The 57011-nt window shown below is 71.9% G+C and carries 49 protein-coding genes, 1 tRNA gene and 2 pseudogenes (1 of these 52 only partly in view); 36 read left to right on the top strand and 16 right to left on the bottom strand.

Going from position 1 to position 57011, the window contains the following annotated elements; all coding sequences use genetic code 11:
* The 4 genes and pseudogenes from ACZ67Q_RS28575 to ACZ67Q_RS28560 form a co-directional block, all read left to right on the top strand.
* A protein-coding gene (locus ACZ67Q_RS28575) for a type II secretion system F family protein (RefSeq protein ID WP_471187780.1) crosses the window boundary here: on the top strand, positions 1–778 show its 3' portion. It extends 14 nt beyond the left edge of the window; the window shows 778 of its 792 coding nt (coding positions 15–792); its start codon lies beyond the left edge, outside the window; the stop codon is at positions 776–778.
* Positions 779–851: 73 nt separating this feature from the next.
* On the top strand, positions 852–1064 hold the full coding sequence (locus ACZ67Q_RS28570) for a DUF4244 domain-containing protein (protein ID WP_471187777.1): 213 nt from the start codon (positions 852–854) through the stop codon (positions 1062–1064).
* The gene (locus ACZ67Q_RS28565) at positions 1051–1428 is read left to right on the top strand and encodes a TadE family type IV pilus minor pilin (protein ID WP_471187774.1); all 378 of its coding nucleotides are present in this window, start codon (positions 1051–1053) and stop codon (positions 1426–1428) included. The genes ACZ67Q_RS28570 and ACZ67Q_RS28565 overlap by 14 nt, the downstream gene beginning before the upstream one ends.
* Positions 1425–1715: pseudogene (locus ACZ67Q_RS28560) on the top strand (Rv3654c family TadE-like protein); the annotation flags it as partial. The gene ACZ67Q_RS28565 and the pseudogene ACZ67Q_RS28560, both read left to right, overlap by 4 nt.
* 40 nt (positions 1716–1755) lie before the next feature.
* Here the strand turns inward: ACZ67Q_RS28560 and ACZ67Q_RS28555 are convergent.
* Positions 1756–4509: a DEAD/DEAH box helicase gene (locus ACZ67Q_RS28555; RefSeq protein ID WP_471187772.1), complete on the bottom strand. Its 2754-nt coding sequence runs from the start codon at positions 4507–4509 to the stop codon at positions 1756–1758.
* An 82-nt stretch (positions 4510–4591) separates the two neighbouring features.
* Between ACZ67Q_RS28555 and bldG the strand changes: the two genes are divergently transcribed.
* From bldG to ACZ67Q_RS28490, 13 genes are all read left to right on the top strand, one after another.
* A complete protein-coding gene (bldG, locus tag ACZ67Q_RS28550; RefSeq protein WP_009189842.1) occupies positions 4592–4933 on the top strand; it encodes an anti-sigma factor antagonist BldG in 342 nt (113 codons plus the stop codon).
* Positions 4934–5038: 105 nt separating this feature from the next.
* Complete coding sequence (locus ACZ67Q_RS28545) at positions 5039–5476, top strand: ATP-binding protein (protein ID WP_471187769.1); 438 nt, start codon at positions 5039–5041, stop codon at positions 5474–5476.
* A gap of 317 nt (positions 5477–5793) precedes the next feature.
* Positions 5794–8202 (top strand): sodium-translocating pyrophosphatase, encoded by a 2409-nt coding sequence (locus ACZ67Q_RS28540; RefSeq protein WP_471187766.1) that lies wholly within the window; start codon positions 5794–5796, stop codon positions 8200–8202.
* A 239-nt stretch (positions 8203–8441) separates the two neighbouring features.
* Positions 8442–9041, top strand: coding sequence for a small secreted protein (locus ACZ67Q_RS28535; RefSeq protein WP_361633940.1), 600 nt, complete (start codon positions 8442–8444; stop codon positions 9039–9041).
* A 323-nt stretch (positions 9042–9364) separates the two neighbouring features.
* Positions 9365–10885, top strand: a complete 1521-nt coding sequence (locus tag ACZ67Q_RS28530; RefSeq protein WP_471187764.1) for a DUF7059 domain-containing protein — start codon at positions 9365–9367, stop codon at positions 10883–10885.
* A gap of 1103 nt (positions 10886–11988) precedes the next feature.
* Positions 11989–12186 carry a hypothetical protein gene (locus ACZ67Q_RS28525; RefSeq protein WP_361633911.1) on the top strand — a complete coding sequence of 66 codons (198 nt, stop codon included), beginning with the start codon at positions 11989–11991 and terminating at the stop codon, positions 12184–12186.
* A 300-nt stretch (positions 12187–12486) separates the two neighbouring features.
* The gene (gene topA, locus ACZ67Q_RS28520; RefSeq protein WP_471187761.1) at positions 12487–15321 is read left to right on the top strand and encodes a type I DNA topoisomerase; all 2835 of its coding nucleotides are present in this window, start codon (positions 12487–12489) and stop codon (positions 15319–15321) included.
* Positions 15322–15476: 155 nt separating this feature from the next.
* Positions 15477–18680: a dTMP kinase gene (gene tmk / locus ACZ67Q_RS28515; protein WP_471187758.1), complete on the top strand. Its 3204-nt coding sequence runs from the start codon at positions 15477–15479 to the stop codon at positions 18678–18680.
* Between the two features lie 236 nt (positions 18681–18916).
* Positions 18917–20122: a DNA polymerase III subunit delta' gene (locus ACZ67Q_RS28510; protein WP_471187755.1), complete on the top strand. Its 1206-nt coding sequence runs from the start codon at positions 18917–18919 to the stop codon at positions 20120–20122.
* Between the two features lie 269 nt (positions 20123–20391).
* Positions 20392–21981, top strand: coding sequence for an alpha/beta hydrolase (locus tag ACZ67Q_RS28505; protein WP_471187752.1), 1590 nt, complete (start codon positions 20392–20394; stop codon positions 21979–21981).
* Between the two features lie 107 nt (positions 21982–22088).
* Positions 22089–22165 (top strand) — tRNA-Thr (locus ACZ67Q_RS28500).
* A 91-nt stretch (positions 22166–22256) separates the two neighbouring features.
* Complete coding sequence (locus ACZ67Q_RS28495; protein WP_471187749.1) at positions 22257–22991, top strand: hypothetical protein; 735 nt, start codon at positions 22257–22259, stop codon at positions 22989–22991.
* Positions 22992–23184: 193 nt separating this feature from the next.
* Positions 23185–24078, top strand: a complete 894-nt coding sequence (locus ACZ67Q_RS28490) for a glycosyltransferase family 2 protein (RefSeq protein ID WP_471187746.1) — start codon at positions 23185–23187, stop codon at positions 24076–24078.
* Between the two features lie 234 nt (positions 24079–24312).
* On the opposite strand, the gene ACZ67Q_RS28485 is transcribed toward ACZ67Q_RS28490, so the two are convergent.
* Positions 24313–25992, bottom strand: a complete 1680-nt coding sequence (locus ACZ67Q_RS28485; protein ID WP_471187744.1) for a bifunctional 3'-5' exonuclease/DNA polymerase — start codon at positions 25990–25992, stop codon at positions 24313–24315.
* 104 nt (positions 25993–26096) lie between these two features.
* Positions 26097–26825, bottom strand: a complete 729-nt coding sequence (locus ACZ67Q_RS28480; RefSeq protein WP_471187741.1) for a Clp protease N-terminal domain-containing protein — start codon at positions 26823–26825, stop codon at positions 26097–26099.
* A gap of 120 nt (positions 26826–26945) precedes the next feature.
* Here ACZ67Q_RS28480 and ACZ67Q_RS28475 point away from each other — a divergent pair, with 120 nt between their 5' ends.
* A complete protein-coding gene (locus tag ACZ67Q_RS28475; protein ID WP_471187738.1) occupies positions 26946–28037 on the top strand; it encodes a DUF2786 domain-containing protein in 1092 nt (363 codons plus the stop codon).
* Positions 28038–28308: 271 nt separating this feature from the next.
* Here ACZ67Q_RS28475 and ACZ67Q_RS28470 read toward each other — a convergent pair whose 3' ends face one another.
* Entirely contained in the window at positions 28309–28845 is a 537-nt protein-coding gene (locus tag ACZ67Q_RS28470; RefSeq protein WP_471187735.1) for a DUF4232 domain-containing protein, read from the bottom strand.
* A gap of 62 nt (positions 28846–28907) precedes the next feature.
* Positions 28908–29384, bottom strand: coding sequence for a hypothetical protein (locus ACZ67Q_RS28465; protein WP_471187732.1), 477 nt, complete (start codon positions 29382–29384; stop codon positions 28908–28910).
* 287 nt (positions 29385–29671) lie between these two features.
* On the opposite strand from ACZ67Q_RS28465, the gene ACZ67Q_RS28460 reads away from it, so the two are divergent.
* The 4 genes from ACZ67Q_RS28460 to ACZ67Q_RS28445 all read left to right on the top strand — a co-directional run bounded on the left by ACZ67Q_RS28460 (position 29672) and on the right by ACZ67Q_RS28445 (position 31279).
* The gene (locus ACZ67Q_RS28460) at positions 29672–30046 is read left to right on the top strand and encodes a VOC family protein (protein ID WP_471187729.1); all 375 of its coding nucleotides are present in this window, start codon (positions 29672–29674) and stop codon (positions 30044–30046) included.
* A 7-nt stretch (positions 30047–30053) separates the two neighbouring features.
* Positions 30054–30407, top strand: a complete 354-nt coding sequence (locus tag ACZ67Q_RS28455) for an ArsR/SmtB family transcription factor (RefSeq protein WP_471187726.1) — start codon at positions 30054–30056, stop codon at positions 30405–30407.
* Entirely contained in the window at positions 30404–30862 is a 459-nt protein-coding gene (locus ACZ67Q_RS28450) for an SRPBCC family protein (RefSeq protein WP_471187723.1), read from the top strand. Before ACZ67Q_RS28455 ends, ACZ67Q_RS28450 begins: the two co-directional genes overlap by 4 nt.
* A gap of 147 nt (positions 30863–31009) precedes the next feature.
* On the top strand, positions 31010–31279 hold the full coding sequence (locus ACZ67Q_RS28445) for a DUF397 domain-containing protein (protein WP_471187720.1): 270 nt from the start codon (positions 31010–31012) through the stop codon (positions 31277–31279).
* A gap of 79 nt (positions 31280–31358) precedes the next feature.
* Here the strand turns inward: ACZ67Q_RS28445 and ACZ67Q_RS28440 are convergent, their stop codons facing one another.
* A complete protein-coding gene (locus ACZ67Q_RS28440; protein ID WP_471187717.1) occupies positions 31359–31850 on the bottom strand; it encodes an ATP-binding protein in 492 nt (163 codons plus the stop codon).
* A 344-nt stretch (positions 31851–32194) separates the two neighbouring features.
* Here ACZ67Q_RS28440 and ACZ67Q_RS28435 point away from each other — a divergent pair, with 344 nt between their 5' ends.
* The 4 genes from ACZ67Q_RS28435 (at position 32195) to ACZ67Q_RS28420 (ending at position 35949) form a co-directional block, all read left to right on the top strand.
* Entirely contained in the window at positions 32195–33019 is an 825-nt protein-coding gene (locus ACZ67Q_RS28435) for a helix-turn-helix domain-containing protein (RefSeq protein WP_471188095.1), read from the top strand.
* Positions 33020–33106: 87 nt separating this feature from the next.
* Entirely contained in the window at positions 33107–34567 is a 1461-nt protein-coding gene (locus ACZ67Q_RS28430; protein ID WP_471187715.1) for an aldehyde dehydrogenase family protein, read from the top strand.
* A gap of 117 nt (positions 34568–34684) precedes the next feature.
* Complete coding sequence (locus ACZ67Q_RS28425; protein WP_471187712.1) at positions 34685–35248, top strand: DinB family protein; 564 nt, start codon at positions 34685–34687, stop codon at positions 35246–35248.
* Positions 35249–35307: 59 nt separating this feature from the next.
* Positions 35308–35949 (top strand): PadR family transcriptional regulator, encoded by a 642-nt coding sequence (locus tag ACZ67Q_RS28420; protein WP_471187709.1) that lies wholly within the window; start codon positions 35308–35310, stop codon positions 35947–35949.
* 13 nt (positions 35950–35962) lie between these two features.
* Here the strand turns inward: ACZ67Q_RS28420 and ACZ67Q_RS28415 are convergent.
* Positions 35963–36436, bottom strand: a pseudogene (locus ACZ67Q_RS28415) (pyridoxal-dependent decarboxylase); the annotation flags it as partial.
* A 189-nt stretch (positions 36437–36625) separates the two neighbouring features.
* Between ACZ67Q_RS28415 and ACZ67Q_RS28410 the strand changes: the two are divergent.
* On the top strand, positions 36626–37387 hold the full coding sequence (locus ACZ67Q_RS28410; protein WP_471187706.1) for a MerR family transcriptional regulator: 762 nt from the start codon (positions 36626–36628) through the stop codon (positions 37385–37387).
* Between the two features lie 64 nt (positions 37388–37451).
* On the opposite strand, the gene ACZ67Q_RS28405 is transcribed toward ACZ67Q_RS28410, so the two are convergent.
* Positions 37452–37817: a YbjQ family protein gene (locus ACZ67Q_RS28405; RefSeq protein ID WP_469816189.1), complete on the bottom strand. Its 366-nt coding sequence runs from the start codon at positions 37815–37817 to the stop codon at positions 37452–37454.
* A gap of 140 nt (positions 37818–37957) precedes the next feature.
* Here ACZ67Q_RS28405 and ACZ67Q_RS28400 point away from each other — a divergent pair, with 140 nt between their 5' ends.
* Complete coding sequence (locus ACZ67Q_RS28400) at positions 37958–38899, top strand: DedA family protein (protein ID WP_471187703.1); 942 nt, start codon at positions 37958–37960, stop codon at positions 38897–38899.
* Between the two features lie 6 nt (positions 38900–38905).
* On the opposite strand, the gene ACZ67Q_RS28395 is transcribed toward ACZ67Q_RS28400, so the two are convergent.
* Positions 38906–40567 (bottom strand): threonine/serine exporter family protein, encoded by a 1662-nt coding sequence (locus tag ACZ67Q_RS28395; protein ID WP_471187700.1) that lies wholly within the window; start codon positions 40565–40567, stop codon positions 38906–38908.
* Between the two features lie 116 nt (positions 40568–40683).
* Entirely contained in the window at positions 40684–41175 is a 492-nt protein-coding gene (locus ACZ67Q_RS28390) for an inorganic diphosphatase (RefSeq protein WP_366840627.1), read from the bottom strand.
* 79 nt (positions 41176–41254) lie between these two features.
* Here ACZ67Q_RS28390 and dacB point away from each other — a divergent pair, with 79 nt between their 5' ends.
* The 6 genes from dacB to folE all read left to right on the top strand — a co-directional run bounded on the left by dacB (position 41255) and on the right by folE (position 48948).
* Positions 41255–42823 (top strand): D-alanyl-D-alanine carboxypeptidase/D-alanyl-D-alanine endopeptidase, encoded by a 1569-nt coding sequence (gene dacB / locus ACZ67Q_RS28385; RefSeq protein WP_471187697.1) that lies wholly within the window; start codon positions 41255–41257, stop codon positions 42821–42823.
* 172 nt (positions 42824–42995) lie between these two features.
* Positions 42996–44129, top strand: coding sequence for a zinc-dependent metalloprotease (locus tag ACZ67Q_RS28380; protein WP_471187694.1), 1134 nt, complete (start codon positions 42996–42998; stop codon positions 44127–44129).
* Positions 44130–44320: 191 nt separating this feature from the next.
* Entirely contained in the window at positions 44321–45361 is a 1041-nt protein-coding gene (tilS, locus tag ACZ67Q_RS28375) for a tRNA lysidine(34) synthetase TilS (protein WP_471187691.1), read from the top strand.
* 65 nt (positions 45362–45426) lie between these two features.
* Positions 45427–45987, top strand: coding sequence for a hypoxanthine phosphoribosyltransferase (gene hpt, locus ACZ67Q_RS28370; protein WP_030342680.1), 561 nt, complete (start codon positions 45427–45429; stop codon positions 45985–45987).
* A 183-nt stretch (positions 45988–46170) separates the two neighbouring features.
* Positions 46171–48210 (top strand): ATP-dependent zinc metalloprotease FtsH, encoded by a 2040-nt coding sequence (gene ftsH / locus ACZ67Q_RS28365; protein ID WP_471188092.1) that lies wholly within the window; start codon positions 46171–46173, stop codon positions 48208–48210.
* Between the two features lie 132 nt (positions 48211–48342).
* Positions 48343–48948 carry a GTP cyclohydrolase I FolE gene (gene folE / locus ACZ67Q_RS28360; RefSeq protein ID WP_471187689.1) on the top strand — a complete coding sequence of 202 codons (606 nt, stop codon included), beginning with the start codon at positions 48343–48345 and terminating at the stop codon, positions 48946–48948.
* Between the two features lie 40 nt (positions 48949–48988).
* Here the strand turns inward: folE and ACZ67Q_RS28355 are convergent, their stop codons facing one another.
* From ACZ67Q_RS28355 to ACZ67Q_RS28330, 6 genes are all read right to left on the bottom strand, one after another.
* Entirely contained in the window at positions 48989–49477 is a 489-nt protein-coding gene (locus ACZ67Q_RS28355; RefSeq protein ID WP_471187686.1) for a DUF3180 domain-containing protein, read from the bottom strand.
* 86 nt (positions 49478–49563) lie between these two features.
* A complete protein-coding gene (gene folK / locus ACZ67Q_RS28350; protein ID WP_471187683.1) occupies positions 49564–50175 on the bottom strand; it encodes a 2-amino-4-hydroxy-6-hydroxymethyldihydropteridine diphosphokinase in 612 nt (203 codons plus the stop codon).
* The gene (gene folB / locus ACZ67Q_RS28345; protein ID WP_471187680.1) at positions 50172–50531 is read right to left on the bottom strand and encodes a dihydroneopterin aldolase; all 360 of its coding nucleotides are present in this window, start codon (positions 50529–50531) and stop codon (positions 50172–50174) included. The genes folK and folB overlap by 4 nt, the downstream gene beginning before the upstream one ends.
* A gap of 259 nt (positions 50532–50790) precedes the next feature.
* Entirely contained in the window at positions 50791–51294 is a 504-nt protein-coding gene (locus ACZ67Q_RS28340; protein ID WP_471187677.1) for a nuclear transport factor 2 family protein, read from the bottom strand.
* Complete coding sequence (folP, locus tag ACZ67Q_RS28335; protein ID WP_471187674.1) at positions 51291–52253, bottom strand: dihydropteroate synthase; 963 nt, start codon at positions 52251–52253, stop codon at positions 51291–51293. The genes ACZ67Q_RS28340 and folP overlap by 4 nt, the downstream gene beginning before the upstream one ends.
* 176 nt (positions 52254–52429) lie before the next feature.
* Positions 52430–54241, bottom strand: coding sequence for a phosphatidylglycerol lysyltransferase domain-containing protein (locus ACZ67Q_RS28330; protein ID WP_471187671.1), 1812 nt, complete (start codon positions 54239–54241; stop codon positions 52430–52432).
* Positions 54242–54475: 234 nt separating this feature from the next.
* Between ACZ67Q_RS28330 and ACZ67Q_RS28325 the strand changes: the two genes are divergently transcribed.
* Positions 54476–55603 carry an alpha/beta hydrolase gene (locus tag ACZ67Q_RS28325; RefSeq protein ID WP_471187668.1) on the top strand — a complete coding sequence of 376 codons (1128 nt, stop codon included), beginning with the start codon at positions 54476–54478 and terminating at the stop codon, positions 55601–55603.
* Between the two features lie 123 nt (positions 55604–55726).
* Positions 55727–56725 (top strand): hypothetical protein, encoded by a 999-nt coding sequence (locus ACZ67Q_RS28320; protein WP_471187665.1) that lies wholly within the window; start codon positions 55727–55729, stop codon positions 56723–56725.
* The last annotated feature ends 286 nt before the right edge of the window (positions 56726–57011 follow it).

Raw genomic sequence — 57011 nt, 5'->3', positions numbered from 1 at the left:
TGTCCACAGGCTGGGGGCGGTGGTGGCGCTGATGCTGAGCCTGGTGTGGGCGGCGCGGTGGCTGGAGCGAGTGCGGCGCGAGCGTCAGGTGCGCAGGCGCCTGACCGGGTTGCCGGCCCGTGAGGCGGTGGCAGCGGGCCGCCGGAGACGGCCGGGCCGTGGGTGGGGGCGCCTGTTGCCCTTGGTGGCCGTGGCAGGCGCGGGATGGGCCGTCGTCGGCGGGATCGCCGGAGCCGTCGTCGGCGTGGCCGCCGCGGCCGGGCTGGGGTACTGGCGCCACCGGCAGTCGAGGGACGTTCCCGGAGCAGGTCCCACAGCGACGGAACTACGGGAAGCCGAGCGCCAACTTCCCCTCGCCTCCGACCTCCTGGCCGCCTGCATCGCCGCGGGCGCCGGCCCGGTGGACGCGGCACACGCCGTCGGTGAAGCGCTGGGCGGTCCGCTCGGACAGGCGCTGGCGCGGGGGGCGGCGGAAGTGCGGCTCGGCGGCGAACCAGCCGACGCCTGGCGGAGGTTGGCCGCGCTGCCTGGTGCCGCGGCGCTGGCACGGCTGCTGGAACGGGCCGACGTGAGCGGGCTGCCGGCGGCGGAGCCCGTCGCACGGCTTGCCGCGGACGCCCGCGCCGACTGGACGCGCACGGCGGCGGAACGGGCCAGACGGGCGGCGGTGATGGTGACCGCACCGGTGGGGCTCTGCTTCCTGCCCGCGTTCATCGTGATCGGCGTCCTGCCCGTGGTGATCGGACTGGCGGGCGGCCTGCTGAAAGGGGGTGGGTGAGGGCGGAGCGGACCGTGTGAACGGGCGGCGCAGGACAGATCGAGGAACGGAACGGAACCTTACGGGGGTTGAGATGTACAAGGCAGTGAAGGCACGGCTGCGGGGACTGTTGCGCAGGGCACGCGCGGTGGGGCGGAGGGATGCCGGAATGGTCACCTCCGAGTACGCGGTCGGCGTGGTCGCGGCGGTCGCGTTCGCCACCGTCCTCTACAAGCTGGCGACGAGCGAGGCGGTCTCCGCGCAGCTCCAGGCCCTGATGAATCGAGCGCTCGGTGCGGCGGTGTGAGCGGCGCGGGGAGCCGTGGGGGGACGGCGGGTTCGTCACGGCGGAGACGGCTGTGGCCCTGCCGGTGCTCGTCCTTTTCGCCACGGCCCTGGTGTGGGGGCTGCTCGTGGTCGCGGCGCAGGTCCAGTGCGTGGACGCGGCGCGGACCGGAGCGCGAGCGGCTGCCCGCGAGGACCCGGTCGAGGAGGTGATCCGGGTGGCGCGGGACACCGCTCCGCGTGGCGCCCGGGTCACCGTCGGCCGCGAGGGCGACCAGGTCCGGGTGGTCGTCTCGGCCAGGCCCGCCCTGCTGCACGGGCTGTCCTTCGAACTGCGCGAGGAGGCCGTGGCATTGGCGGAGGAGACGGTGGGGGGAGAACGGTGACCCGGCAGGGGAGGGGGCGGTGCGCTTTTGGCCGGGACCGCGGCTCGGCGACCGTGTGGAGCGTCGGTGTGATCGCCGTGCTGTGTGTCGTGTTCGTGGCCGTGCTGGCGCTCGGGCACGCCGTCGTGGCCCGGCACCGCGCGGCCGGCGGCGCGGACCTCGCCGCGCTCGCGGCAGCGGACCACTCGGCCGAGGGCGCCACCGCGGCCTGCGCCCTGGCGGCCGGCGTCGCGCGGGCGCAGGGCGTACGGCTGGTGCGGTGCGCGATCGTCGGCGGGACCTCGGACGTGACGGCGGAGTCGGGCCGGGCACCGTTCGCCGCGGAGGTCAGGGCGAGAGCGGGCCCTGCGGGGCGGACACCGACGGACCCTCTGCCGAGCCCGGCGGAACTCCCTCGCCCTGGTTCTCCGCCGGGTGTTCCCTCAGGCTCTCCTCCGGCGACTCGCCTGGCCCGTCCTCAGGCATCCCCGGCGTCTCCTCCGGCGTCCGGGCCGGCGTCTCTTCCGGCGTCCCGACCGGCATCTCCTCCGGTGTCCCGCCCGGCTTCCCCTCCCGGTTCTCCGCCGGCGTCCCGCCCGGCCGCTCGTGCGGCGTCCCGCCCGGCATCTCGTGCGGCTTCTCGTCCGGCTTCTCCTGCGGTGCTCCGCGCAGCAGCACCGTGAGCAGACGTATGGCGCCCCGTTTGTGCAGCGGATCGTTGCCGTTGCCGCACTTGGGGGACTGGATGCAGGACGGGCAGCCGGCCTCGCACTCGCACGAGGCGATGGCCTCGCGGGTGGCGGCGAGCCAGGCGCGGGCGGTGTGGAAGGCGCGTTCCGCGAAGCCGGCGCCGCCGGGGTGGCCGTCGTAGACGAAGACCGTAGGCAGGAGCGTGTCGGGGTGCAGCGGTACCGAGACACCGCCGATGTCCCAGCGGTCGCAGGTGGCGAACAGCGGCAGCATGCCGATGGAGGCGTGTTCGGCGGCGTGCAGGGAGCCGCCGAGGATCTCCGGGGTGATCCGGGCGGCGTCCAGCTGGTCCTCGGTGACCGTCCACCACACCGCGCGCGTGCGCAGTGTCCGCGGGGGCAGGTCGAGTTTCGTCTCGCCGAGCACCTCGCCGGTCATGAGCCGGCGGCGCAGAAAGGAGACCACTTGGTTGGTGACTTCCACCGAGCCGTAGCACAGGCGGCCCTCGCCCCACGGGATCTCGATGTCCGTCTCCAGGACGGAGATCGCGGTGGTGTCGCGGGCGACGGTCGAATACGGCGGGCTGGCCTGTTCGACCAGGGCGACCGCGTCCTCCAGGTCCAGGGAGCGCACGAGGTAGGTGCGGCCCTGGTGCAGGTGGACGGCGCCCTCGTGGACGGTGCCGTGCGCGGCGGCGGCGTCGACCGTGCCGAGGAGGCGGCCCGTACCGGTCTCGACGACCTGGACGGGGCGGCCGCCCGCCCCGCGGATGTCGGTGAGGTCGGCGGCCCGTTCGCGGCGCGTCCAGTGCCAGGCCTTCGTCCGGCGGCGCAGCAGCTTGGCGGCCTCCAGCTGGGGGAGCACGTCGGCGCAGGCCGGGCCGAACAGTTTCAGGTCATCCTCGACCAGCGGCAGTTCCGCCGCGGCGGCGCACAGGTGCGGGGCGAGCACGTACGGGTTGTCGGGGTCGAGGACCGTGGATTCCACCGGTTGGTCGAACAGGGCCTCGGGATGGTGGACGAGGAAGGTGTCCAGTGGGTCGTCGCGGGCGATCAGCACCGCGAGGGCGCCCTGGCCGGAGCGGCCCGCCCGGCCGGCCTGCTGCCACAGGGAGGCGCGGGTGCCGGGATAGCCGGCGATGAGGACGGCGTCCAGGCCGGAGACGTCCACGCCCAGCTCGAGGGCGGTCGTCGCGGCGAGTCCGAGCAGTTCGCCGGAGTGCAGGGCGCGTTCCAGGGCGCGGCGTTCCTCGGGGAGGTAGCCGCCGCGGTAGGCGGCGACACGCCGGGCGAGCGAGCGGTCCACTTCGGCGAGCCGTTCCTGAGTGATCACCGAGATCAGTTCGGCGCCACGCCGGGAGCGGACGAAGGCCACCGTGCGGATCCCCTGCACGGCGAGGTCGGTGAGCAGATCGGCCGTCTCGGCGGTGGCGGTACGCCGAACGGGTGCACCTTTCTCGCCCTGCATCTCGGTGAGCGGGGGCTCCCAGAGGGCGAACACCAGTTCACCGCGCGGGGAGGCGTCGTCGGCCACCTCGACGACCGGCAGCCCCGTCAGCCGCTGGGCGGCCACGGCGGGCTCGGCGGCGGTCGCGGAGGCCATCAGGAACACCGGGGACGACCCGTAGCGGGCACACAGCCGGCGCAGTCGGCGCAGTACCTGGGCCACGTGCGAGCCGAAGACACCGCGGTAGGTGTGGCACTCGTCGATGACGACGTACCGCAGGGATTTCAGGAAGGAGGCCCAGCGCGCGTGGGAGGGCAGGATCCCGCGGTGCAGCATGTCGGGATTGGTCAGCACGTAGTTGCCGTACTGGCGGATCCACTCGCGTTCCTCGAACGGCGTGTCGCCGTCGTAGACCGCAGGTCGGACGGCGTGTCCGAGCGGCTGTGAAAGTTCCTTCACGGACCGGCACTGGTCCGCCGCAAGCGCCTTGGTCGGGGACAGGTACAGGGCGGTGGCGCCGCGGCCGTTCGGGGCCTCGGAGCCGTCCAGCAGGGCGGAGAGGACCGGGACCAGATAGGCGAGGGACTTGCCGGAGGCCGTGCCGGTGGCGACCACCACCGAGTCACCGTCCAGCGCGTGCTCGGCCGCCTCGGCCTGGTGGGCCCACGGATGCTCGATCCCGCAGGCCCGCACGGCCGAGATCACCTCCGCGCGGATCCGGTCCGGCCAGACGGCATGGCGGCCCGCGCGCGGGGGCAAGTGCTCCGTATGAGTGATGCGCGACGCCCGGCTCGGGCCCGAGGCGAGCCTGCCCAGGACAGCACCCGGCTCCGGGCGGGACACGGGTTCCGGGGCGGGTCGATCGGATCGGTGATTCTTGGCCATCGGCACCGAGTGTGTCACTGGCGTGACGGACAATGGAGTCAAGGCGTCGTGCACGCCTGCCGGTAAGTGATTGAATGCCATCGCGGCTGGCGAACTGTCCTTGGGGCTGCAAGCCGAGGTGTCCCGAGGGACGACCGCTCGATAGCAAGGTGCTGGAGGATCCGTGGACCTGTCCCTGTCGACCCGTACCGTCGGCGATCGTACGGTCGTCGAGGTCGGTGGCGAAATCGACGTATATACCGCGCCCAAGCTGCGCGAACAGCTGGTCGAGCTGGTGAACGACGGGAATTTCCACCTCGTCGTCGACATGGAGGGCGTGGACTTCCTCGACTCCACCGGGCTAGGCGTGCTGGTGGGCGGACTCAAGCGGGTGCGCGCCCATGAGGGCTCGCTGCGCTTGGTGTGCAACCAGGAGCGCATTCTGAAGATCTTCCGTATCACCGGTCTGACCAAGGTGTTCCCGATCCACACCTCGGTCGACGAAGCGGTGGCGGCCACCGACTGAGTCCGTCGCCCCGGCACGCCCGGGACGGCCGAGTTGAACAACAGGGGGACCGGGCCCGTGCGGCCCGGCCCCTCGACAGCACGCCCGTAGTCGCGAGGGGGATGCATGGCCACCGTTGAACTCCGCTTCAGCGCGCTGCCCGAGCACGTCAGGACCGCCCGACTGGTGGCGGCAGCGGTGGCGCGCAGGGCCGGGGTGGACGAGGCCGTCCTCGACGAGGTCAGGCTCGCGGTCGGCGAGGCCTGCTCGCGTGCTGTCGGACTGCACCAGAGCGGTGGCATCAGTGCCCCCGTGAAGGTGCTGCTGATCGAGGAGGAGAAACAGTTCTCCATCGAGGTCGGCGACGAGGCGCGGCACGCCACCCCCGGCGGGGGAGCGGCCGACGCCGAGGGCGGTGCCGCCGACGCGGACGTCGAGGAGGACGAGATGGGCCTTGCGGTCATCTCCGGCCTCGTCGATGACGTGGAGGTCACCGCCGGGGAGCACGGCGGGCAGATCCGGATGACGTGGCCGGCCACACCGCCGGCCACAGCGCTCACCTGACCGCTTCGCGACCACCCGCGACACCGAAGGGCCCCCTCGTGGGGCCCTTCGTCATGTGCGGATGTCAGTGGCCGCCCCTACAGTGGTTCACGCAGCGCATCGCCTCCGACGTGGGGCGTAAGGGGCGATTGCATTTCGTGAAGCAATTCACGATCTAGGTGTCACCGGAGAGGTGTCGGAAAAACCGCCCCGGGAATGCTTTCAGGGCATTACCCAAAGGGACGGCGAATTCCGTTTCCCGCGCCCTGTTTACATCGGGAGCGGGTACCTACAATCCGTCCACATCGTGAGCTCAGCCCAAGCGTCAAGGAGGACGAATGGCGGAGCTTTCCATCTCACATCGATTGGGCCACCCCTCGACTCTCGCAGCCGCGGTACTGACCGACGACAACCGCATCCTGGTCGTGGTCATCGGCGTCGTCGCCCTGGCCGCACTGGTGGTCGCGGGCGTGCTGCTGCGCCAGGTGCTCGCGGCGGGCGAGGGCACCGACAGCATGAAGGAGATCGCGGCCGCCGTCCAGGAAGGCGCGAACGCCTATCTGGCCCGGCAGCTGCGCACGCTCGGCGTATTCGCCGTCGTCGTGTTCTTCCTGCTCATGCTGTTGCCCGCGGACGACTGGAATCAGCGGGCCGGACGGTCGATCTTCTTCCTGATCGGCGCGGCCTTCTCGGCAGCCACCGGCTATATCGGCATGTGGCTCGCCGTGCGCAGCAATGTGCGGGTCGCCGCGGCGGCCCGGGAGGCGACTCCGGCACCCGGTGAGCCGGAAAAAGATCTCACCGCTGTTTCACACAAAGCGATGAAGATCGCTTTCCGTACGGGTGGCGTCGTCGGCATGTTCACGGTGGGGCTCGGCCTGCTGGGCGCGTCCTGCGTGGTGCTGGTGTACGCGGCGAACGCGCCGAAGGTGCTGGAGGGCTTCGGCCTGGGCGCGGCGCTGATCGCGATGTTCATGAGGGTGGGCGGCGGCATCTTCACCAAGGCCGCCGACGTCGGCGCCGACCTGGTCGGCAAGGTCGAGAAGGGCATTCCGGAGGACGATCCGCGCAATGCCGCGACCATTGCCGACAACGTGGGCGACAACGTCGGCGACTGCGCCGGCATGGCCGCCGACCTGTTCGAGTCCTACGCGGTCACCCTGGTGGCCGCGCTGATCCTCGGCAAGGCGGCCTTCGGCGACGCCGGTCTCGTCTTCCCGCTGCTCGTTCCCGCCATCGGCGTGCTCACGGCAATGATCGGCATCTTCGCCGTCGCGCCGCGCCGTGCCGACCGCAGCGGCATGAGCGCGATCAACCGCGGTTTCTTCATCTCCGCGGTGATCTCGCTGGCGCTGGTCGCGGTCGCCGTCTTCGTCTATCTCCCGGCGAAGTACTCCGACCTCGACGGGGTCACCGATCTGGCGATCCGCGGAAAGGACGGCGACCCGCGCGTCCTCGCGCTGGTCGCGGTGGCGATCGGGATCCTGCTGGCCGCCGTGATCCAGCAGCTGACCGGCTACTTCACCGAGACCACCCGCCGTCCGGTGAGGGACATCGGCAAGTCGTCCCTCACCGGCCCTGCCACGGTCGTCCTCGCCGGTATCTCGGTGGGGCTCGAATCGGCCGTGTACACGGCCTTGTTGATCGGCCTGAGCGTGTACGGGGCGTTCCTGCTCGGCGGTACGTCGATCATGCTCGCGCTGTTCGCGGTCGCGCTGGCCGGCACCGGCCTGCTCACCACGGTCGGCGTGATCGTGGCGATGGACACCTTCGGGCCGGTCTCCGACAACGCCCAGGGCATCGCCGAGATGTCCGGGGACGTCGAGGGCGCCGGTGCGCAGGTGCTCACCAACCTCGACGCGGTCGGCAACACCACCAAGGCGATCACCAAGGGCATCGCGATCGCCACGGCCGTGCTCGCGGCGTCGGCGCTGTTCGGGTCGTATCGCGACGCGATCACCTCCAACGTCCGCGACGTGGGCGAGAAACTGACCGGCGTCGGCGCGCCGCTGACCTTGTCGATGGACATCTCCCAGCCCAACAACCTCGTCGGCCTCATGGCGGGCGCGGCGGTCGTCTTCCTCTTCTCGGGGCTGGCGATCAACGCGGTGTCGCGGTCGGCGGGTTCGGTGGTCTTCGAGGTGCGCCGGCAGTTCCGTGAGAAGCCCGGGATCATGGACTTCACGGAGAAACCGGAGTACGGCAAGGTCGTCGACATCTGCACCAAGGACGCCCTGCGGGAGCTGGCCACGCCCGGACTGCTCGCGGTGATGGCGCCGATCTTCATCGGGTTCACGCTCGGTGTCGGCGCACTCGGCGCGTATCTGGCGGGCGCGATCGGCGCGGGCACGCTGATGGCGGTGTTCCTCGCCAACTCCGGCGGAGCCTGGGACAACGCCAAGAAGCTCGTCGAGGACGGCCACCACGGCGGCAAGGGCAGCGAGGCGCACGCGGCGACGGTCATCGGCGACACCGTCGGAGACCCGTTCAAGGACACCGCCGGTCCCGCCATCAACCCGCTGCTGAAGGTCATGAACCTGGTGTCGCTGCTCATCGCCCCCGCCGTGATCAAGTTCTCCTACGGCGCGGACAAGAGCATCGGCGTGCGCGTGACGGTCGCGGTGCTCGCGTTCCTGGTGATCCTCGTGGCGGTCTACATCTCCAAGCGGCGCGGTATCGCCGTGGGAGACGAGGACGACGACGCCGAGCCGACGCCCAAGTCGGCTGATCCGGCGGTGGTTTCGTAGTCCGGGAGCGGTTCTGATCGGCTGGTGATCCGGGGAGGTTTCCCTCAAGGAGCGGGCGGGCTGCGCGTGTTGGCGCGGTGTCCGCCCGCTCCGCTGTGTGCGGCGCGGGTGCGGTGGGTGCGTGAACCGGGTTCGTGAGCCTTCTCTCGCTTGGTGCGAATGGCTTCAAAAGGGGTCCAAGCGGGCATCCGGAGTGCGGGCGGCGCGTGGGTGCCGTGTATGTTCCGGGGCCGAGAGCCATGGAAGGGACCAATCCGGTGAACAAGAAGCTCGCGGCCGCACTGTCCGGCGGTGCGGTACTGGTACTGGCGGTGTCCGGGTGCAGCAGCAGCGACAACGGCAACGAGAAGCTGGACGCCTGGGCCAAGCAGGTCTGTGACGCCGTTCAGCCGCAGGCGAAGAAGATCGAGGCCGCGAACGCCGCGATCCAGAAGGAGACCTCGGACAACAGCGCGCCCAAGGACGTCCAGGCGACCGACGCGCGGGCCTTCCAGGACATGTCCGACGCGTACAAGGCGATCGGGGCCGCGGTACAGCGCGCCGGCGCGCCGAACGTGGACGGTGGCGAGAAGAAGCAGCGCGACGCGGTGACGGAGCTGAACGCGCTGTCCGCGAAGTACGCGGCGCTGAAGAAGCAGGTCGACGCGCTGAACACCTCGGACCAGGGGAAGTTCGCCGACGGGCTGAAGGGGATCGCCACCGAGCTGGACAAGCTCAGCAAGAGCGGGAGCGATGCGCTGAAGAACCTGGAGGAGGGGGACGTCGGGAAGGCGATGAGCAAGCAGGAGAGCTGCAAGGCGGCGTCTGCGCCTGCGGCGCCTTCGGCGGCCAAGAGCTGACGGTGGGATGACGGCGGGGGCGGGATGCCTGCGGCGGCCTGTGCGGGGTGCGTTGTGCCTGGTCGCGCGGTTCCCCGCGCCTCGTGAATGCCTGCGTCGGCCCGCGCGGGTGCGTGCTGGGCTGGTGTAGCGCCTTCGGTACGTGGTGAGTCGGGCCCCGGCGGGCGGGCATCCCCCGCCGGGGCCCGTTCTCGCCCGGCGGGCGGGCACCCCCGCCGAGGCCCGTTCGCCCGGCGGGCGGACACCCCCGCCGGGGCCCTTCTCGCCATGGGCGGCTCCCGGCCGTCGGGGCGCGGGCCGCGGGCGCGGGACACAATGGGGGCGTGAGTAATGCCACCCTCTTCCCCTTGCCCTCCGTCGATCGCGATGTCGCCGGGCGGTTGCGCGATGCGCTGCTCGGGGCTTCGTTCACTGCTGACGGGCTGCTCGACCTGCTCGGAGCGCCCGCCTATGCGGCGCTGGCCCGCAGCGAGACCGTGCCCGCACTGCGGGCGACCCGTGGTGACACGCCGCTGGAGACGCTCGTCAGGCTGTTCCTGCTGCAGCAGCCGGTGCCGCGCGCGCGGGTCGCCGGTGTGCTGCCGGTGGACCCGTGCCTGCAGAGCGGGTGGCTCGTCGCGGTGGGTGATGGAGACGAGGTCGCCGCCGCGGTGGATGTGCGGCCGTACGGCGGGGCCGATGGCGAGGACTGGTTCATCGTCTCCGACCTGGGGTGCGCGGTCGGCGGAGCCGGTGGCATCGGGAGCCGGAACGAAGAGGTCGTGCTGGGGGTCGGCGGGGCCTCCACGACGTTGGCCGGGATCACGGTGCGTACGCCGGTCGGCGCCGCGCTGGACCTCGGTACCGGGTCGGGCATCCAGGCGTTGCACGCCGCGCAGCACGCCACGCGCGTGACCGCGACCGACCTCAATCCGCGGGCGCTGCACATCGCCGCGCTCACGCTGGCCCTGTCCGGGGCGCCCGAGGCGGATCTGCGGCAGGGGTCGTTGTTCGAGCCGCTGCGGGACGACGAGACCTTCGATCTGATCGTGTCCAACCCGCCGTTCGTGATCTCGCCAGGTGCGCGGCTGACCTACCGGGACGGAGGGATGGGCGGGGACGATCTGTGCCGCTCGCTCGTTCAGGGGGCAGGGGAACGGCTGAACGTGGGCGGGTTCGCGCAGTTCCTCGCCAACTGGCAGCACGTCGAGGGGGAGGACTGGCAGGACAGACTCAGGTCGTGGGTGCCCCGCGGCTGCGACGCGTGGATCGTGCAGCGCGAGGTGCAGGACGTCACGCAGTACGCCGAGCTGTGGCTGAGGGACGCGGGTGACCACCGTGCGGACCCGGCCGAGTACCAGGCGCGGTACGACGCCTGGCTGGAGGAGTTCGAGGCGCGCAAGGTGAAGGCCGTGGGCTTCGGCTGGATCACCCTGCGCCGTACGGACTCCGACGAGCCCTCGATCACCGTCGAGGAGTGGCCGCACCCGGTCGAGCAGCCACTGGGCGACACCATCCGGGCGCACTTCCGGCGGTTGGACCACCTGCGTGAGCACGACGACGCGGCGCTGCTCGAGGCGAGCTACCGGCTCGTCGCCGAGGTGGTCCAGGAGCAGGTCGGGCTGCCCGGTGCCGAGGATCCGGAGCACGTCGTGCTGCGGCAGAACCGCGGCATGCGCCGGGCCACCAAGGTCGACACGGTCGGCGCGGGCTTCGCCGGCGTCTGCGACGGCACGCTGAGCGCGGGCCGCATCCTGGACGCGATCGCCCAGCTGATGGGCGAGGACCCGGTACTGCTGCGCGACCGCACGCCCGCGCAGATCCGGCTGCTGGTGGAACAGGGGTTCCTCGAGCCCGCCGAGTGAGGGGCTCGCCGGGCGCGGCCGCCCGACGGCCTGGCCGTCCGGAGGGCCCGGCGTCCGGAGGGCCCGGCGTCCGGCGGGTTCGGTGCCGGCCGAGGGTGCCTGCCGCTTGGGCGGGTCTGCCGGGTGGCGGTCCGTCGGGTGCGGTGCCGGCCGTGTGAGGGTGCCTGCCGCTTGGGCGGGTCTGCCGGGTGGCGGTCCGCCGGGTGCGGTGCCGGCCGTGTGAGGGTGCCCGCCGCTTGGGCGGGTCTGCCGGGTGGCGGTCCGCCGGGTGCGGTGCCGGCCGTATGAGGGTGCCCGCCGCTTGGGCGGGTCTGCCGGGTGGCCGTCCGTCGGGTGCGGTGCCGGCCGTATGAGGGTGCTCCCGGCTTGGGCGCGCCCGCCGGGTGTGGAGCCTGGCGTGTCGGAGTGCCTGCCGCTTGCGTGGGTCCTCCGGGTGGCGGTCAGCTGCGTGCGGTTCCAGCCGTGAGGATGCCTGCCGCATGGAGCCGTCCGCCGAGTGCAGCCGGCCGCCCGCCGCAAGGACGCGCCTCCCGTGCGCGGCCGCTGACCGCGTGGACGTCCGCCGGGCGCCTCGGCCACCCGCCGCCTGGCTCGCCCGGCCACCCGCCGCCCGGCCCGCCCCGCCGCGTGGCTCGCCCGGCCGCCCGCCGCCCGGCCGCCCGCCGCAAGGACGCGCCTCGCATGTGCGGCCGCTGACCGCGTGGACGTCCGCCGGGCGCCTCGGCCACCCGCCGCCCGGCTCGCCCGGCCGCCCGCCGCAAGGACGCGCCTCCCGTGCGCGGCCGCTCACCGCGCGGGCGTTCGCCGGGCGCCTCGGCCACCCGCCGTCCCACCCGCCCCCGCCGTCCCACCCGCCCCCGCGGGCCGCCCGCCCCCCGTACGGCCCGAGGGCGGGGCCGCCCGCCTCCGCCATCCCTGCCGTCGCCCCGGAAATTCTCGGCGCCTGAAAAAACGGCGGAAAAATTGTCCCGGCGATCCCGCCGGGCCTGCTCCGGGGTGATCGGCGGCGTGCCGTTCACCGGGGGTTCGCCTGCCCGCTGCCCGCGCGTGTCACTCTCCCGGCACCGGGCACTCGCGGACGGGAGAACAGGGGCACGCCAGCCATGGAGAGCGGACCGGCGATCTTCGCAGGAGCGGTGTTCGCCCTGTTCGGAGGCGCACTGATGGTGTGGACCGCCGTCCGGGCCCGGCACGGGGAGCCGGTCGTCCACGGTGTGAGGCCGGTCGCATCGGCGGCCCTCGCGGCGCTCGCGGCGATGGCCGCGCTGGGTGCCGGACTGTGGTGCTTCACCCAGGTCTGAGGCCGCACTGCGGGCTCGACCACGGGTAATGGGAACGTCACGCTCCGGACAGGACCGAAACGACGGGTGGGCACTCCGGGCGGCAGGATCGGCGTTTCTCGGGTTACCGTTCGAGTGGCCGTTGCGGGCTTTTCCCGTTTGACACGGGGGCGGGATGTACCGTCACACTCCGCAGCGTCACCAGCAAGCGCGCCGCCGGGACCGGCGGTAGAGCCACGGCGAGCGCGCCACGAAGTGAAGACCCGACCCCGGGAAACAAGGCCTGGGGAGGCCCAGCCTCGACCGGAGAGAAGAGCGAAGTTGTCCCCGACCAGCGAGACCGCACAGGGCGGCCGCCGACTCGTCATCGTCGAGTCGCCTGCCAAGGCGAAGACGATCAAGGGCTACCTCGGCCCCGGCTACGTCGTCGAAGCGAGCGTCGGGCACATCCGCGACCTTCCCAACGGCGCCGCGGAGGTGCCCGAGAAGTACACCGGCGAGGTCCGCCGCCTCGGCGTGGACGTCGAGCACGACTTCCAGCCGATCTATGTCGTCAACGCCGACAAGAAGGCCCAGGTCAAGAAGCTCAAGGACCTGCTGAAGGACTCCGACGAGCTGTACCTCGCCACCGATGAGGACCGGGAGGGCGAGGCGATCGCCTGGCACCTCCAGGAGGTGCTCAAGCCCAAGGTCCCGGTCAAGCGGATGGTCTTCCACGAGATCACCAAGTCCGCGATCCAGGCCGCCGTCGCCAACCCGCGCGAGCTGAACCAGAAGCTGGTCGACGCCCAGGAGACCCGCCGCATCCTCGACCGCCTCTACGGCTACGAGGTCTCCCCGGTGCTGTGGAAGAAGGTCATGCCGCGGCTGTCCGCCGGGCGTGTCCAGTCCGTCGCGACCCGTCTCGTCGTCGAGCGGGAACGCGAGCGCATCGCGTTTCGTTCTGCGGAGTACTGGGACCTGACGGGCACCTTCGCGACCGGCCGAGCGGGGGACTCCTCCGACCCGTCGTCGCTGGTCGCCCGCCTGCAGACCGTCGACGGCCGGCGGGTCGCGCAGGGCCGTGACTTCGACTCCCTCGGACAGCTCAAGAGCGCGAACACCCTCCACCTCGACGAGGCGAACGCCCGCGCCCTGGCCGCCGCCCTGGAGAACACGCGGTTCTCCGTGCGGTCCGTCGAGTCCAAGCCGTACCGCCGCTCGCCGTACGCCCCGTTCCGTACGACGACGCTGCAGCAGGAGGCCAGCCGCAAGCTCGGCTTCGGCGCGAAGGCGACGATGCAGATCGCGCAGAAGCTGTACGAGAACGGCTACATCACCTACATGCGTACGGACTCCACGACGCTGAGCGACACCGCGATCGCGGCCGCCCGCGCCCAGGTCACGCAGCTGTACGGCGCCGACTACCTGCCGCCCCAGCCGCGTACCTACGCCGCCAAGGTGAAGAACGCGCAGGAGGCGCACGAGGCGATCCGTCCCTCGGGTGACCGCTTCCGCACGCCCGCGGAGACCGGCCTGACCGGCGACCAGTTCAGGCTGTACGAGCTGATCTGGAAGCGGACCGTCGCCTCCCAGATGAAGGACGCGACGGGTAACTCCGTCACCGTGAAGATCGCCGGTGCGGCCGCCGACGGACGGGACGTCGAGTTCAGCGCGTCCGGCAAGACGATCACCTTCCACGGCTTCCTCAAGGCCTACGTCGAGGGCGCCGACGACCCGAACGCCGAGCTGGACGACCGCGAGCGCCGGCTGCCGCAGGTCGCCGAGGGCGACGCGCTGTCCGCCGAGGAGATCACGGTCGACGGGCACGCCACCAAGCCCCCGGCCCGCTACACCGAAGCCTCGCTGGTCAAGGAGCTGGAAGAGCGCGAGATCGGCCGCCCGTCGACGTACGCGTCGATCATCGGCACCATCCTCGACCGCGGCTATGTGTTCAAGAAGGGCACGGCCCTCGTGCCGTCCTTCCTCTCCTTCGCCGTGGTCAACCTGCTGGAGAAGCACTTCGGCCGGCTCGTCGACTACGACTTCACCGCCAAGATGGAGGACGACCTCGACCGCATCGCCCGCGGCGAGGCGCAGGCCGTGCCGTGGCTGAAGCGCTTCTACTTCGGCGAGGGCAACGCCGAGGGCGCCGCGGCCGACGCCGGCAACGGCGACGGCGACCACCTCGGCGGCCTCAAGGAACTGGTGACCGACCTGGGCGCGATCGACGCCCGTGAGGTGTCCTCGTTCCCGGTGGGCAACGACATCGTGCTCCGCGTCGGCCGCTACGGGCCGTACATCGAGCGCGGCGAGAAGGACACCGAGCAGCACCAGCGGGCCGACATCCCGGACGACCTGGCGCCGGACGAGCTGAGCGTCGAGCTCGCCGAGGAACTGCTCGCCAAGCCGAGCGGCGACTACGAGCTGGGCACCGACCCGGCGACCGGTCACACGATCGTCGCCAAGGACGGCCGCTACGGTCCGTACGTCACGGAGATCCTCCCCGAGGGCACCCCGAAGACCGGCAAGAACGCGGTCAAGCCGCGCACGGCGTCGCTGTTCAAGTCGATGTCCCCGGACACGGTGACCCTCGAGGACGCGCTGCGGCTGATGTCGCTGCCGCGCGTGGTCGGCACCGACGCCGAGGGCCAGGAGATCACCGCCCAGAACGGCCGCTACGGGCCGTACCTGAAAAAGGGCACGGACTCGCGGTCGCTGCAGTCCGAGGAGCAGCTCTTCACGATCACGCTGGAAGAGGCGCTGGAGATCTACTCGCAGCCCAAGCAGCGCGGTCGGGCGGCAGCCAAGCCGCCGCTGAAGGAGCTGGGCGAGGACCCGGTCAGCGGCAAGCCGGTCGTGGTCAAGGACGGCCGCTTCGGTCCGTACGTCACGGACGGGGAGACCAACGCGACCCTGCGCTCCGGCGACAGCGTCGAGACGATCACCCCGGAGCGCGGCTTCGAGCTGCTCGCCGAGAAGCGCGCCAAGGGCCCGGCCAAGAAGACGGCCAAGAAGGCGCCCGCCAAGAAGACGGCGGCGAAGAAGGCGACCACGGCGAAGAAGACCACGACCGCCAAGAAGACCGCCGCGAAGAAGACGACCACGGCGAAGACCACGGCCAAGAAGACGACCGCGAAGAAGACCGCGGCGTCCAAGGCGGCGGCCGAGGACTGACAGCCCCTCGGCGGACGCGCTGTCCGGCCGCGGCCGGCGCACGGCACGCCCGGCGTTCGCGAAAAGGCACGCCCCGGCACCCACATCGGTGTCGGGGCGCGCGTCTGTTCGGACGGTCGCCGGTGACTGACGGTGGCGCCCGATAGTCTGAATGCATGACGCGAGCCGACCAGCCAACGGCCCCCCACCCGGTCCCGGACGACGCCCTGGTAGCGGACTCCCGCGAGCGCGCCGTCCGTGCGCTGCTGCGCCATCCGCAGCTCAGGCGGTTGTGGAGCGCGCAGTTGGTGGGTGGTGTCGGAGACGTCCTCGCTCTGCTGGTCCTGGTCCTCCTCGCCCTGCAGGCGGCCATCGGCCAGGGCTCCTTCGGCGGCGGCTACCGGGGCGTGGCGTTCGCAGTGGCGACCGTCTTCGGGGTGCGCATACTGGCCACCCTGCTCTGCGGCGCGGTCCTCCTCGGCCCGCTGACCAGCCTGACCTCGCCGGACGGCCCGCTCGACCGCCGCTGGACCATGGTCGGCGCGGACGGCGTGCGGGCGGCGCTGCTCATCGTGGCGCCCCTGTGGATCGACTGGACGCCGCGGAACGCTCTCGCCGCCCTGCTGGTCACCGCCTTCCTCACCTCGGTCGCCGAGCGACTGTGGGCGGTGTGCCGGGAGAGCGCGGCGCCCGCGCTGCTGCCCGCGCCGCCGCCCGAGGGCGCCACGGTACGGCCGCTGCCCGACCACCTGGACGCTCTGCGCCGTCTGTCCCTGCGGACCGGTTTCGTCTCGGTCCCGCTCGGCGCGGCCGCCCTGGTCCTCGCCGCGCTGCTGAACAACCTGCTGGGCACCGGCATCGACTGGTTCGACCAGCACACGGCGGCCCTCGCCTCGTATCTGGCGGCCGGCCTGTTCGCCGCCTCGCTGTCCGTGCTGACCTACCTCGAGCTGCCCGCCACGCGCACCCCGCGCGCCCGGTCGCCCCTGGAGGGCCTGCGCCGCCCGAAGACCGGTACCGGCGCCGACAAGGGCCGCACCGGCGCGATCCCGCTGCTGGTGTTCGCGTGCGCCGCCGTCGCCGGGGCGATCTCCGCCGCCGTCGCCGTGTGCGTGCTGCACGCCAAGGACCTGGGCGGCGGCCCGGTGCTGTACGGCCTGCTCGTCGCCGCGCTGACCGGCGGTGTCGTGGTCGGCATCCGTACGGCCCCGAAGGTGCTGGTGTCGCTGTCGCGGCGCCGGCTGCTGTCGCTGTCGATCGCCTTCACGGGCATCGCCCTGCTGGCCGCGGGGCTCGTCCCGGACGTCACCAGCGTCCTGCTGATCGTCGCCCTGGCCGGTGTCGGCGCGGGCGTCGCCGCCAACACCGGGCACACCCTGCTCGACCAGGAGACCGAGGACAACCGCCGGGCCCGCACCACCGAGCATCTGCACGCCGTGGTCCGGGTCCTGGTCGCTCTCGCCGCCGTGGTGGCGCCGCTGGTCGCCGCCGGGATCGGGCCGCACCGTCTGGAGAACGGCAAGTTCGTCTTCGCCCACGGGGGCGCCGCGTTCACGCTGATGCTCGTCGGCGCGCTGCTGCTGCCGGTGGCCGTGCTGGTGCTCGCCAAGGTCGACGACCGCGCGGGCGTGCCCCTGCGGCATGACCTGCGGGACGCGCTGCTCGGTGACGACCCGGTGCAGGCGCCCGCCGCCGGCGGCTTCTTCATCGCCCTGGAAGGCGGCGACGGCGCCGGCAAGTCCACGCAGGCCGAGGCGCTCGCCGAGTGGATCCGCGGCAAGGGCCACGAGGTCGTCGTCACGCGCGAGCCGGGCGCCACGCCGGTCGGCAAGCGGCTGCGCTCGATCCTGCTGGACGTGTCGTCGGCCGGGCTGTCCCACCGCGCGGAGGCGCTGCTGTACGCCGCCGACCGCGCCGAGCACGTCGACACGGTCGTGCGGGCCGCCCTGGAACGCGGGGCGGTCGTCATCTCCGACCGGTACATCGACTCCTCCGTGGCCTACCAGGGCGCGGGCCGCGACCTGTCCCCGACGGAGATCGCCCGGATCAACCGCTGGGCGACCAACGGCCTCGTACCGCATCTGACCGTGCTGCTGGACGTGGCGCCGGAGACCGCGCGTGAGCGGTTCACGGAGGCGCCGGACCGGCTGGAGTCGGAGCCGGCGGAGTTCCACGCGCGCGTGCGCTCCGGCTTCCTGACGCTGGCCGCCGCCGACCCCGGGCGCTACCTGGTGGTCGACGCCGGTCAGGAGCCCGAGGCGGTCACGACCGTCATCCGGCACCGGCTGGACCAGGTGCTGCCGCTCTCCGAGGCCGAGATCAAGGCCCAGGAGGAGGCCCGGCGCAAGGCCGAGGAGGAGGCCGCCCGCAAGGCCGAGGAGGAGCGCCTGGAGCGCGAGCGTCAGGAGGAGCTCGCCCGGCTGCGTGCCGAGGAGGAGGAGCGCAAGCGGCGCGAGCTGGAGGAGGCCCAGCGCCGCGAGGCCGAGCGGCAGGCCGAGGAGGCCCGGCAGCGGGCCGAGGAAGCACGCCGTCGTGCCGAGGAGGAGCGGGCCCGGCTGCTCGCCGAGGAGAAGGCCCGCGCCGAGGAGGAGGCCCGCCGCAAGGCCGAGGAGGAGCAGCGGCGCAAGCAGGCCGAGGAGGAGGCCCGGCTGCGCGCCGAGGCCGAACGGCAGCGCCTGGAGAAGCAGCGCAAGGCCGAGGAGGCTCTGTTGCGCGCCGAGGAGGCACGCCGGGCGGCGGAGCAGGCCGCGGCGACCGCCCAGGCCGGCCCCAGGCCGACCCCGCCGGCGGTGACGCCCGACGCGGCGACCGTGCCGACGCCGGTGGTCACACCGACCAACGCGACGGGCGGGCCGCTGGAGGAGACGGCGGTCCTGCGCGCGGTGAGCGACGAGCGGCCCGAGGGCTCGGCGGCCCAGGGATCCGGTGACGACCGTGCCGGTAAGCGTGCCGAGACATCCGACGCCGAGGTGACCACGGAACTGCCGCAGGCCGAAGTGACGGCGGAACTGCCGCAGCCGCCGGTGCCGCCGGGTGCCGCGGACGAGACGGCGGTGCTGCCGCAGGTCCCGCAGAGCGCGGCCGACGAGACGGCCGTGCTGCCGCCCGTGCGCGAGGAGAGCGCCGCGGACCGGGTGCCGCCGGGATACTTCCGCGACGAGCCGGCGGGCCCGCGACCGGACGGCTCGGACGACCGCACCCGTGAGCTTCCGCAGCTCGACGCGGACGGTACGCCCACGCGTCGTCCCCGCTCCGACTGGGCCGAGGAGACCCCGCTGGACGACCTGCCGACCCTGGCGGACGAACTGCTGGGCTCGCGCTACGACGACGAGGAGCACGACGAGGACCGCCGCGGTCGCGGGCGGGGCCGGGGCCGCTGAACCCGGCCGTGCCCGGCGCCGGTCCCGGACGGTGCCGGTGAACGCGGCCGTGCCCGGCGTGGGCCCTTGACGGTGTCGGTGAGAACCGGCGCCCGGGGCCTGCGCGGGCCGGGTCGTGCGCGGGCCGGGTCGCGGGCCTCGGCCTCCCGGCGGGACCCGGCCGCGGCGTCGGTTGTCAGTGGTCGCCCGCACAATGGAGCCCGCAAGTGATGCAGGACGAAAGGGCGGGGTGACCCATGGCCGTGTGGGACGACCTGGTCGGGCAGGAGCGGGTGAGCGACCAGCTAGCCGCCGCCGCCCGGGACGCCGATGCCCTGGTGAGTGCGATCGAGACCGGCGGGCCGGTGCCACAGGCGTCGAAGATGACACACGCCTGGCTGTTCACGGGACCGCCCGGCGCCGGGCACGTCCAGGCGGCGCGGTCCTTCGCGGCCGCACTGCAGTGCGTGAGCCCGGACCGCGCGCTGGGCGGCGTGCCCGGCTGCGGCTTCTGCGACGGCTGCCACACCGCGCTCATCGGCACGCACGCGGACGTCACGACCGTCGCCGCCGTCGGCACACAGATCCTCGCCGAGGACATGCGGGACACGGTCCGCAAGTCGTTCACCTCACCGGCGAACGGCCGCTGGCAGGTCATCCTCGTCGAGGACGCCGAGCGGCTGAACGAGAAGTCGGCCAACGCCGTCCTCAAGGCCGTGGAGGAGCCCGCCCCGCGCACGGTGTGGCTGCTGTGCGCCCCGTCGATCGAGGACGTCCTGCCGACGATCCGCTCCCGCTGCCGCCACCTGAACCTGAGCACGCCGTCGGTCGAGGCCGTCGCCGACATGCTGGTCCGGCGGGAGGGCGTCGAGCCGGACGTCGCGGCCGCCGCCGCCCGCGCCACGCAGGGGCACGTCGACCGGGCCCGCCGACTGGCCACCGACCCGGCCGCGCGGGAGCGCCGGGCCGCCGTGCTGAAGCTTCCGCTGCGCGTCGAGGACGTCGGCAGTGCTCTACGGGCCGCCCAGGAGCTCGTCGACGCCGCCGCGGAGGACGCCAAGGCGCTGGCGGAGGAGCTGGACGCCAAGGAGACCGAGGAGCTGAAGGCGGCGCTCGGCGCGGTGCAGGGCGGTCGGCTGCCCCGCGGTACGGCGGGCGTGATGAAGGACCTCGAGGACAAGCAGAAACGGCGCCGCACCCGCACCCAGCGCGACAGCCTGGACCTCGCGCTGACCGATCTCACCGGCTTCTACCGTGACGTCCTCGCCCTCCAGCTCGGCTCCCGCGTGGCCATCGCCAACGCGGACGCCGAGGACGCGCTGGAGCGCCTCGCCCGCGCCGGCACGCCCGAGTCCACCCTGCGCCGCCTCGAGGCCATCGCCGCGTGCCGCGAGGCCCTCGACCGCAATGTGGCGCCGCTGCTGGCGGTGGAAGCGATGACGATGGCCCTCAGAGCAGGCTGAGCCGCCCACGAGCGGCATGGTGCGCCGCCTGTGCCGGTCTTCGGCGGGGCCGCGGCGTGCCGGGCTCCTGCGAGGCTGCCCCTGCCGGCTTCCGGAGTGCCGTCCTGCGTCGGGCTCCGGCGAGGCCGCCGTGTGCCGGGCTCCAGCGAGGCCGCCGTGTACCGGGGTCCTGCGAGGCGCCCCGTGCCGGGCTTCGGGTGCCGTAACTCGTACGGGTCACGTCGAGCACGCAACGCGCCCGGGCGGTCGCACAGCGTTACGCTCGCCGAATGCACACAAGGCGCACTCTCCGCAGGTCCCGCGCCGCTGTCGGCCTTCTGGCCGCCGCGGTGGTGCTCGTCTCCGGCTGCTCCGACGGCGGTTCGACGGCCACCCGCAGTTCGACGGCGGCCCAGGCGGCCCAGGTGGCACTGGCCCCGCTCCCGCATGCCACGCCGTCCGCGCTGGCGTCGTACTACGGCCAGAAACCCAGCTGGCGTGCCTGTGGTGTCCCCGGCTTCCAGTGCGCCACGCTGAAGGCACCGCTCGACTACGCACGGCCCGGCGCCGGGGACGTACGGCTCGCGGTGGCCCGCAAGAAGGCCACCGGGCCGGGCAAGCCGCTCGGGTCGCTGCTGGTCAACCCCGGGGGCCCCGGCGGCTCGGCGGTCGGCTACCTCCAGGACTACGCCGGCGTCGGCTACCCGGCCGAGGTCCGTGCCCGGTACGACATGGTCGCCGTCGACCCGCGGGGCGTGGCCCGCAGCGAGCCCGTCACCTGCCTCGACGGGCGCCAGATGGACGCGTACACGCAGACCGACGTCACGCCTGACGACCAGGAGGAGACCGACGATCTGGTCCAGGCGTACAAGAAGTTCGCGGAGGGCTGCGGTGCGCACTCGGCGAAGCTGCTGCGGCACGTCTCCACGGTGGAGGCGGCGCGGGACATGGACATCGTGCGGGCGGCGCTGGGGGACCGGAAGCTGAACTACGTGGGCGCGTCCTACGGTACGTTCCTGGGGGCGACGTACGCCGGGCTGTTCCCCGACCGGGTGGGGCGGCTGGTGCTGGACGGTGCGATGGACCCGTCCCTCTCCGCGCGCCGGATGAACCTGGACCAGACGGCCGGCTTCGAGACGGCGTTCCAGTCCTTCGCGAAGGACTGCGTGAAGCACGCCGACTGCCCGCTCGGCGGCCCGCGCACCTCGCCGCAGCGGGTCGGCGACAACCTGAAGGCGTTCTTCCGGAAGCTGGACGCGCATCCCATTCCGGCCGGTGACGCCGACGGCCGCAAACTCGGCGAGGCGCTCGCCACGACCGGCGTGATCGCGGCGATGTACGACGAGGCGGCCTGGGAGCAGCTGCGCGAGGCCCTCACCTCGGCGATGAAGCAGAACGACGGCGCCGGACTGCTGTCCCTCGCCGACAGCTATTACGAGCGGGACGCCGGCGGCCGCTACGCGAACCTGATGTTCGCCAACGCCGCCGTGAACTGCCTGGATCTGCCGCCCGCCTTCGACAGCCCGCAGGAGGTGGAGAAAGCCCTGCCCGCCTTCGAGAAGGCGTCCCCGGTCTTCGGCGCGGGTCTCGCCTGGTCCTCCCTGAACTGCGCGTACTGGCCCGTGAAGGCGACCGGCGAACCGCAGCGCATCGAAGCCGGGGGCGCGGCCCCGATCGTGGTCGTCGGCACCACCCGCGACCCGGCGACCCCCTACCGCTGGGCCCAGTCCCTGGCCGGTCAGCTGTCCTCGGCCCGCCTGCTCACCTACGTCGGCGACGGCCACACCGCCTACGGCCGCGGCAGCTCCTGCATCGACTCCGCGATCGACGCCTACCTGCTGCGCGGCACCGCGCCGACCAGCGGGAAGCGCTGTTCGTAGCCCGCGTCACCGGCCCCGGAGCCCCCGCTTCGGGGCTGGTGCGAAGCACCCCTGGAAACTGTGTAGACTTACCGTCGTTGCCGATCGCACCATGGTGCCGGCAGCGCGCCGCTTTAGCTCAGATGGCCAGAGCAACGCACTCGTAATGCGTAGGTCTCGGGTTCGAATCCCGAAAGCGGCTCCACTGGGACCCCAGGTCAGATAACAGCTGACCTGGGGTTTCGTCGTGTTGTACGTGGCTTCGCGTCAGGCGTCACAGGAACTGCGGGGGCGGGATGAGGTTCGCGAAACCGGGCGGCGGCGTGTGCCTCGTGCTGCTGCTGGCCGGGTGCGGTGGTGCCGCGAGTGGGGCGCGGGGGTCCGATACGGCGGGCCCCTCGGCTTCGGCGTCCTCGTCGCCCCGGGCTGTTCCGGCCGCGGACAAGGGGCCGGAGTGCGAGGGCGGCAAAGGAGCCGAGGGGCTGCGTCTGCTGAAGGGCGGAGCGAGGGTGCTGCCGGGCGTCGGCACGGTGAGCTACTCCGAGGCCGGTGCCGACGGGAGGCACCGCAGCGCCGTGCTCGGCGTCGGCGGGGCGAAGCAGACCGTGGCCGTGGGGCAGAAGGTCACCTTGAAGGGGCGGTCCTTCGCGGTCGCCCAGATCTGTACCTACCGTGTGGTCCTCACCACGGCGGAGCGCCAGGGCGCGAACCAGGGTGCATCCACGGACAAGTGGCCGACCACGCACGACGGACACTGGCGGCTGCGCTGGCACGTGCCCGACAACGGGCCGGGCATGGGCGCGGTGGTCACCGACATCGAAGCCGGTCCTGCCCGGGCGGCGATCAGCGTGACCGCGGTCGGCAAGGGACAGCTCGCCTTCTACGACGACGTACGCGAGGGCGGCACCGTCGAGATCGCGGGCAAGCTGTGGAAGGTGGAGACCGTCGAAGCCGGAAGCACGGACGTCGAGATGAACTCGCCCGGCTTCCGGGCGGGATACGCGGACCTGCGGGAGATCGGGGCCGCCTGATCGCCCTTCGGCGGCGGACGGCTTCCTCTTGCGGCAGGGCATGCGTTCCGCCGCTGTGAGGAAAACGGCGTAAAGAGGGCGCAAAGCGCATCGGTTCCCGGACAACCCCCGGCTCTGAGGCAACATCTTGGTGAACGACCGCCCGCGCGGCGAGGACGTGGGCGCGGTCGACAGCCGGATGGGGTGAGGGGCGTTGGTGGAGCCGAGGATCGCGGTCTCCGTGGTGACCATGGGGAACCGGCCCGCCGAGGTCGACGCCCTGCTGGAGTCCGTGGCCAAGCAGGATCTCGCGCCCGCCCGCGTCGTGATCGTCGGCAACGGCTGCCGGCTGCCGGAGTTCGCCCAGCGGCTGTCGCTGCCCGGCGAGGTCACCGTCATCGAGACGGACGAGAACCTCGGCTGCCCCGGCGGACGCAACGTCGCCCTCGCCCGGCTGCGCGAGTTCGGTGACGTCGATGTCGTGGTGGAACTCGACGACGACGGGCTGCTCGTCGACGCGGACGTGCTGCGCCGCGTGGCGGAACTGTTCGCCGAGGAGGAGCGGCTCGGCATCGTCGGGTTCCGTATCGCCGACGAGAACGGGGAGACCCAGCGCCGGCACGTGCCGCGGGCGGGCAACGCGGACCCGCTGCGGGGCGGGTATGTCACCGGGTTCCTGGGTGGCGGGCACGCCTTCCGGACGGCGATGCTGGCCCAGATCGGCGACTGGCCCGCGGAGTTCTTCTTCGCGCACGAGGAGACCGACCTGGCCTGGCGGGCAGCCGACGCGGGCTGGAAGATCCTCTACGCGCCCGAGCTGCTGCTCCAGCACCCGAAGACCTCACCGGCCCGGCACGCCATCTACCACCGCGTCACGGCCCGCAACCGCGTCTGGCTCGTACGGCGCCGGCTGCCGCTGCCGCTCATCCCCGTCCACCTCGGCGTGTGGATCGCCGTCACCCTGCTGCGCACCCGGTCGGCGGCCGGACTGCGTGCCTGGTTCGGGGGGTTCGCCGAGGGGCTGCGTGAACCGGCTGGTGAGCGGCGCCCGATGCGGTGGCGCACGGTGTGGCGGCTGACCCGGCTGGGGCGGCCCCCGGTGATCTGAACGGGCGGCCCGAGAGCGGAGAGTGGGGACGAGGACCCCGGTCGTTCACCTCTGACGGCCAGGGTCCTCGTATGTCCCCGGATCCGGCCACGGCGGCGACACTCCCCCGAGCAGCGCGTGCACGATGTGCACCGCGCGCACCGTCGGACCGGGATCGGATGTCATGATCACATAAAAATCAGTCGATCGACAGCCGGTTGTTCTCGGCCGGGCGAGCGCCGGTCCCACAGGCGGTCACTTCGCGTCGGCGTAGCACTCGACCACCGCCGTCGTGAACGGGAACCGCACCGGCGTCTCGCCGAACGTCAGCCTGCCCGCCAGGTCGGCCGCCTCCCGGATCGCCGTGACGACCGCCGCGGCCTCCTGCTCGGGACAGTGCACGATCACCTCGTCGTGCTGGAAGAACACCAGCTCGGCAGCCATGTCCGCGCACCGCTGCCGCAGCCCGGCGAGCAGCAGCAGGGCCCAGTCGGCGGCGCTGCCCTGGACGACGAAGTTGCGCGCGAAGCGGCCCCGGGCGCGGGCGTCGGTCGAGGCGTAACCCGGCACCCAGGCCCGCTCCCCGGAGTCGTCCTCCGCCACCGGGATGCCCTCGCCCGCGTCGTCGGCCGCGCTCGCCGCCGGCGGGCAGGTCCGGCCCAGCCAGGTGCGCACCAGACGGCCCTCCTCGCCGGCCCGGGCGGCGTCGTCGACGTACGCCACGGCCTTCGGGAAGCGGCGGCGCAGGGCGGCCAGGTTCTTCAGACCGTCGCCCGAGGTCTGGCCGTACACCGCGCCGAGCACGGCGATCTTCGCCTGGTCGCGGTCACCGGCGAAGGCGCGGTCGGACACCTCCTGGTACAGGTCGCTCTCGCGGCCGGCCACCTCCATCAGCCCCGCATCGCGGGAGATCGCCGCCAGCACGCGCGGCTCCATCTGGTCGGCGTCCGCGACGACGAGCCGCCAGCCGGGGTCGGCGACCACCGCCCGGCGGATCACGCGGGGGATCTGCAGCGCGCCCCCGCCGTTGGTGACCCAGCGTCCGGTGACCGTGCCGCCCGCGAGGAACTCCGGGCGGAACCGGCCCTCGCGCACCCAGTCCTGCAGCCAGGACCAGCCGTGGGCGACCCAGATGCGGTACAGCTTCTTGTACTCCAGCAGGGGCTTCACCGCCGGATGGTCGACGGACTCGATCTCCCAGCGGCGGGTCGACCTGACCTTGATCCCGGCCTGCGCGAACGCCTTGACCACGTCGGCGGGCAGGTCGGGCCGGACCCGGCGCCCGAAGGCCGCGGAGACCTCGTCCGCGAGCTCGGCCAGGCGGCGCGGCTCGCCCCCGCCCGCGTACCTCTCGCCGAGCAGGTCGTGCAGCAGCGCGCGGTGCACGTCCGCGCTCCAGGGCAGCCCCGCGTGGTTCATCTCGGCGGCCACCAGCATCCCGGCCGACTCGGCGGCCGTCAGCAGCCGCATCCGGTCGGGGTGTTCGGCGCGCGCGTGCCGGCGCTGCTGCTCGGCGTAGACCTCGAGGAGGTCGGTCAGCGGCAGGCGGGTGCCCTGCGGTTCGAAGAGCGGGGACTGGGCGCCCGGCTCGGCGGACCGCTGGGGCGGGTCCGGTGGTACGGGGCCGCCGCGCAGCCTGGCCAGCGCGGCGGCCGCCGAACGGGGTTCGCCGGAGCGTCCCTCGTGGCCCAGCAGCAGAGTCTCGGCGTCCTCGACGTCGTAGCACCGCTCGACTCGCACCCCCGCGGCGAGCAGACGCGGATAGATCTCGGCGGTGGAACGCCACACCCAGCGCGTGACGCGCGGCCTGCCGCGCACGGCTCGCGCCGGGTCCTCCTCCCGCTGGACGGGACCGGCGGGCAGCCCGTCCGGGCCGAGGGGGGCGACGTCCACGCCACCGTCCTCGGCCGGAGCGAGTGCCCAGCGGTCGGCCATGTCGCGAGTGTGGCAGAGGGGTCTGACAAAGGCGCTGAGCTGGGCGGACGGCCGTCGTCGCGGTGTTCTTGCGGTCGCCTTTCAGGGGGCGCCTCCAGCGGGGGTCAGTCCTGCCCGTCCGCGTGGAGGGACGTGAGGAACTCCGCGACGTGCCGTTCGGTGGCCGGCTTGCCGAGGCCCAGTCCGCTGAGGACGCCCTCGCCGTTCTCGTGCTCCAGCAGGGCCAGCAGGATGTGTTCGGTGCCGACGTAGTTGTGACCGAGGCGCAGCGCCTCGCGGAACGTCAGCTCCAGGACCTTCTTCGCCGAGGAGCTGTACGGCACCAGGTCGGGGGCGTCCTCCACGGCCGGCGGGAGCGCCGCCCGCGCGGCCTCGCGGACCGCGTCGAGGGTGACGCCCTGCGCGGTGATCGCCTTGGCGGCCAGCCCCTCCGGTTCGGCGAGCAGGCCGAGGATCAGGTGCTCGGGGACGCTCTCGGCGCTGTGCGCCGCCTTGGCTTCGTTGTGGGAGGCCACGACGACGTTGCGGGCGCGTGGGGTGTAGCGGTTGAAGCCCTGGCTGGGGTCGAGATCGGCCGACTCCTTGGGCACGAACCGCTTCTGCGCCGCCTGCCGGGTGACGCCCATGCTCTTGCCGATGTCGGTCCATGAGGCGCCGGAGCGGCGGGCCTGGTCGACGAAGTGGCCGATCAGATGGTCGGCCACCTCGTCGAGGTGCTCCGCAGCGATCACCGCGTCCTCGAGCTGTTCGAGGGGTTCTTCGTGAACCTTCTTGATGGCCGCGATGAGGTCGTCGAGGCGGACGGATGTCGTGACAGCGGGATTCTTCGCCATGTGTCAACCTTAGGTTGACATGCATGAGGTGTCAACCCTTGGTTGACATGAGGGCGCTCGAGGCGCCTGCTGGGCGAAGGCAGTCCTCGGGTTGTCAGTGCCCCGTGTCACGATCGTCGGGTGAGCGCTGTCGACCGGGCCTTCGAGGCCGCCCTGTACGACACCGGTGTGACCACCCTGGACACCGGTGCCTCTCTGCTGGCCGCCGACCCGGCGGCCGACGCCGACGTCGAGCGGCGTGGGCGGGAGTTCGTCGCGGTGCTCTGGCGGCGTGGCTGGCAGCCCGCCGACCTCGTGCGGATCGTGCGGCGCGAACTGGACGACGTCCACGTGCGGCTGGCCGCCGATCTGGTGCGGGCGCAGGCGCCCGACGACCGGGTCCGCAGCGCGCGCTGGCGGGCGCAGATCGAGGAGCTGCCCCCTCCCGCGCCGGCCCGTGCCGACCGTTTCACCCACGCCACCGCCGTCCTCGAGCTGTACCGGCTGCTGGTGCGCCTGCCCGCGCTGGAGCCCCTGGAGGAACCGCGCCGGCCGCGCAGCACCGACTCCCGGATGCTGGGCCGGATCCGCGCTCTCCTCGCCAAGGCGGAGGCGACCGGCTACCCGGAGGAGGCCGAGGCGCTCACCGCCAAGGCACAGGAGCTGATGGCCCGGCACAGCGTCGACGAGGCGCTGCTCGACGCGCAGGCGCCAGCCCCCGACGCGCCCGGCGCCTGCCGGATCGGCGTCGAGCCGCCGTACGAGCAGGCCAAGGCGGTCCTGCTCGACGCGGTCGCCACAGCCAATCACTGCCGCGCGGTGTGGAACGAGACGCTGAGCTTCTCCACGGTCGTCGGTTTCGAGGCCGACCTTGAGGCCGTCGAGCTGCTCTACACCTCGCTGCTGGTGCAGGCCCAGTCGGCACTGGCCGCGGCGGAGGCCGCGCAGCGCAAGGGCGGCCGTAAGCGGACGAAGACCTTCCGGCAGTCGTTCCTCGCCGCGTACGCGCATCGGATAGGCGGGCGGCTCGCGGTTGCCGCGGAGACGCAGGTGAGCGACGACCTGCTGCCGGTGCTCGCCTCCCGCGAGGTCGCTGTCGGCGCCGCGGCCGACCGGATGTTCCCCGAGACCGTGTCCACCCGGCTGCGCGGGGTGAGCGACGCGGCGGGGTGGACCGAGGGCTCCCGCGCGGCGGACCGGGCGCGGGTGGGGGACCGGCCACGACTGCCGTGACGCTCTGCGGTGCGGTGCGGTGCAGTGCGCTGTGCGAGGTGGTGCGGTGCAGTGCGCTCTGCGAGGTGGTGCGGTGCGGTGCGGTTGCACTGCGCGGTGCGATTGCGCTCAGCCGTGCGTCGGGCTCAGCGGTGCGGGGGCTTCTCGCGTGCGCCGGCGTCCCGGGGTCCGGGCGCTCCCGGGCGGTGGCGGTCTCGCGGGATGGGGTCACGGCATCGTGAACTATGGCAGTGCCGGTGGGGTGACGACGCCGTGACCTCGAGGCGTGCCGTCAGTCCCCGGCCTGTTCGAAGCCGCCCACCGTGGCGTCCGGAGTGCTGCCCTTGAGCGCGACCTCGCCGTACGACCAGGGGAACTCGTGCGTGTCCTCCGCGCCGGGCAGGGCGAACGTCGCCGTCTTCACGGCCAGGCTCTGCGGGCCGGCCGATGCCGCCGCCCGCGTGTAGGTGATCGTGAAGGACGTCGTCGCGTCCTTGGCCAGCGTCAGCTTCTGGCTCTGCGCCGCCTGGTCGGCGGGGACGGCCGCCTTGGTGTCTCCGGCCTGGAGGACGACCTTCGGGAAGCCCTCCAGGGTGCAGTCGGAACCCGTGTTGGTGAGCGTGACGGTGACGGTACCGGTGTCACCGGCGGCGGGCGCGGCGCTGACCGGGCCGACCTCGGCGCCCACGCCGTCGAGGCGGCAGGCGGTGCTCTTCGCGGCCTTGGCGTCGCCGCCGCCTGCCTTGTCGTTGCTGTCGGAGCCGCTGTCGCAGGCGGTGAGAAGGAGTGCCGCCGCGAGGGCGGCGACGGTGATCGGCATGGCGCGCATGTGTGGAATCCCCTGAGATCGTGACGGTGCCCCAGGATCATCGCGCATGCGCGGGCCCGGCGTTACGAGCCGAGGCCCGCCGTGGGGAAACGGGAGGGCATTCCGCCGCTCTCGGAGCGGGTGTACGTCTCCGTACCGACGTCACCCACCCAGGTGACCTTCAGCGTCGTCCTGTCCACGGAGTCGATGTGGCCGGTGGTGTGGCCGGTTGCCGTGCCCTTGCACTTGAGCTGGATCGTGCGGTCCTTGATCGGGCCGCTGCACACGCTGCCGCCGGTGGTGAAGAGGGCGGCCTGCGTCTCGGTGAGGACCAGGACGACGGCCTTGCCGTTGGTGGTGGTGAGCCAGTTGCCCTGCAAGGCGCCGGCGGGGGGCTGGGGGGTGGTGGCGCCGGTCGCGGGGGACCGGGTCGTTGCCGGGGCCGTGGTCTTCCCGTCGTCGCTGCCGCCGCCACCGCCGCTGCACGCGGCCAGGGTCAGGGCGGCGGTGAGGGCTGCGGCCGCGGTCGCGAGGCGGCGGGTGGGGGTCGGGGAAGTCACCGGGGCACGCTACCAACGGGTACGGAGGGGGTGCCAGACCTGGAAGCCGTCGTTCGTCTGCGGGTGAGCGGGGGTGCTCACGCCCACGCGGCGGTGCCGCACAGCGACGCAGCCCCGCACCCCTGGGCGCCTGCGGCGCACCGGTCGCGGTCTCGTCGTGGCGTGCGCCGCGCCTGCGGCGCGTTGGGTGCCCCGGCAGGGGTGACTTATCGGCAAAGGCCAGACGAGATGCGTAGGGAAAATCCTACGGTTGACGCGTAGGGAGATGCCTACGTATGTTGTGGGCCATGAGCATCAGTCACGCCTCTTTCGTCACCCTCCCCGTCTCCGATCAGGACCGGGCCCTGCGCTTCTATCGCGACGTACTCGGGTTCGAGGTCGTCGCCGATCTGGAGATGCCCGCGGGGCGTTGGCTCCAGGTCGCGCCGCTGGGGGCGCAGACCGCGTTCACGCTGGCGGGGCCGGGAATGGGCGATTTCGAGGCCGGGTCGGCGCGGGGGATCATGTTGGTCACGACCGATGTCGACGCCGACTGCGCCCGGCTCGCCGAGGCGGGTGCCGTGGTGCGGGAGCCGGAGGAGCAACCGTGGGGCCGTATGGCCTCCTTCGCCGATCCCGACGGCAACGGTCTGATGCTGCTGACGGAGAAGGAAGGCTTCTGAAGCCGTTATGAGTGCCGGGGCCCCTGATGTCGCCGCCGAGGACCGTGTCTTCGCCGCGCTTGCCAACGCCACGCGCCGTGAGGTGCTGCGGTTGCTGCGGGAGGGCGGGCCCCAGCCGGTGCAGGCGATCGCCGATCACTTCGACATGCGCCGGCCCAGTCTGTCGGAGCATCTGAAGGTGCTCCGGGACGCCGGTCTTGTCGCCGAGCAGCGGTCCGGGCGGCAGCGTATCTACCGGTTGCGGGCGGTGCCTCTCGCCGAGGTGCAGGAGTGGCTCCATCCGTACGAGCGGTTCTGGCGCGATCAGCTGAAGGGGCTGGGGGATCTGCTCGACCGGATGCCCGACGATGGCCCGTCATGAGCAGCGACGACGATCTCACCACTGTCCGTGTCGACCAGTTCTTTCCGCATCCGCCCGCGAAGGTGTGGCGTGCGCTGACCGAGCCGGAGTTGCTTGCGCAGTGGCAGATGCCCGGCTCCGGGGAGTTCCGGCTCGCGGTCGGTCATCGGTATCGGATGACGTCCGTGCCGCGCCCCAACACCGGTTTCTCCGGTGTCGTCGAGGTGGAGGTTCTCGCCTTCGACGTGGAGCGGATGCTGGCCGTGCGGTGGCGGGACGCCGATCCCGGCCATCCCGCCGACTGGACGATCACCTGGCGGCTGGAACAGGAGGGGCGTGGAACGCGTCTGTTCGTGGTGCACGAGGGCTTCGATCCGGACGATCCGGCGCAGCTGATGGCCCGGCGGATCATGGGCGGTGGCTGGGGCGCACATGTTCTTGCTGCTCTGGGGCAGGCGCTGGAACGGTTCGCGTAAAGCGCTCGTCAAAAGCTGTAACCGGGGGAACACCTGGCGTGCACGTGCATTTGCTCAGGCATCTGCACGTGAACGGGGTTATGATCCCGATCAGTTGACCACTGCATCAATGGCCTCATCAGCCAGTGCACCACCGGGGAGCGACCTGTGGACCACGACGTGTCCGACGTTGAGAACGCGTCCGGCGTGTACAACGGCATCGCCGCCACGCACCTGCACGGGGTCTCCTGGCAGAAGAGCCGGCACAGCAACTCCCAGGGCTCCTGTGTGGAGTTCGCCCGGTTGCCGGGCGGGGACGTGGCCGTGCGCAACTCGCGGTTCCCTGACGGGCCCGCGCTCGTCTACACGCGAGCGGAGATCGAGGCCATGCTGCTGGGCGTCAAGGACGGGGAGTTCGACCATCTCGTCGGCGGATGATCACGGGTTACGCGTGCCCGGTGTGAGAGCGCTTGCTTGACGCGCGTAGAAACCCGGCGTCGAAGAACGCCGGGAGGGGTCATATGGAAGGCAGCCGGAACAGGGCCCAGACGACCTTGCCGCCGAGGCCGCCCGTCAGCGGGTGCCAGCCCCAGCTGTCGCTGAAGGACTCGACGAGGAACAGCCCGCGGCCGGACTCCGCCGCGAAGTCGTCGGCCTCGCGGGCCACCGGGCCGTCCTTGCTCGCGTCGCGCACCGCGCACACCAGTCGCTCGCTCCACCGCATCAGGTGCAACCGCACGGGCGGCAGCGGATCACCGGCCGCACCCCCGGCCGGGGTGGCGTGCCGCAGCGCGTTGGTGACGAGTTCGGAGACGACGAGGCACACGTCGTCGAAGCGGTCGCCCAGTCCCCACTGGTCCAGGGTCTGGCGGGTGAATCGGCGCGCCTCGCCGACGGCTTCGTAACGGGCGGGCAGGGAAGTGGAGGCGGCGTTGGAGACGGCTGCGGGATCCAGCGGCGGAAGGCCCTGCCGTAACGGCTGGAGCATGGTCGATCCATTCGTCCCCATGCGAGGCACTCCCGGGAGTTCGCGGTCGTTGCGATGCAGCGGTGGCGCGGGACCATGGTTTCGGAAGCGCAGTCCAGATGCAAGGGCAGATGCACGTGCACGTGACCGAAATGGATGCCCACGTGCCGCTTGTTGGCCATTTTTTCTGCCCGCTTCCCACCCAACTTCCGCATCTTCCCTACCCGTTGATGGCCGGAAGTCGCGCGAGGGCGACAGGTGGCTTTTCCGTTTCTGTAATCGGACGAGTACTGCTCGAAGTGTTTTAGTGGCAGACTGCGGGCCCTGGAGTCGGTAGGGAGGCAGCGGACGTGAGTGCGGGAGAGCCTGGATCAGTGGTGCGGCGCATGCTGCTCGGCTCGCAACTCAGGCGGCTGCGCGAGGCACGCGGGATCACGCGCGAGCAGGCGGGGTACTCGATCCGTGCCTCCGAGTCGAAGATCAGCCGGATGGAACTGGGCCGGGTGAGCTTCAAGACGAGGGACGTGGAGGACTTGCTGACGCTGTACGGCATCACGGACGAAGCGGAGCGCACGGCCCTGGTGAACCTGGCTCGCGAGGCCAATGTCGCGGGCTGGTGGCACAGTTACTCCGACGTCCTGCCGAGCTGGTTCCCCACCTACGTCGGCCTCGAGGGCGCCGCGTCCCTGATCCGCGCCTACGAGGTGCAGTTCGTGCACGGCCTGCTGCAGACCGAGGCGTACGCGCGTGCCGTGGTGCGGCGCGGGATGAAGGGTGCGAGCGAGGCCGACGTCGACAAGCGGGTGGAGCTGCGGCTGGAGCGGCAGAAGTACCTCGTCGCCGAGAACGCCCCCGAGTTCCACGTCGTCCTCGACGAGGCCGCCCTGCGCCGGCCGTACGGCGACCGCGCGGTGATGCGCGAGCAGTTGCAGCACCTGATCGACATGTCCGAGCGGCCCAACGTCCGGCTGCAGGTCATGCCGTTCAGCTTCGGCGGGCACTCCGGCGAGTCCGGCGCCTTCACCATCCTCAGCTTCCCGGAGTCCGACCTGTCGGACGTGGTGTTCACCGAGCAGCTCACCAGCGCGCTGTACCTGGACAAGCCGGAGGACGTCGCCCAGTACGAGCAGGCGCTGAAGGAGTTGCAGCAGGACAGCCCCGGGCCGTCCGAGACCCGCGATCTTTTGCGTGGACTCCTTCAACTCTCTTGACACGCAAGTACGATGACGTGCGATCAGACCGCGAGGTGAGCGAGGCCGACTCGCCTGCCCCGGCAGGCAGGGATTCAGGGGGATCGCATGTCACCGTACTTCTCCGACCTGGCGCAGCAGTACATCGACGGTGAGTGGCGCCCGGGCACCGGCTCCTGGGACATCATCGACTTCAATCCGTACGACAACGACAAGCTGGCCTCGATCACGATCGCCACGGTCGGTGAGGTCGACGCCGCCTACCGCGCCGCCGAGCGGGCCCAGAAGCAGTGGGCGGCCACCAACCCCTTCGCCCGGCGGGCGGTGCTGGAGAAGGTGCTGCGTCTCGTCGAGGAGCGCGAGGCGGAGATCACCGAGGCGATGATCGCCGAGCTGGGCAGCACCCGGGGCAAGGCCGCCTTCGAGCTGCACCTGGCCAAGGAGTTCCTGCGCGAGGCGGCCCACGTGGCGCTCAGCCCCGAGGGGCGGATCGTTCCGTCGCCGATCGACGGCAAGGAGAACCGCGTCTACCGGGTGCCGGTCGGGGTGGTCGGCGTCATCAGCCCCTTCAACGTGCCCTTCCTGCTGTCGCTGAAGTCGGTCGCCCCGGCGCTGGCGCTCGGCAACGCCGTCGTGCTCAAGCCGCACCAGAACACTCCTGTCCTCGGCGGCACCCTGATAGCCAAGCTGTTCGAGGACGCCGGGCTGCCCGCCGGGGTGCTCAACGTCGTCGTCACCGACATAGCGGAGATCGGCGACGCGTTCCTGGAGCACCCGGTGCCGAAGGTCATCTCCTTCACCGGCTCCGATCAGGTCGGCCGGCACGTGGCCACCGTCTGCGCCTCCCGTTTCAAGCGCGCGGTGCTCGAACTGGGCGGCAACAGCGCCCTGGTGGTCCTGGACGACGCCGATGTCGACTACGCCGTGGACGCCGCCGTCTTCAGCCGGTTCGTGCACCAGGGGCAGGTCTGCATGGCCGCCAACCGGCTGCTGGTCGACCGGTCAGTGGCCGAGGAGTTCTCCGCGAAGTTCGCCGAGCGGGTGAGAGGGCTCAAGGCCGGCGACCCGAGCGATCCGGCGACCGTCATCGGGCCGCTGATCGACTCCCGGCAGGCGGAGGACGTCTCCGGGGTGATCGAGCAGGCCCTCACCGAAGGCGCCACCGCGCTGGTGCGCGGCACCACGACGGACACGCTGGTCGAGCCGGCCGTGCTGACCGGGGTGCCGGCCGACTCGCCGCTGCTGCGGCAGGAGGTCTTCGGCCCGGTCGTCTTCGTCATCCCCTTCGACGGCGAGGAGGAGGCGGTACGGCTCGTCAACGACACCCCCTACGGGCTGAGCGGTGCGGTCTTCACCGCCGACGTCGAGCGGGGCGTGCGGTTCGCGCGGCAGATCGACACCGGGATGTTCCATGTGAACGACGGCACGGTGCACGACGAGCCGATCGTTCCCTTCGGCGGTGAGAAGCACTCGGGACCGGGCCGGCTGAACGGCGAGTCGACGCTGGAGGCGTTCACGACGCTGAAGTGGATCTCGGTGCAGCACGGGCGCAGCCGCTTCCCCTTCTGACGGGACCGCATAAGCGCGGTCGGACCCTTGCGGACAGAGGCTGACCGCAAGGGTCCGTAACGTCTTCGGTGTCGGGCAGGAAAGTCCGGCGGTCGACGAGACGAAAGGCGGCCGGTCATGGTCACTCACGTGCGAGCCGAAGCCCAGGGCGACGAGCGGGGCGCGCTGCTGTCCTTCCTGGAGGAGCAGCGCGGCGGCATCCGCCGGGCCGTGCTCGGCCTCACCGAGGAGCAGGCCGCGAGCCGGCCGAGCGCGAGCGAGCTGTCGCTGTCCGGCCTGGTCAAGCATGTCGCCGAGACCGAGCAGACCTGGGTGGCCCGGGCCAAGGGCGAGCCGCCGGCGGTCAAGCGGGACGAGTCGAACTGGCACGAGTGCTTCCGGCTCGCCGAGGGCGAGACGCTCGCGCAGCAGCTGGCGTACTGGGAGCAGGTCGCCGCCGAGACGGAGGCCTACTTCCGCTCGGTGCCCAGCCTGGACGACACCTTCGCGCTGCCGAACGACCCCTGGTTCCCGCCGGACGAGCGGGTGTCGCTGCGCTGGCTGGCCCTGCACCTGATCCGCGAGACGGCCCGCCATGCCGGCCACGCGGACATCATCCGCGAGTCCCTGGACGGCAGGACCGCCTTCGAGCTGGTGGCCGAGGAGCAGGCGGCGGGCCGGGAGAACGCCGGGCAGGGATAAGGAGCTGGCTGTGCGGGGCCGGGGCGGTCCGCAACGGGGACGGCCATAACCTGGACCCCATGTCAACCATCCGGCTGCTCGTGCTGGGGGCCGTCCGGCAGCACGGGCGGGCCCATGGGTACCAGGTGCGCGGCGACCTGGAGTACTGGGGCGCGCACGAGTGGTCCCACGCCAAGCCCGGGTCGATCTACCACGCCCTGAAGCAGATGGCGAAGCAAGGACTGCTGCGCGCGCACGAGACGGCACCGTCCACGGCCGGCGGGCCGCCGCGCACGGAGTACGAGATCACCGAGCGCGGCACGCAGGAGTACTTCACGCTGCTGAGGGAGGCGCTCGTCGCCCGGGACCGCGGCGTCGACCTGCTCTCCGCGGCGATCGGTTTCATGGTCGACCTGGAGCGCGCGGAGGTCGTGGCGCTGCTGCGCGAGCGCCTGCGGCGGCTGGCCGCGTGGCGGGACACCGTCACCGAGCACTACATCCCCGAGGACGGGCCGCAGCAGTTCGGCCACATCGGCGAGATCATGAACATGTGGGTGCACACGGCGGACGGTGAGGCCGCCTGGACGCGGGGCCTCATCGAGCGCCTCGAGGCCGGCGCCTACACCTTCGCCGGCGAGGGCGAACCGTTCGTCGGCATCCTCGCCGAGGGCCAGCACAATCCGTACGCGACGGGAGAGCGGCACCCGGGGGACATCCGGTAGGCGGCCGCCGGGCTCAGTGGTGGAAGCTGGTCGCCGCGTCCCGGTCCCGGGTCTGCGGATGCGACTGCCGGCGCAGTTCGGGCAGCAGACGGGTGAGGTCCTCCACGAACAGCTCGGCGAGGTCCGAGGAGAAGCCGTTGCGGCACACCACCCGCAGCACCGACAGGTGCTCCCGCTTCGGCGGGAAGGTGTACGCCGGCACCAGCCAGCCGCGCTCGCGCAGCCGCCGGGAGACGTCGAAGACGTCGTACGCCGTGACGTCCTCGGCCGTGGTGCACGCGAACACCGGCAGCTCGTCACCTCGCGTCAGCAGCCGGAAGTCGCCGAGGGCGCTCATCCGTTCGGCGAGCGAGCGCGCCACGTCCCGGGAGGCCTGCTGCACCGCCCGGTAGCCGTCCCGGCCCAGCCGCAGGAACGTGTAGTACTGCGCCACGACCTGCGCGCCGGGCCGGGAGAAGTTCAGCGCGAAGGTCGGCATGTCGCCGCCGGGTGGTGACGAAGGTGGCGAGGTTCAGCCGGGAGTTGACGGCCGGCGGACGTTCGGCGGGCTGCTCGGCGCCTTGGTGCAGGGGCATGCATCCGACGCCAAGTCCGCTCCGACGGACGGGCACGCGGGCTTGCACCTCACGCGACGTGAGGAGCCAGGGTGGAGTGCGCAAGGGAGAAGGGAGCGGAAGTGAGTTATTCCGTGGGACAGGTCGCCGGCTTCGCCGGGGTCACGGTGCGTACCCTGCACCACTACGACGACATCGGTCTGCTCGTCCCCAGCGAGCGCAGCCACGCGGGTCACCGGCGCTACAGCGACGCCGACCTCGACCGGCTGCAGCAGATCCTGTTCTACCGGGAGCTCGGCTTCCCGCTCGAGGAGGTCGCGGCCCTGCTCGACGACCCGGACGTGGAGCCGCGGGAGCATCTGCGGCGCCAGCACGAACTGCTGACCGCACGGATCGAGAAGCTGCAGAAGATGGCCGAGGCCGTGGAGCACGCCATGGAGGCACGCACGATGGGAATCCGGCTCACGCCCGAGGAGAAGTTCGAGGTGTTCGGGGACCACGATCCCGACCAGTACGCCGACGAGGTCCAGCAGCGCTGGGGCGACACCGAGGAGTACCGGGAGTCGCAGCGCCGGACCGCCTCCTACACCAAGGAGGACTGGAAGCGGATCACCGGCGAGATGGACGCCGTCCACGGCCGGATGGCCGGCCTGCTCGACCAGGGTGTCCCGGCCGACTCCGTGGCGGCGATGGACGTCGCCGAGGAGCACCGCCGCTTCATCTGTTCCAGCTACTACGACTGCTCGCACGAACTGCACGCGTGTCTGGGACAGATGTACGTCGACGACCCGCGCTTCACCGCGACGTACGAGAACATCCGCCCCGGACTGGCCGTGTACATGCGTGACGCCATCAAGGCGAACACGGCACGGCACAGCGCCTGAGGGCCACCGCCCGGGACCGGAGAGCCGTGTCCCGGGCGGGCCCGCTCCCGTGGCCCGGACGGGTCTACTCCCGGGCCACGATCACCGCCGTGCCGTACGCGCACACCTCCGTGCCCACGTCCGCGGCCTCCGTCACGTCGAAGCGGAACGCCAGCACGGCGTTGGCGCCACGCGCGCGTGCCTGCTCCACGAGCCGTTCCATCGCCTGGTTGCGGGTCTCCACGAGGGTCTTGGTCAGCCCCCGCAGCTCACCGCCGACCAGCGACTTCAGCCCGGCGCCGATCTGACTGCCGATGTGCCGGGAGCGCACGGTCAGCCCGAACACCTCGCCGATGACCTGCTGCACCCGGTGACCCGGTACGTCGTTCGTGGTGACGACCAGCACATCCGCCTGGGGCGTCTGGCCGCCGCCGTAATCGTCGATGCCCATGGTCCACAGCTTCGTACCGGGCGGCGCAGGGTGCATCCTGAGGGAACCCGGGGAACCCGGACCGTTCACCGGGCGTTGATAGCTTTGGGCGCGCGCTACCCGCCGCCGTAGTCTCCCCACCCCCTCAGGAGCCCGGAACCGTGACGACGCTTGCCCTCGGCCCGAGCTGGCTCGATCCGAACTACCTCCTCGACACGTTCGGCATCTGGGGCCTGCTCCTGATCGTCTTCGCGGAGTCGGGACTGCTGATCGGCTTCTTCCTGCCGGGTGACTCGCTGCTGTTCACCTGCGGCCTGCTGATCACGTCCAACCAGCTGAACTTCCCCCTCTGGGGAGCCATCGCCCTGATCTGCGCCGCCGCGATCCTCGGCGACCAGGCGGGTTACATGTTCGGCAAGAAGGTCGGCCCGTCGCTGTTCAACCGCCCCGACTCGCGCCTGTTCAAGCAGGAGAACGTCGTCAAGGCGCACGAGTTCTTCGAGAAGTACGGCCCGAAGTCCCTGGTCCTGGCCCGCTTCGTGCCCATCGTGCGCACGTTCACGCCGATCATCGCGGGTGTCAGCGGCATGCGGTACCGCTCGTTCCTGCTGTTCAACGTCATCGGCGGCGTCCTGTGGGGCGCGGGTGTGACCCTGCTGGGCTCGTGGCTGGGCAACATCGCCTTCGTCAAGGCCAACATCGAGGCGATCCTGATCCTGATCGTCCTCGTCTCGGTGGTCCCCATCGCCATCGAGTTCCTGCGCGCCCGCGCGAAGAACAAGAACGCTCCGCAGCAGCAGCAGCAGTCGGCCCCGGCCCCGGCCGCCGTGCCCCCGGCCATGGACGACGCGACCACCCAGCTGCGCCGCATCGACCCGACGCCGGACCACCATCACCAGCAGCCCTACGGCGACCAGTACGGCAACCAGTACGGCGACCAGTACGGCAACGAGCACCACGAGCAGTACCCGCAGGAGCCCTACGGGCAGCAGCCGTACCCGCAGGAGCCGTACCCGCAGCAGCAGTACCCCCAGGAGCCGTACCCGCAGGGCTACGGAAGGCAGCAGCCGTACCCCGGCCAGTCCCCGTACCACCAGGGCTGAGGGGCCTCAGAAGCCCCTCGTCCGCTTGGCCGCGCGGCGCTTGTCGGCGGAGCCGACCCGCAGGAACAGCCGGGAGATCTCCGAGCCCAGGTTCACCCCGATGGCGATGGCCATCGCCAGCGCGGCCGCCTTCGTCAGGGACACCAGCCCCTTGTCGACGTCGTTCTGCGCGATGGACAGCAGCCCGAAGTACGTCGCGGAACCCGGCAGCAGCGGTCCGATCGCCGCCGTCGTGTACGGCAGCGCGGAGACGAACCGGTAGCGCGACAGCAGCTGCCCGAACAGGCCCACTAGTCCCGCCGCGACGGCCGTGGACGCCACCGGCGAGAAGCGGCCGGTGTCGTGCATCGCGCCGTACACGACCCACGCCACGCCCCCGTTCAGGGTCACCGCGAGGACCGTGGACCGCTCCTGTTGCAGCAGCACCGCGAAGGTCGCCGACAGCACCATGGACGCGGTGATCTGCACCAGCGGCCGCTCCTGGAGCTGCAGCGCCGCGTCGGGGTTGAGGTGCGCCCCGAGCTGCACGCCGACGTAGAGCATCACCAGGACGCCGATGACGATGCCGACGAAGAAGTACAGCACCTCCAGCAGCCGCGCCGAGGCGGTGATGTAGAAGCCGGTCAGGCCGTCCTGCACGCCCGCGACCAGGGCCCGCCCCGGCAGCAGCGCGAACAGTCCACCGGTGATGACGGCGGACGCGTTGACGTCGGCGTGCGCCAGCGTCAGCGCGATGCCGATCGCGGCCGGCGGCATCGCGGCCACCGTGAACTGGTAGAACTCCGGCAGTCCGCGCCCCGCGCACAGCCACGCCAGCCGGTCGCCCAGCATCGCGCCCACCATGGCCGCCGCGAACACCTGCACACCACCGCCGACCAGCAGGGACGCCGCGCCGGCGAGCAGCCCGCTGGCCAGTGTCAGCACCCAGCTCGGGAACGGGTGCCGGTTGCGGCGGATCTCCGCCAGGCGCCGGTAGGCCTCCTCCAGGGAGATGTGGGTCTCCGGGTCGCTCAGGTCGTCCACGAGCCGGAACACGGCCGCGAGCCGCGTGTAGTCGGTCCCCCGGCGCCGCACGGTCCGGGACGCGGTGACCGGGTCCTCGACGAGCGAGGGCTGGTAGGAGATCGCCAGCAGGGTGAAGGTGACGTTCGGCTCGCAGCGGTCCAGGCCGTAGGAGCGGCAGACCGCGAACATCGCGGCCTCGACGTCCTCGGCGCCCTCGCCGCCGGCCAGCAGCAGCTCGCCGATACGCAGCGTCAGGTCCAGCACGCGCGGGACGGCGGGACCCCCCTCCTCCGGCTTGTGCGTCTTCTCCGGTGCCGGCCGCTCGGCCACCGGCATGCGCAGCATCGTGCGCATCCGGTCCTGCCACGGCACGTCCTTGGTGAGGCTGACCGCGGGTATCCCGCCGGGCGGAGTGAAGGCCGGCGGGGCGCTCTTGGCGCTGTAGGTGCGCGGCGGGCTGAACGCCGACCCCTCCGGCTCCGCCCCGGCCGGCTGCGGCGCCTCCAGGCCGTCCGGCAGCGCGAACTCGGACGTCGTCTCCGACTCCCCGCCCACCTTGGGCACGGCGAGCCCCTCGGGAATGGCGAACTCGGACGTGACCTCGGAGTCGTACCCGCTCCTCGCCTCGTCCGACTGCGGTTTGCGGTCCTCCGCCTCGCTCACTTGCAGCAGCACTCCCTGTACGACACTCCGTAGGCCTCAGTATGCGCACATAAGCCGGACGGGCCGCACGCGTGCGCGTGCGACCCGTCAGCGGTCTGCTGGGGCGTGCGAGGGCCTCAGTGGCCGCCGTGCTCCCCGTTGCGCTTGATGGAGCGCTCGATCTCGGCCTCGGCGTCGGCGCGGCCGACCCAGTTGGCGCCTTCGACGCTCTTGCCCGGCTCGAGGTCCTTGTAGACCTCGAAGAAGTGCTGGATCTCCAGGCGGTCGAACTCCGAGACGTGGTGGATGTCGCGCAGGTGCTCCATCCGCGGGTCGGACGCGGGCACGCACAGCACCTTGTCGTCGCCGCCGGCCTCGTCGCGCATGCGGAACATGCCGATGGCACGGCACTTCACCAGCACGCCGGGGAAGGTGGGCTCGTCCAGGATGACCAGCGCGTCCAGCGGGTCGCCGTCCTCGCCGAGGGTGCCCTCGATGTAGCCGTAGTCGGCCGGGTAGACCGTCGAGGTGAAGAGGTGCCGGTCCAGGCGGATCCGACCCGTCTCGTGGTCCACTTCGTACTTGTTCCGCGAACCCTTCGGGATCTCGATCGTGACGTCGAACTCCACCGGTGGCTCCTCCATGATCAACACATACTTCGGGTGATTAAGTGTCCCTCACGCCAGTGTGTGATCGCGAAAGGGGCTGGTGGTCGTGCCGGAACTGAGGCCCTGGCGGGCCGCGAGACCGCACGTGGCGCGGATCGCGGACGCCGTACGGCCGCGACTGCAGAGCGCCGCCACCGTCACCGCCGCCCGGCTGCGCACACGCACGACCCGGCTGCGGCCCGTCAGAACCTGGCAGTACACAGCGGGTGCCGCCACCGTCGGTCTCGCACTGGCCGCCGGCGTCGTCACCGCCGCCGGCCCCTGGGACTCGGGTCAGCGTACGGCCGAACGGGAGTGGGCCGCCGCCCAGGAAGGCCCGGGTGGCGCAGATCACGGCCGTACGTCTGATTCGTCCGGATCCTCCGGGGCGGCGGGCGGGGTGCCCCGGCCCGCGCCCAGCGCTCCCGCGGTCCTCACCGGCCTCGGCGGCCCCGCGACCTCAGTACGGTCCGCACCCGGCGGACCGGCCCTGGCCGCCCTCCTCGACCCGCTCCTGAAGGACCCCGCCCTCGGCGACCGGCACGCGGCCGTCGTCGTCGACCTGTCCACCGGCAGGCGCCTGTACGGCACCGGCGCCGACGACGCGCTGACTCCCGCCTCCACCACGAAGATCGCCACGGCGGTCGCCGCGCTCTCGGCCCTGGGCGCCGACCACCGACTCGCCACGCGCGCGGTGCTGGAACCGGACACCCGCGAGCTGATCCTGGTCGGCGGCGGCGACCCGACCCTGACCGCCCGCGCGGACGCCGGGGGCTGGGCGAGCCTGCGCACCCTGGCCGCGTCCACGGCAGCCGCCCTGAAGAAGCTCGGTGTGAGCGAGGTGACGCTGTCGTACGACACGAGCCTGTACGCCGGGCCCGAACGTCACCCGATCGGGGAGAACGAGAACCTCGCCCCGGTCACCGCCCTCATGGTGGACGAGGGCCGCATGGACGACTCCATGTCCGGCACCGCCACCCGCAGCCGTGAACCGGCGGCGGACGCGACCCGCCGATTCGCCGACCTCCTGCTGGCGCAGGGCATCCGCACCACGTCCCCCGGCCCTTCCAAGGCCACTCCGCGTGCCCGGACGCTCGCGACGGTGACGTCCCCGCCGCTGTCCGACCTGGTCGAGCGGATGCTCACCAACAGCGACAACGACATCGCCGAACACCTGGCCCGCCAGACCGCCCTCGCCACGCGCGTCCGCCCCGACTTCACGGGCGGCGGCGAGGCGATCCAGCACCAGCTCGCCGGGCTCGGGCTGCCGCTGGCGGGGGCCGTCTTCAAGGACGGCAGCGGCCTCGACCGCACCGACCGCCTCACGGCCCGCCTCCTGACCGCCCTCCTGGCCACCGCCGCCGACCCGGCCCGCCCGGACCTGCGCCCCGTCCTCACCGGCCTTCCCGTCGCCGGCTTCACAGGCACCCTCACCACGCGGTACGCGGGCGGCGCGGCCGGCATCGTCCGCGCCAAGACCGGGACCCTGACCGGCGTCAACACCCTCGCCGGCACGGTCGTCGACCATCAGGGTCACGTCCTCGCCTTCGCGTTCCTGGCCTCGGGATCGACGGACGCGGCGGCGGCCCAACGGGCCCTGGACCGGGCGGCCACGGCACTGGCGAGCTGACCCGCACCGCCGGCCGACGCGGTCACCGCGCCCGGCCTCCGGCCGGCGGTCCCCCCCGTCGGGTGAACACCCGGGCCCCCGAGGACAAACACCTCGGCGACCCGAGGACACCCCCCACGTCACCCGCTCCCACGGCCTGCCCCAAGCGGGAACGCTCACGTACGGTTGACACATGACGAGCATCGGTGGTGCCGCATCTGCTGGGATGATCGACTGGAATCTCGCGGTCGCGACCGCGACCCGGCTCGTACGGCCGGGCCCCGAAGTCAGCCGCGAGGAGGCCCGTGACGTCGTCACGGAACTGCGCCGCCACGCCAAGGCCTCGGAGGAACACGTCCGGGGCTTCACTCGTATGGGGACCGGCGAGATCCACGACACCCCCGTCCTCGTCGTCGACCGCCCCGGCTGGGTGAAGGCGAACGTCGCCGGCTTCCGCGAGATCCTCAAGCCGCTGCTGCAGAAGATGCAGGAGCGCCGCGGCAGCACCCCCGGCGGTCAGGTCCTCGGCGCCGTCGGCGGCAAGGTGACCGGCGTCGAACTGGGCATGCTGCTGTCCTTCCTCGCCTCCCGCGTCCTCGGCCAGTACGAGACGTTCGCCCCCGCCACCCGCGAGCTCCCGGCCGGCGAGCACGGCGGCGGCCGCCTGCTGCTCGTCGCCCCCAACATCGTCCACGTCGAGCGTGAACTCGACGTCCAGCCGCACGACTTCCGCCTCTGGGTCTGCCTGCACGAGGAGACGCACCGCACGCAGTTCAGCGCCGTGCCGTGGCTGCGCGACCATCTGGAGGGCGAGATCCAGTCGTTCCTCGCCGAGACCGACGTCGACCCCATGACCATCCTGGAGCGCATCCGGGAGGCCGCCCAGTCGCTGGCCGGCGGCCGTCCCGAGGGCGAGGAGGACGACGGCGGCCGCTCCCTCGTGGAGATCGTGCAGACCCCCGCCCAGCGGGAGATCCTCGGCCGCCTCACCGCCGTGATGAGCCTGCTGGAGGGCCACGCCGACTTCGTGATGGACGGCGTCGGCCCGTCCGTCGTGCCCTCCGTCGCCGAGATCCGCGAGAAGTTCCAGCAGCGCCGCGCCAAGGGCGCCTCCCGCCTGGACCTCGCCCTGCGCAAACTGCTCGGCCTGGACGCCAAGCTGCGGCAGTACCGGGACGGCGAGCGCTTCGTGCGCGCGGTCGTCGACGAGGTCGGCATGGACGGCTTCAACCGCGTGTGGACCTCCCCGAACACACTCCCGACCAAGGCGGAGATCTCCAAACCGGCGGACTGGGTCGCGCGGGTGCACCGCAGGCCCGAGGCGTGAACGGCGGACCACCGTGGTGAACGCGATCCGGCCGACGGCAGGAGAACGCCCCCGCAATCACCCGTCCGAGGGACCGTGAGCCGTGGACAGGCGTGCAATGCTCGGGTCACCGCCCGTTTCTGTCACCATCTACACACTCTGAGTGACCGACTCGGGTTCACCCCCGACGAGCTTCCTGAAGGGAACCGGACATGGGTCCCCATCCTGCGGTCGCGGCGATACGCCTGGCGGTCCGCCGCGTCCTCCACGACATCCTGACCGAACAGCACGCCTCCCCGGCTTCCGCCTCCGCCGGGACCGCCCTCCTCGAGCGCCCGCCCGCGCCGCTCGTGCTCGTGGCCTGCTCCGGCGGCGCCGACTCCATGGCGCTCGCCTCCGCCCTCGCCTTCGAGGCCCCCCGGCTCGGGATCCGCGCCGGCGGCATCACCGTCGACCACGGCCTGCAGCCCGGCTCCGACCTGCGCGCCGCCGAAGTCGTCCTGCGCCTGACCGACCTCGGCCTCGCACCCGTGGAGTCCACCGCCGTCACCGTCGGCCGCGACGGAGGCCCCGAGGCCGCCGCCCGGGACGCCCGCTACGCCGCCCTGGACGCCGCCGCCGAACGCCACGGCGCCGCCGCGATCCTGCTCGGCCACACCCGCGACGACCAGGCCGAGACCGTCCTGCTCGGCCTCGCCCGCGGCTCCGGCATCCGCTCCCTGTCCGGCATGGCCGCGGTCTCGGGGGCCGGCGGCCGTTACCGGCGCCCCTTCCTCCAGCTCGACCGGCAGACCGCCCGCAAGGCCTGCATGGTCCAGTCCCTGCCCGTCTGGGACGACCCGCACAACGCCGACCCCGCCTACACCCGCTCCCGGCTGCGCCACGAGGGCCTGCCCGCACTGGAGAAGGCCCTCGGCAAAGGCGTCGTGGAGGCCCTCGCCCGTACGGCCCAGCTCTCCCGCGACGACGCCGACGCCCTCGACGCCTGGGCCAGCCAGGCCGAGGCCGGCGTACGCGACGCGGCCGGCCGGCTGGAGTGCGCCAAGCTCTACGCGCTGCCGCCCGCCGTACGCCGCCGGATCCTGCGCCGCGCCGCCATCGAGGCCGGTGCCCCGGCCGGTTCCCTCTTCGCCCGGCACATCGAGGAGATGGACCGGCTGATCACCGGCTGGCGTGGTCAGGGAGCCATCAATCTGCCCGGCAAAGTCGTCGCCCAGCGCCAGGGTGGCAGACTGGTGATTCGGCAAGGCTGAGTCCCGACCCCTTTCGCACCTGCGGCAGGGGCCGGACCGGCCGGTGGGACGACCGACCGAAAGTGATGCGGGTGGACGCGAAAGACATGGGTGCCGACCTTCAGCAGGTGCTCATCACCAAAGAAGAGATCGACGCGAAGCTGGCCGAGCTGGCCGCGAAGATCGACGCGGAGTACGCGGGCAAGGACCTGCTGATCGTCGGTGTGCTCAAGGGCGCCGTGATGGTCATGGCCGACCTGGCCCGGGCGCTGTCCACCCCCGTCACCATGGACTGGATGGCCGTCTCCTCCTACGGCGCGGGCACCCAGTCCTCCGGTGTGGTGCGGATCCTCAAGGACCTCGACACCGACATCAAGGGCCGGCACGTCCTGATCGTCGAGGACATCATCGACTCCGGGCTGACCCTGTCCTGGCTGATCAACAACCTCGGCTCGCGCGAGCCCGCCTCGCTGAAGGTGTGCACGCTGCTGCGCAAGCCGGACGCCGCGAAGGTCGCCATCGACGTGGAGTGGGTGGGCTTCGACATCCCCAACGAGTTCGTCGTCGGCTACGGCCTCGACTACGCCGAGAAGTACCGCAACCTGCCGTTCGTCGGTACGCTCGCGCCTCACGTCTACGGCGGCTAGCCCACCCGGGCACGGTCCCCACGACGATCGGGAACCCCGGCGGGCCTCCCGCCGTTGGAGCAGTCAGACGGGTTCGTCAGCCGTCCTGTGCGGCTTCGGACGCCAAGGCTGGGGTACCGTCAGAAGAACTGTCTTATCAAACTCACTATGGCAGGAGGGACGGGGCGGCACCGCTCCGTGTGGATGGACGTGAAGCGATACTTCCGTGGGCCGGTCATGTGGATCGTGCTGGCCGTCCTTGCCGTGGTCGTGTTGATGCAGGTCGTCGGCTCGTCCGGTGGCTACAAGACGGTGGACACCGGCCAGGTGGTCCAGGCCATCAACGACAACAAGGTCGAGCAGGCCAAGCTCACCACCGGCGACGAGCAGACCATCAAGGTCGAGCTCAAGGACGGCGTCAAGGTTCAGGGCAGCTCGAAGATCCAGGCCAGCTACATCGGCGACCAGGGCGTGACCATCGCCGGCACGCTGCAGACCAAGTACCAGGACAAGCAGATCCCGAAGGGCTACACGGTCTCGCCCTCGAAGCAGAACCCGTTCCTCGGGATCCTGCTCTCTCTGCTGCCCTTCGTCCTCATCGTCGTCGTGTTCCTGTTCCTGATGAATCAGATGCAGGGCGGCGGCAGCCGCGTGATGAACTTCGGCAAGTCCAAGGCCAAGCTCATCACCAAGGACACCCCCAAGACGACGTTCACCGATGTCGCCGGCTGCGACGAGGCCGTCGAGGAGCTCCAGGAGATCAAGGAGTTCCTCCAGGAGCCGGCCAAGTTCCAGGCCGTCGGCGCCAAGATCCCCAAGGGCGTGCTGCTCTACGGCCGCCCGGGTACGGGCAAGACCCTCCTCGCGCGGGCCGTGGCCGGCGAGGCGGGCGTCCCGTTCTACTCGATCTCCGGTTCCGACTTCGTCGAGATGTTCGTCGGTGTCGGTGCCTCCCGGGTCCGTGACCTGTTCGAGCAGGCCAAGGCGAACGCCCCGGCGATCGTCTTCGTCGACGAGATCGACGCGGTCGGCCGCCACCGCGGCGCCGGCCTCGGCGGCGGTCACGACGAGCGCGAGCAGACCCTCAACCAGCTGCTCGTCGAGATGGACGGCTTCGACGTGAAGGGCGGCGTCATCCTGATCGCCGCCACCAACCGGCCCGACATCCTCGACCCGGCGCTGCTGCGCCCCGGACGCTTCGACCGACAGATCGCCGTCGACCCGCCGGACCTGCAGGGCCGTCTGGAGATCCTCAAGGTCCACCAGAAGGGCAAGCCGGTCGCCCCGGACGTCGACCTGTCGGCCGTCGCCCGGCGCACCCCCGGCATGACCGGTGCCGATCTCGCCAACGTGCTGAACGAGGCCGCGCTGCTCACGGCCCGCTCGAACCAGAAGCTGATCGACAACAGGATGCTCGACGAGGCGATCGACCGCGTCGTCGCCGGCCCGCAGAAGCGGACCCGCATCATGTCGGACAAGGAGAAGAAGATCACCGCGTACCACGAGGGCGGACACGCCCTGGTCGCGGCGGCCTCACCGAACTCCGACCCGGTCCACAAGATCACCATCCTGTCCCGCGGCCGTGCCCTGGGCTACACGATGGTGCTGCCGGACGAGGACAAGTACTCCACCACCCGCAACGAGATGCTCGACCAGCTCGCCTACATGCTGGGCGGACGCGCGGCCGAGGAACTGGTCTTCCACGACCCGACCACGGGCGCCGCGAACGACATCGAGAAGGCCACCAACCTGGCCCGCGCGATGGTCACCCAGTACGGCATGACCGAGCGTCTCGGCGCGATCAAGTTCGGCGGCGACAACAGCGAGCCGTTCCTGGGCCGTGAGATGGCTCACCAGCGCGACTACTCCGAGGAGGTCGCCGCGCTGGTGGACGAGGAAGTCAAGAAGCTCATCGAGACCGCGCACAACGAGGCCTGGGAGATCCTGGTCGAGAACCGCGACGTGCTCGACAACCTCGTCCTGCAGCTGCTGGAGAAGGAGACGCTGGGCAAGGAGGAGATCGCCGAGATCTTCGCCCCCATCGTCAAGCGCCCGCCGCGGCCCGCCTGGACCGGTTCCTCCCGGCGTACGCCGTCCACCCGTCCGCCGGTGCTCTCCCCCAAGGAGCTCGCCCTGACGAACGGCGCCAACGGCGCGACGGCCGCGATCAGCACGGCGAAGTCGACGGCGGCGGACCCCGCCCCCGCGACCGAGCCGGCGCGTGAGGACCGCCCCGAGAGCTGAGCCGTTTCGGCCACCGGGCCGGAATGGATGCCGCGCCCCCCGGGTTCTAGCCTGGGGGGCGCGGCTTTTCGTATACCGCGGTTCGAAGCGCGTGGTCTCCCACGCGTGACAGGTACAGGAACGAGGAACCAGATGACCGACCCCGTGACGCTGGACGGCGAGGGCACCATCGGCGAGTTCGACGAGAAGCGTGCCGAGAACGCCGTACGCGAACTCCTCATCGCGGTCGGCGAGGACCCGGACCGCGAGGGCCTCAGGGAGACGCCTGGGCGCGTGGCCCGGGCGTACAGGGAGATATTCGCGGGTCTGTGGCAGAAGCCCGAGGACGTCCTGACGACGACGTTCGACCTGGGGCACGACGAGATGGTGCTGGTGAAGGACATCGAGGTGTTCTCGACCTGTGAGCACCACCTCGTGCCGTTCCGGGGCGTCGCCCACGTCGGCTACATCCCGTCCACCAGCGGCAAGATCACCGGCCTGTCCAAGCTGGCGCGTCTCGTGGACGTCTACGCCCGCCGCCCCCAGGTGCAGGAACGACTCACCACGCAGGTCGCTGACGCCCTGATGGAGATCCTGGAGCCGCGCGGCGTCATCGTGGTCATCGAGTGCGAGCACATGTGCATGTCGATGCGCGGCATCCGCAAGCCCGGCGCGAAGACCATCACCTCCGCCGTGCGCGGTCAGCTGCGGGACGCGGCGACCCGCAACGAGGCGATGAGCCTGATCATGGCCAACTGAGGCCGGTCACCCCGAGCCCGCGGGCTCGTACGGGGCGGTGTCACGCAGGGTGCGCCGCCCCGTTGCTGTTCTCGTCGTCGTCCTCGGGGAGCTTGCAGACGCGCTCCAGGAACATCGCCGCCGCTATCACTCCGATGCCCGCGACGACCGAGAAGCCGGCGTAGATGGCCTGGTCGCGGCGGGCCGGGATGTCGAGGAGTTCCAGCAGGAAGACGCCCGTGCCGCCGTACATGCCGGCGACGAGGGCGGCGACCAGCGCGCTGGCCTGGCCGAAGACGACCGCCCGGGCCGCCATCAGCGGGTCCACGCCCTTGGCGTCGGGGACGCGGTCGCGCTGGGCCTTGAGGCGGGCGCGCAGCGACAGCGCGGTGGCCAGCAGGACCACCGCGATCAGCGCGAGGACGATGGGGGCGGCCAGGGGGACGCTGGGCAGGGTCCCCACCGAGTTCCACAGGCGGGCGCCCGCCCAGGACAGGATCCCGGCGACGACGAACACACCGGCCAGCACCCTGATGCGCAGCTCTCTCACGGTGACCCTTCAGCTCCCCCGGACCGGGTGACGGGCGGCTCCCGTCCTGTGCGGCCGCGCACGCGGCCCCGCCTCGACCTTAACGACTACTCGGGCAGGTGGAGTTCCAGGTCCTTGCGGGGCGCGACACCCTCTCGGGTGACGGTGTCCAGGAGCTGCCCGATCATGCCTCGGCCGGGCAGTTCGGCGTCGGGTTCGACGTCGTACCAGGGGGCGAGGACGAAGGCCCGCTCGTGGGCGCGCGGGTGGGGGAGGGTGAGGTGCGGGTCCTCGGAGACGACACCGGCGTAGGCGACGATGTCGACGTCGAGGGTGCGTGCGCCCCAGCGCTCGGTGCGTACCCGGTGGAAGGCCTCCTCCACCGCGTGCGCCCGCTCCAGCAGGGAGGACGGGGGCAGGGTGGTCTTCACCAGCACGACGGCGTTGAAGTACGACGGCTGACTGCCGGGCTCCACGCCCCACGGCTCGGTCTCGTAGACCGGGGAGACGGCCTTGACGCGCACGCCCGGCGTGTCTTCCAGGGCGTCGATGGCGCCCTGGAGGGTCTCCAGCCGGTTGCCGAGGTTGGAGCCGAGGGCGATCACGGCCCGTTTCGGGTTCTGCAGCGTGGTGTCGGCGGCGTCGACCTGCTCGACGACGGAGGCGGGTACCGGCTGGACGGTCGGGTCGCTGTGACCCTTGGTGAAGGGTGCAGTCATACTCGGCTCCGGGTGATCGTGACGGTCACGTCGTCGAAGGGGACGGTGATCGGCGCGTCCGGCTTGTGGACGCACACCTCGACCTCCTTGACCCCCTCGTGCTTCAGACACACCTGGGCGATGCGCTCGGCGAGGGTCTCGATGAGGTTCACGGGCTCGCCCTGGACGGCGGCCACGACCTCCTCGGCCACGATGCCGTAGTGCACGGTCTTCGCCAGGTCGTCGTCCGCCGCGGCCGGCCGGGTGTCCAGGCCGATCACGAGGTCCACGATGAAGGTCTGGCCCTCTTCGCGTTCCTTGGGGAACACACCGTGGTGCCCGCGGGCCTTCAGGCCGCGCAGCGCGACACGATCCACGCGAATCACTCCTGCAATCGTCGGGTGCGGCCGGTCCGTACCGCGTGCGGGCGGTGCGTCGGCCTCAGTCGAATCTACCTGCGGGCACCGACAGCGCCGGGCCACGGGGCGCCGGGCCGGCGCGGTTCGGGAAGGGTTCACCGCGTGTTTCCCCTGGGAAACCCGCTGGCTCACGGGCTGGCGGCCGCTTCGACCAGGGCGCCCGTGATTCCAGCCACTTCCTGGTCCCTGCGGGCGGTCCCGTAGATCACCTACCCACTCAGGAGGGTGTCTCCTCGTCCTCGTCCTCGTCGTTTTCGGCCAGAACGGGCGAGGCGTGGTGCGACCAGAGCTTCCACCCCTCCGGCGTGCGCCGGAACACGTTCGTGGCGACCACGAGCTGGCCGACGAGCGGTCCCAGCTCCTCGCCCTCGGTGGGGGCGGGGCCGCCGCTGAGGATGTTCTCGGTGCAGGTGACGACGGCCGTGTCCCCGGTGACCGAGACATGGACGTCGGTGAGGAAGAACTGGATGTAGTCGGTGTTGGCCATGATCAGCGCGTACGAGCGCAGGACCTCGCCGCGGCCGGTGAGGACGGGCCAGCCGGGGTGCACGCAGGAGACCACGCCGGCGTCGGCCGGGTCGTGGTAGGTCTCGTCGACGCCCAGGTCGGCCGGGGTGAGCCAGGCCGAGGCGACCTCCTCGAAGTCGCCCCGCTCCAGGGCTTCGTAGAAGGCCGTGTTGGCGGCCTCGACCTGTTCGACGTCGGTGTGGGGGGCGCTCACCGGGCTCCTTCGGGCCCGTGGGCGCCGGGCTCGGGGGAGGCGGGGTGCGCGGGGGCCTCAGCAGGAGCCGTGGGGTGCGCGGGTTGCGCGCCGGGCGCCGTACGCGCCCCTTCGACGGCGCGGGCGACCCGTACCGCGTCCGCCGTGGCGCGGACCTCGTGGACGCGGACCGCCCAGGCGCCGGCGTGTGCGGCGAGCGCGGAGACGGCGGCCGTGGCGGCGTCCCGTTCGCGGGCGGGCGGGGGCGCACCGTCGGGACCGGCAAGGATGCGGCCGAGGAACCGCTTGCGGGAGGCGGCGATGAGCAGCGGATGGCCGAGCGCGTGGAGCCGGTGGGCGTGGGCGAGCAGGGCGAGGTCGTGCTCGGCGTCCTTGGAGAAGCCGAGGCCCGGGTCGACGATGATCCGGTCGGGGGCGATGCCGCCGTCCAGGGCGGCCTGCAAGCGTGCGTGGAGCTCGTCGACGACCTCGGTGACGACGTCGGCGTAGTGGCCCGGGACGTTGCCGCCCTGGAGGAAGCCGCGCCAGTGCATGACGACGAAGGGGGCGCCCGCGTCGGCGACGGCGGCGATCATCGCGGGGTCGGCCATGCCGCCGCTGACGTCGTTGACGAGGGCGGCGCCGGCCGCGAGGGACTGGGCGGCGACCCGGGCGCGCATGGTGTCCACGGAGACGACGACGCCCTCGGAGGCGAGGCCCCGCACGACGGGGATGACCCGGCGCAGTTCCTCGTCCTCGTCGACGCGGGTGGCGCCGGGCCGGGTCGACTCGCCGCCGACGTCGACCAGGTCGGCGCCCTGGGCGACGAGGTCGAGGCCGTGCTTGACGGCGGCGGTCGTGTCGAACCAGCGGCCGCCGTCGGAGAAGGAGTCGGGGGTGACGTTCACGACACCCATGACCGCGCAGCGGTCCCAGTCCGGAAGGCCCGCGGCGCGTCGGCGTCCGCTGTGGTTGCTCATATGTTCAGCGTAGGCCCCTCACCGGGGCCGTATCGCCGTACGTCCCGGGCGCGGGCCCCGCTGCCGACGGGGACCCGCGCCCGGGCCGTTCGTGTCCGCCACGGCGCCCCGCGCGCGTGGACGCGGGGCCGTTGCCCACGCGTGCGTGGACGGGTGGCCACCACGCGCGTGCCGGGTCAGGCCGCGCGTACGTCGCGTTCGGCCACGCCGTGGGCGCACGGGCGCTGGGCGGCGGTGCGGCGGCGCAGGAAGCGCGGCAGCGGCGGGGCGAGGTTCACGAAGCCCTCGGCCTGCATGTAGGCGAAGCCGATGCGCGGCAGGTCGGCGGAGGCGCGGTAGACGATGAAGCGCGGCTCCCAGCGGGGCTGGAACTTGGCGTTGAACTTGTACAGCGACTCGATCTGGAACCAGCGCGAGAGGAAGATCAGCAGCCCGCGCCAGGTGCGCAGCACCGGGCCGGCGCCGAGTTTCTCGCCGCGGGCGAGCGCGGAGCGGAAGACGGCGAAGTTCAGCGAGATGCGCTCGATGCCGAGCTTCGGGGCGGCCTGCAGGGCGGCCACGATCAGCAGTTCGTTCATGCCGGGGTCGGCGCTGCGGTCGCGCCGCATCAGGTCGAGCGAGACGCCGTCGGTGCCCCAGGGCACGAAGTGCAGGATCGCCTTGAGATCGCCGTACGCACCGGGTTCGTCGTCGGCCTTGTGGGCAGTGGCGACGAGGCAGTCCGCGTCGGCGGGGTCGCCGAGACGGCCCAGCGCCATGGAGAAGCCGCGCTCGGTGTCGGTGCCGCGCCAGTCGTCGGCCGCGCGCCGGATGCGCTCCAGCTCGGCCTCGCCGAGGTCACCGACACGCCGTACCCGCGTCTCGTAACCGGCCCGCTCGATGCGCTTGACCATCTGGCGCACGTTGCGCATCGCACGCCCGGAGAGGGAGAAATCCTTGACGTCCACCACCGCCTCGTCGCCCAGTTCGAGGGCGTCGAGGCCGGTCTCGCGGGTCCACACCTCGCCGCCGGTCTCGGAGCAGCCGACGACGGCGGGCGTCCAGGAGTGGGCCTTGGCCTCGTCCATGAAGCGCTCGATGGCGCCCGGCCAGGCCTCGACGTCGCCGATGGGGTCGCCACTGGCGAGCATCACGCCGGAGACGACGCGGTAGGTGACGGCGGCCTTGCCGCTGGGGGAGAAGACGACGGCCTTGTCGCGGCGCAGCGCGAAGTGGCCGAGGGAGTCGCGTCCGCCGTGCTTGGCGAGCAGGTCCCGCAGCCGTGCCTCGTCGTCCTCGGTGAGGCGGGCGGCCGGGTGCTCGGGGCGGAAGGCGAGGTAGATGGTGGTGACGGCGGTCAGCCAGCCGAGCGCGCCGAGCGAGAAGGCGACGGTCCAGGAGGTGTTGCCCTGGTAGTCGACCGGTCCCTCGAAGCCGAACAGGCCGTAGATCACATGCGTGATCCGGTCGGCCAGGCTCGGGTCGCCGACCATCCGGTTCGGGTGGACGCTGACGATGATCAGGCCCAGCACGAGGGAACCGGCGCTCATGAGGACGAAGTTGGCCAGGGCCCGCCAGCGGCTGCGCGGGTCGGGCAGGGCCGTGAACTGGTCGCGGTGCAGGATCAGCGGCGCGAGCAGCGCGGCGGAGATCAGCACCCCGATGACCGAGTGCCGGTACACGAACTGGGCCACGGCGCCGACCGGCAGCAGCACGACGGCGGCGCGCCAGGCGCGGCGCTTGCCGCGCTTGAGGCCGTGGGCGAGCAGCAGCAGCAGGATTCCGTCGGCCAGCGAGACCGCCGCCGCGAACGGCCCGAACGATCCGGGCAGCACCTCGGCGATCGCGTGCATACGGCTGTGCCTGAACCGCGGGAAGACCCCCGCGGCGATGTCCAGGACACCCACGAGCGCGGCCGCTCTGCCGACGAGGACCGGACTGGCCTCGGGGCGCGGGCCGCGCACGAAGCGCCGCACCCGGCTTGATCGGCTCGGAACCCCGTCCGACATTTCCCCATCTTCCCTGACAGACATCGCATCCCGTAGTTCTGCGAGAGACCTTGAACCCGGTGCCGTATCGGGCATCCGGCGACATTGCGTCCTCTAGGACGGTGTCTAGGGGGGAGAGGTTCACTCGCCCCGTCAAAGCCGGTTCAAAGGCCGAGGAAAGTCCGGGGCAAGCCTTCGCGAAGGAAGCGGGGGGATGCGCCGGTCCCGGATGGAAAGCGCAGGCAGGAACACCCCATGGGTCTCACGAGCAAGAAGGTGCTGTTGCTGGCGATCGTGGTCGCCGCGGTGCTGTTCGTCGGCACGGTGTGGCTGTGGCCGCGGTTGTCGCGTCGCAACTGGCGCGCGATCGCCGGGCGGGTCGGGCTGCTGCTCGTCACGCAGGTGACGCTGTTCGCGTGCGTGGGACTCACGGCGAACCGTTCCTTCGGCTTCTACGCCAGCTGGGCCGACCTCTTCGGGCAGGAGAACGGCGCCGGGGTGGTCGTCGACCACAACGCGCACGGCCCCGACGGCGGCCCGCTCCAGGTGCTCGACACCCGCAAGGTGAGCAAGGCGGGCGGGGGCCGGCCGGAGATCGGCGGGCAGATCCAGAAGGTCGCCATCACCGGCTCCACGACCCATATCGCCACGCCCGCGTTCGTCTATCTGCCGCCGGAGTACTTCCAGGCGCAGTACCGCACGCGCACGTTCCCCGCGGCCGTCGTGCTGACGGGCTACCCCGGCACGGCCGAGGCGCTCGTGGACAAGCTGCACTACCCGCGCACCGCGCGCGATCTCGCCAAGCAGGGCCGGATGCAGCCGATGATCCTGGTGATGATGCGCCCGACGGTCGCGCCCCCGCGCGACACCGAGTGCGTGGACGTGCCGGGCGGCCCGAAGACGGAGACGTTCTTCGCCAAGGACCTGCCGCAGGCGGTGTCGGCGCACTACCGGGTGGGCCGCGGCGCCGGCTCCTGGGGTGTCATAGGCGATTCCACCGGCGGCTACTGCGCGCTGAAGTTCGCCATGCACCACCCGGACGCGTACGCGGCGGCTGTGGGCCTGTCCCCCTATTACAAGGCACCCATCGACCCGACGACGGGCGACCTCTTCCACGGCGACAAGCAGCTGCGCAACCGCGCGGACCTGATGTGGTGCCTCAAGCACATGCCGGCGCCCGACACCTCACTGCTCGTCACCAGCAGCAAGGTGGGGGAGAACAACTACAAGAGCACGACGAAGTTCATCGACGCGGTGAAGGCGACCGGTACGACCCGTATCTCGTCGATCATCCTCGACAGCGGTGGGCACAACTTCAACACGTGGCGGCGCGAGATTCCCGAGTCGCTGGCGTGGCTGAGCGGCCGGCTGACAGCGGGCTGACCTGGGCCGGCCGCAGCCCTAGTGCCGCTTGGCTTTTACTGATGCTCCGTGAACCTTTGCCCATGGCTCTGTTTTTACGGCCCGGGGCTTCACGAGCCGCCTACGCGCGGTAAGTTTCTGGCCATGCCACGTGGACGTCACCGTCATTCCCCGCCCTTGCACAGGGTGCTGCCACCGTCGGCGATCGCAGGCGTCTCGGTCGTCTGCGCCCTAGGCCCCTGGGTGTCCACGGACGCCCTGGTGCTGCGGGTCCTGGCCGGGGCGGGCGCGGTGACGGCCGTCCTCGGCGCGTTCGTCATGCGGCGCTGGGACATCCAGGCGGGCAAGCAGGTGGCCGACCTCACGCGCGCGCGTGCCAGCGACGAGTGGCGCTACGAGGAGCGGGTCGCCGAACTGGAGACGGACCTGGAGGAGTCGCGCGAACTGCGCGCCAAGCTTGAGCAGCGACTGCGGGCCAAGCGCACGGAGCTGGCGGGTCTGCGCAACGAGCACGCGGCCCTGCTGCGCCGTTACGCCACGGCGGAGACGGAGCGGGCCAGCGCCCTGGAGGGCCGCCGCCTGCTCGAACTCGAGGCCCCGGTACGCGCACTGCCGCCGGCGCCCCCGAAGGACGACGCGGCGGACAAGCCGGCGAGCCCGGCCCCGGCAGCCTTCTCCCGGGAGGGCGTGTGCCTGTTCCAGGCGGCGAACGCGGCGCTGATCCGCCTCGCCACCGGCGCCGAGCGGGAGGACGAGGCCGAGGGGAAGCCCGGGGCGGCCGACGCGCAGGAGCACGCGGCCGCCGCCGGCGAGACGCCGGAGAGCCAGGGCGGCGGTCACTTCGCCGTGCCGACCGCCGTGGCCGTCGTACCGCCCACACCGCCGGTACGACGTCCCGTGACGGACGGCGAGTTCGACTTCTTCGGCACGAAGACGTCCCCGACGCCGGCGGCCCTGGAGGCCGTCCAGAACGAGGACCTCGCCGACGTCGTCGGCCAGGAGGCGCTCGCGCTGCACAAGGCGGAGACCGCCTTCAAGCCGGCCGACGACACGACGCCCCGCGAGGGCCAGGTCATCGACCTGACGGCCCACGACGAAACAGAGCAGATAGACGTCCAGAGCCTGCGCAGCGCAGCCTCCTGACTCCGTCGGCCTGCCCGCCGGTCGGGCTGTGCGCCCGGCACTTCCCGGTGCGCGGCCGGCCGGGGGTCGGGGCGCGGCGGCGCCCCCCGCTGCGCGCGCCCGGGCGGCGGCCGGCAGCTTCGCGGCCATAACGCTCGCACGCGCGGCGGACCCGCAGTCACGGCGGAAGGGACGACGGCCGGCACCCGCGTACGGCGGGAAGGGGCCGGGGTGGGGGGTGTCCGCCCGCAGCGGCCGGCACCGAGACACTGAGCGCTCGTCGGAAACGGCCGGCCGGACCGAGGAC

The sequence above is a fragment of the Streptomyces sp. NPDC036813 genome (assembly GCF_055609245.1).
Note: the sequence above shows the minus strand (reverse complement) of the source record. Positions and strands in the feature narration are given on the sequence as shown.

Excerpts from the sequence above, each read along its gene's own strand:
- folP (WP_471187674.1), bottom strand. The coding sequence starts at position 52,253 with ATGAGCAACCACAGCGGACGCCGACGCGCCGCGGGCCTTCCGGACTGG.
- ACZ67Q_RS28405 (WP_469816189.1), bottom strand. The coding sequence starts at position 37,817 with ATGGGCATCGACGATTACGGCGGCGGCCAGACGCCCCAGGCGGATGTG.
- folE (WP_471187689.1), top strand. The coding sequence starts at position 48,343 with ATGACCGACCCCGTGACGCTGGACGGCGAGGGCACCATCGGCGAGTTC.
- ACZ67Q_RS28480 (WP_471187741.1), bottom strand. The coding sequence starts at position 26,825 with ATGGCGAAGAATCCCGCTGTCACGACATCCGTCCGCCTCGACGACCTC.
- ACZ67Q_RS28455 (WP_471187726.1), top strand. The coding sequence starts at position 30,054 with ATGAGTGCCGGGGCCCCTGATGTCGCCGCCGAGGACCGTGTCTTCGCC.
- ACZ67Q_RS28510 (WP_471187755.1), top strand. The coding sequence starts at position 18,917 with ATGGCCGTGTGGGACGACCTGGTCGGGCAGGAGCGGGTGAGCGACCAG.
- ACZ67Q_RS28570 (WP_471187777.1), top strand. The coding sequence starts at position 852 with ATGTACAAGGCAGTGAAGGCACGGCTGCGGGGACTGTTGCGCAGGGCA.
- tilS (WP_471187691.1), top strand. The coding sequence starts at position 44,321 with ATGGGTCCCCATCCTGCGGTCGCGGCGATACGCCTGGCGGTCCGCCGC.
- ACZ67Q_RS28440 (WP_471187717.1), bottom strand. The coding sequence starts at position 31,850 with ATGGGGACGAATGGATCGACCATGCTCCAGCCGTTACGGCAGGGCCTT.
- ACZ67Q_RS28330 (WP_471187671.1), bottom strand. The coding sequence starts at position 54,241 with ATGTCGGACGGGGTTCCGAGCCGATCAAGCCGGGTGCGGCGCTTCGTG.
- ACZ67Q_RS28420 (WP_471187709.1), top strand. The coding sequence starts at position 35,308 with ATGTCAACCATCCGGCTGCTCGTGCTGGGGGCCGTCCGGCAGCACGGG.
- tmk (WP_471187758.1), top strand. The coding sequence starts at position 15,477 with ATGACGCGAGCCGACCAGCCAACGGCCCCCCACCCGGTCCCGGACGAC.
- ACZ67Q_RS28325 (WP_471187668.1), top strand. The coding sequence starts at position 54,476 with ATGGGTCTCACGAGCAAGAAGGTGCTGTTGCTGGCGATCGTGGTCGCC.
- ACZ67Q_RS28430 (WP_471187715.1), top strand. The coding sequence starts at position 33,107 with ATGTCACCGTACTTCTCCGACCTGGCGCAGCAGTACATCGACGGTGAG.
- ACZ67Q_RS28485 (WP_471187744.1), bottom strand. The coding sequence starts at position 25,992 with ATGGCCGACCGCTGGGCACTCGCTCCGGCCGAGGACGGTGGCGTGGAC.
- ACZ67Q_RS28425 (WP_471187712.1), top strand. The coding sequence starts at position 34,685 with ATGGTCACTCACGTGCGAGCCGAAGCCCAGGGCGACGAGCGGGGCGCG.
- ACZ67Q_RS28495 (WP_471187749.1), top strand. The coding sequence starts at position 22,257 with ATGAGGTTCGCGAAACCGGGCGGCGGCGTGTGCCTCGTGCTGCTGCTG.
- ACZ67Q_RS28525 (WP_361633911.1), top strand. The coding sequence starts at position 11,989 with ATGGAGAGCGGACCGGCGATCTTCGCAGGAGCGGTGTTCGCCCTGTTC.
- ACZ67Q_RS28460 (WP_471187729.1), top strand. The coding sequence starts at position 29,672 with ATGAGCATCAGTCACGCCTCTTTCGTCACCCTCCCCGTCTCCGATCAG.
- ACZ67Q_RS28535 (WP_361633940.1), top strand. The coding sequence starts at position 8,442 with ATGGAAGGGACCAATCCGGTGAACAAGAAGCTCGCGGCCGCACTGTCC.
- ACZ67Q_RS28320 (WP_471187665.1), top strand. The coding sequence starts at position 55,727 with ATGCCACGTGGACGTCACCGTCATTCCCCGCCCTTGCACAGGGTGCTG.
- ACZ67Q_RS28545 (WP_471187769.1), top strand. The coding sequence starts at position 5,039 with ATGGCCACCGTTGAACTCCGCTTCAGCGCGCTGCCCGAGCACGTCAGG.
- hpt (WP_030342680.1), top strand. The coding sequence starts at position 45,427 with ATGCGGGTGGACGCGAAAGACATGGGTGCCGACCTTCAGCAGGTGCTC.
- ftsH (WP_471188092.1), top strand. The coding sequence starts at position 46,171 with ATGGACGTGAAGCGATACTTCCGTGGGCCGGTCATGTGGATCGTGCTG.
- ACZ67Q_RS28380 (WP_471187694.1), top strand. The coding sequence starts at position 42,996 with ATGACGAGCATCGGTGGTGCCGCATCTGCTGGGATGATCGACTGGAAT.
- folK (WP_471187683.1), bottom strand. The coding sequence starts at position 50,175 with ATGACTGCACCCTTCACCAAGGGTCACAGCGACCCGACCGTCCAGCCG.
- ACZ67Q_RS28540 (WP_471187766.1), top strand. The coding sequence starts at position 5,794 with ATGGCGGAGCTTTCCATCTCACATCGATTGGGCCACCCCTCGACTCTC.
- ACZ67Q_RS28435 (WP_471188095.1), top strand. The coding sequence starts at position 32,195 with ATGCTGCTCGGCTCGCAACTCAGGCGGCTGCGCGAGGCACGCGGGATC.
- ACZ67Q_RS28470 (WP_471187735.1), bottom strand. The coding sequence starts at position 28,845 with ATGCGCGCCATGCCGATCACCGTCGCCGCCCTCGCGGCGGCACTCCTT.
- ACZ67Q_RS28450 (WP_471187723.1), top strand. The coding sequence starts at position 30,404 with ATGAGCAGCGACGACGATCTCACCACTGTCCGTGTCGACCAGTTCTTT.
- ACZ67Q_RS28555 (WP_471187772.1), bottom strand. The coding sequence starts at position 4,509 with ATGGCATTCAATCACTTACCGGCAGGCGTGCACGACGCCTTGACTCCA.
- ACZ67Q_RS28505 (WP_471187752.1), top strand. The coding sequence starts at position 20,392 with ATGCACACAAGGCGCACTCTCCGCAGGTCCCGCGCCGCTGTCGGCCTT.